The following is a 56,955-nucleotide window of genomic DNA, read 5'->3' as shown; positions in this document are numbered from 1 at the left end:
ACTCTTCCTCTCCAGCTTCATCTTCAACCTGGTCATCTCCCTGGTCCTCTTTGTGGTCCTGGGCGGCAGGAACCTCATGTCCTCCAAGGTGGGTCAGTTCGTGGAGCAGGCTGCCGAGGCGCGGATGGCAGTCAGCGTCGGCGCCAAAGCCGGCACCGATGTTCCGTTCAAAGGCTTCGGCTCCGGCATGTACGGCCCCCGCGACCCGGCAGGCGACGGCGTTGCCGCCACCAAGGAGCGCAAGGAGCGGATTCCGCAACTGGTCACCATTGCGGGCCTGGTCGTGCTGGCCGTCGTGGCCCTCGGGTTCAAGATGGACGTCGGCTTCGTGTCCATCACCATCGCGATCGTCCTTGCGCTGGTCTCGCCGGCGGCCCAGAAGGGTGCCATCAACAAGATCAGCTGGTCCACCGTGCTGCTCATCTGCGGCATGCTGACTTTCGTTGGCGTCCTGGAAGAAGCGGGCACCATCGAATTCGTCTCCGGCGGCGTGGCCGGCATGGGAATGCCGCTGCTGGCGGCCCTCATCATCTGCTTCATTGGCGCCATCGTGTCCGCCTTCGCCTCCTCCACCGCCATCCTGGCCGCGCTCATCCCGCTGGCCGTGCCCTTCCTCTCCACCGGTGAGATCGGCGCCGTCGGCGTCATCTGCGCGCTCGCGGTCTCAGCCACGATCGTGGACGTCTCCCCGTTCTCCACCAACGGTGCCCTGGTCCTGGCCAATGCCCCGGAGGGCGTGGACAAGGACCGGTTCTACAAGAAGATCCTCGGCTACAGCGGCATCGTGATCGTGGCCGGACCCATCCTGGCCTGGCTGGCGCTGGTGGTCCCCGGCTGGCTCTAGCCGGCGCAGCCGCCCGCCACGCCGCCCGCACTTGAGAAAGGAAACCCAAGCACATGAGCTCAGCCGAAAATTCCCGAGGCCCCCTGGCGGGGCACACCGTCGTCGACCTGAGCCGTGCACTGGCGGGGCCCCACGCCGGCATGATGCTGGCGGACCTCGGCGCCCGCGTGATCAAGGTGGAAAACCCCGGCACCGGGGATGACACCCGCGGCTGGGGGCCGCCCTTCGTGGGCCCGGAAGATGACCTGCAGTCCACCTATTTCATGTCCTGCAACCGCAACAAGGAATCCATCAGCCTGGACCTGAAGAGCCAGGACGGGCAGGCAGTGCTGCGCGGGTTGCTGGAGCGTGCGGACGTGGTCATCGAGAACTTCCGTCCCGGCGTGATGGACCGGCTGGGCTTCTCCACGGCAGCCATCCATGAGCTCAACCCCCGGCTGGTGATCCTGTCCATCACGGGCTTCGGCCATGACGGGCCCGAATCACGGCGCAGCGGCTACGACCAGATCCTCCAGGGCGAGGCCGGACTCATGTCACTCACCGGCTCCGGGCCCGACGACCCTCAGCGCGTCGGCGTCCCCATTGCAGACCTCCTTTCCGGAATGAACGGCGCCTTTGGCGTGCTCGCGGCGCTGGTGGAACGGAACCGCACCGGCCGCGGCCAGGTGGTGCGCACCTCCCTCCTGGCGTCACTGATTGGCGTCCACGCCTTCCAGGGCACCCGGACCACTGTGGCCGGCGAGGTTCCGCAGGCCCAGGGCAACCACCACCCGTCCATCGCCCCTTACGGGCTGTTCGGCTGCAAGGACGGCAGCGTGCAGATCAGCGTCGGCAGCGAGAAGCTCTGGCAGTCATTTGCTTCGGCCTTCGGCCTGGACCCGGCCGCGCCCGGATTCGCCAGCAACGCCGAACGGGTGCGGAACCGCGCCGGGGTGATTGCCGCCGTCGAACGCGCTTTCGCCGGCTACGGCGCGGCGGAACTGCTGGAGAAACTGAACGACGCCGGGATCCCGGCAGGGAAGGTGCGCTCCCTGGACGAGGTGTACGCCTGGGACCAGGTGGCCTCCCAGGGGCTCGTGGTGGACGTGGAGCATCCACTGCTCGGAACGGTCAGCCTCCCCGGGCCCCCGCTGCGGTTCTTCGAACAGGGGGACGCAGCCGAAACCACCCTGAAGGACCACGCAGCGCCGCCGCTGCTGGACGCGGACGGGCCTGCCATCCGCGCATGGCTCGGTTTGCCGGCTCCCGTGGTGGCCGGGGTGAGCTAGCATGCCAACCACCGACAAAGTGCGGCACTTGCGCGCAGCTGAACTGATCGACGCCGTGGTGGACCAGGATTCGTTTGTCCCCTGGGATACGCCGCCGCACCAGCCGGCGCTGTCCGAAGAGTATGCCCGTGACCTGGCCAAAGCCCGCGAACGCAGCGGAGCCGACGAATCGGTGCTCACCGGCACCGGGCTGATCCGGGGGCGCCGGGTGGCGCTGATCGTCAGCGAGTTTTCTTTCCTTGCCGGCTCCATCGGCCACGCCGCGGCACAGCGGATCGTTGCCGCCGTCGAACGGGCCACCTCGGAGGGACTGCCGCTGCTGGCGGGCACGGCCTCCGGGGGAACCCGGATGCAGGAGGGGACGCCGGCGTTCCTGTCCATGGTCAAAATCACCGGAGCCGTCCGGGCGCACCGCCAGGCCGGCCTGCCCTACCTGGTCTACCTCCGGCACCCCACCACCGGCGGCGTGATGGCATCCTGGGGGTCGCTGGGCCACATCAATGTTGCCGAACCGGGCGCCCTGCTGGGATTCCTGGGCCCCCGGGTGTTCGAAGCACTGCATGGGGAGTCCTTCCCGGACAACGTGCAGGTGGCGGAAAACCTGTTCAACAAGGGGCTCATCGACGGCGTCGTGAAGCCCGAAGAGCTCGCGGAACTGGTGGCCCGGGCGCTGGACATCCTGGCGCCCCGGCGGGAGGCGGCGTCAGGGACGGTGGTCCGGCCCGCCGCACCTGCCACTTTGGCCGTGCGGCCGGCCCCCGTGGACGCCTGGACGTCGATCGGGATTTCGCGCCGGCCGCGGCGGCCGGACCTGCGCCAGCTCCTCAAGTTCGGCGCCAGCGACGCCCTGCCGCTGAACGGGACGGGACAGGGGGAAAAGGACCCCGGGTTGCTGCTGGCGCTGGCCCGGTTCGGCAGCCGGTCCTGCATTGTGCTCGGCCATGCCCGCCCGCTGCGCAAGGACGCCGCCGGTATGGGGCCCGGGTCATTGCGGGAAGCGCGCCGCGGGATGAAGCTGGCCGAAGAACTGCGGCTCCCCCTGCTCACGGTCATCGACACCGCAGGCGCCGCGCTCTCCCAGGAGGCGGAAGAAGGCGGCCTCGCCGGCGAGATCGCACGCTCTTTGTACGAACTGATCGGCCTGGAATCGCCGTCCGTCTCGGTGCTGCTTGGCCAGGGTGCCGGGGGAGGGGCGCTGGCACTGCTGCCCGCGGACAGGACCATCGCCGCGCAGCACAGCTGGCTGTCGCCGCTGCCGCCCGAGGGCGCCAGTGCGATCGTGCACCGCACCACGGCCTTCGCGCCCGGGATGGCACAGGCGCAGGGCGTCAATGTGGCGGCGCTGTATGCGAACGGACTGGTGGACCACATTGTGGACGAGCGCGACGACGCGTCCCTGGAGCCGCGCGAATTCTGTGCCCGGATGGCCCGTGCCATCGAATACGAACTTGCATCCGTTGCCGACATCCCCGTGGCCGGGCTGGTGGGGGCGCGGTTCCGGAAGTACCGGAACCTGGGCGGCAACTGACGCAACGCACGGCCAGGGGAGCCGCCGGCGGATTCGCTCCGGCGGCTCCGGCCGTCGCTTGCCCTAGCGGCGTTGACGGACCTTGGCGCGGTGGGCTGTGGCGCGCAGTTGCAGGATGCGCGCCCCACCTGCCACAGCCACCAGGACCCCGCCGGTGACGGCGGCAATGAAGAGTGCCATGCCCAGCGGGACAGACCCCTCAAAACCCAGGAACTGCACCATGGCCTGTTCCTGGTTCTGCAGGATGAAGATGATCAGCAGGATCAACAGGATCAGTGAGGCGACAACGCCAGCCCAGATGACGCCGGCGCGGGTAACTTTGCTTTCGGGTGTGCGGCCACCCGCTGCGGCTTTTTCCGTGCCCGCTGGTGGTGCTGGAACCGCGGGTGTATCCGGGGCATCCGGGGCGTAGGACGGCGCGCCACCGTAGGTTGCGTCCCGGCCGCCTGCCGCCCGGTCCGCGGCCGACGGCGTGACGACGTTGACGTCCGGGTCCGGCTGGCTGTTCGGTCCCGGCGTGTACTGTCCTTCGCTCATGCCCGTGTCCTTTCGCAGAATGCTAAGCATGCTTATGGTGCAACCATAGACGCCCGGGTTGCCGCAGCACAACGAGCGCGCCGCGCGCGTCTACTGCTGCATGAAAGGCAGGCTGGATTGGGAGCCCTGGGGAGGGAGGGGCCCAGACGGGAACCCCTCCTTGGACTACTGCCCCGGGCCGTGTAGGGCCGGGAGTCAGACCCTTTCCTTGCTCCGTTCGGCGGAGGGAGTCCCCGGCACAGGCGACCTGCGCCACTTCGGAAAGGCCCAGAACGTGAATTCCGGTGCCTTGGCCGGCTTCGGAGTTTCGTGGGTCTCAGGCCGCTCTTCAGGCCGGCGCCTGGTTTCTTTCCTGGCGTCCCACCCGAAGTCCTTGCTTGATGAATAGCACATCACAGACCTCCTCATGGTGACTGCCCTTTAATGGTCCTCCTGTTTGTTGCCGGAGTCGATACCGTGGTGGCCGGCGCCTGTCAGCGGCCGCCGGTCACCACATCCTGCGCCTCCTGCGGGCGGTGGAACTCGCAGGGGCCGCCGTGGCGCAGCGGAAGGAGGCAGGCCCGGCCCGTCGGCAAATGCACCAGGCCGCAGCGGCCGGCCATGGCCAGGTCCTCCCTGACGTTGGAGTTGCTCAGGTCCGGCCGCCCGTCGTCAGCAGTTTCTGTGGGGCCGGCGCCGGTGGCGTGCTGTTCAGCATTCATGGTGGTGCAGCTCCTCATTGGGCGGAAAGGCGTACGGAGGGTGCGAAAGGTGGTTTTTCCAGTCTGCGCCGCCGGGGTTACCGCCGGGTTAAGCGGGCGTTAGGTTCAGGTCAACAACACCACACCGCCGCGGCGCCTAGAGGCCCAGTTGATGCGCCACCTGCAGCAGGAGGGCTTCCGAGCCCATGGGACCCACCAGTTGGACGCCCATTGGGAGTCCGCTTCCGGCGGATCCACCGGTCCAGTGGACAGGGAGCGTTATGGCCGGCAATCCGCATACGTTCACCATCGAGGACCACGGCGCATATTCGCACTGCTTCCGGTAGTCGCCGTCCGCATCTCCTGGCCATTGCACGGCCGGCCAGCGTCCGCCGCCGTGGCCTGTTCCGGTGAACCAGCCCACGGGGCGGGGTGTCTGCGCCAGCGCGGGCATCATCATCAGGTCCCACTGGCCGTACTGCGCGACGGTGTCGTGCTGGAACTGCCGCAGGAACGCCAGGGCTTCGGCGAGCTTCGCCGGGCTGCGTTGTTGGGCCCGACGCCGGAAGGTCCGGGTCAACGGCGCCAGCAGCGCTTCGCGGGAGGGGCTGATCCGTGCAGAACCCACTCCTGCCGTCCAGGCGGTGGTGAAGGCATCGGGATAGCGGTTGTCGTACCGCACGGCAGCTTCGGCCAGGGTATGGCCGGCGTGTTCCAGGAGCCTTTCGCCTGCCCGGAGGGCATCGAGTGCTTCGGGTTCGATACTGAAGGGGAAGGTGCCGGACCAAGGGCTCTCCAGCGTGACGCCGATCCTCAACGGCGGCGGCTCCTGGCCTATGCCCGCGAGGTATTCGTTCCCCGGTGCCATGGCGTCCAGCATCAGGGCGGCATCCTTGGCGGTCCGGGCAAGGGGGCCCGGGACCACCAGCCGGGCCGGGTCACCGCTGCTTTCCCCGGCAGCCACCAGGCCACGGCCCGGCTTCAGCCCCACCAGGCCGCAGGCGGCTGCCGGAATCCTGACTGAACCACCGCCGTCGGTCCCTGGCGCGAAGGGCAGCAAGCCCGCCGCCACGGCGGCAGCGCTGCCGCCGGAGGACCCGCCCGAACTCCTGCTGGGTGCGTAAGGATTGCGCGACGGCGGCGCGATGCGGTTTTCGCTGTAGGCCGTCAGGCCGAACTCGGGTACTTGGGTCTTGCCCAAGGAAACCGCGCCGGCCTCCGTGAGGAGTGCCACCAGGGGAGCGTCCGCGGGAGCCGGTTTATGCTCGACGGCGGCGCTTCCGTGGGTGGTCACCACGCCCGCCACATCGGTGAGGTCCTTGAAGCCCAGCGGCATGCCGTGCAGCAGGGGGAGGTCGTCGGTACCGGTGCGGGAGTGGAGGTCATCAGCCGCCCGGGCCCGTTCCATGGCCTGGTCCGCGGTAACGGTGATGAAGGCCCCCAGCAGCGGGTTCTGCCGGCTGATCCGCGCCAGGAAATGTGTGGTGGCCTCAGCGGCGGACACCGTCCCGGCGCGGAGGAGGTTCCGCAGGTCCAGTGCAGGCAGTTCGTGAAGTTCAGCCAAGGACCCGGCCCTCCGGCTCCTTGGCCGTGGACGGTCCGGCATCCCCGCCGACGTCCCGGCCGGGGCGCGACTGTAGCGGCGCCGGACGGGCAGGCTGCTGACGGGACATGGAAACCTCCTCGGGAGCCACCAGCCTAGCTTGCCGGTTTCCGCACCACCCGTGGCCGAAGGACTAGGCTTTAACGTGACTCTGATCCGCCACGACAGGACTCCGATGAGCGATTTTGATACCGTGCCCGTCCACGACATCCCGGCTGATGCCGTCATCCTGGACGTCCGGGAGGACTACGAGTGGGTCGCCGGGCATGCCGACGGTGCACTCCACATCCCCATGGACCAGATCCCGGCCCGGCTGGGCGAACTTGATCCGGATGAGGACGTGTATGTCATCTGCCGGACCGGCGGAAGGTCGTTCCGTGTTGCCCAGTGGCTCACGGGCCAGGGGTACACCGCCATCAACGTCTCCGGCGGGATGGACCAGTGGCTCGAATCGGGCAAACCCTTGGTCTCCGACAACGGACTCAAGCCGCTGGTGCTGTAGTGCACGGCAGTCCCCCCACCTACGCGTTCCTCGGACCCGAGGGCACGTTCACCGAGGCTGCCCTGTTGCAGGTACCCGGTGCGCAAGAAGCAGTCCGGGTGCCGGCGTCGAACGTCAATGCCGCCCTGGACCAAGTGCGCAGCGGTTCTGCCGACGCTGCCATGGTTCCGATTGAAAATTCGGTCGAAGGCGGCGTCACCGCCACCCTCGACGCGATAGCGAGCGGCCAAGAGCTGCGGATCATCCGCGAGGTCCTGGTACCCATCAGCTTTGTCCTGGTGACCCGGCCTGGCGTGCGCAGGGAGGACGTACGGCACGTGTCCACCCATGGCCACGCGTGGGCCCAGTGCCGGATGTGGATGGAAAACAACATGCCCCGTGCGGAATATGTTCCGGGGTCTTCAACCGCGGCCGCGGCCATGGGACTGCTGGACGGTGACTGCCATTACGATGCCGCCATCTGTGCGCCGCTCGTAGCGCAAGCGCATCCGGGCCTGCAGGTCTTGGCGGAAAACATTGGTGACAATCCGGGCGCCGTGACGCGCTTCATCCTGGTGAGCCGTCCGGGTGTCCTTCCGGAACGCACCGGCGCGGACAAGACCACGCTTGTTGTCCCGCTGCCGGAGGACCGTCCGGGTGCGCTGATGGAGATCCTCGACCAGTTTGCCAGCCGCGGCGTCAACCTCAGCCGGATCGAATCGCGTCCCACCGGGCAGTACCTGGGCCACTACTTCTTCAGCATCGACGCGGACGGCCACGCCGGCGAGGCACGTGTTGCGGATGCCCTGGCGGGCCTGCACCGGATCAGCCCCGGGACCCGTTTCCTGGGTTCGTATGCCCGGGCGGACAGGCAGGCCACGGCGGTGGCGGCGCATACTTCCGATGCCGCCTTCTCGGCGGCCCGGGACTGGGTCGGATCCATACTTGACGCGGCATCCACCGCAGGTGAAAGCGGTTCCGGATCTTCGCCCACAGCGTAGGCAAATAGCCTTTCGGACTACTTCCGCGGGGTGTGCACAATGCGTATGCTTGCTTGATCCACACGGGGTATGGCCCCTAATGAAGGGAGCGGGTCATGACCAGCACCACTGACAATGACGGCCAGGGGATGATCGTCAACCCCAAGCCTGCCGCAGACAACCAGGACTGGGACGGCGACGATGCTGACCGCGCGGACCGCCTGCGTTTCGAAGAGGAACAGGCAATGATCCGTGAACAGTCCGAGGCCCATGCCGCTGCCAAAGCAGCAGCTGAGGCGGAGAAGAAGGACGCCGGCGCCTGATCCACGTGAGCCGGCCGGTCAGGCCGGCCCGGCATTTCCCCAGCCGCTGATGGGCCGTGCACGCCTAGATGCGGTTTTTCGCCTGCCCCGGGCCGCCCGGCTCGTGTGCCTTGACCCTTACCAGCAGTGACTTCGGTTCCACCTGGACGGTGAGTTGGGTCGCTTCCCCGGACGTGTCGCCATCGATTTGGGTGGGCATGGGCTCGGGACACTTGATGACCACCTTGACCGACCTGTAGACCGTCATGATCGGCAGTTTCCCGCTGTGCTTGAACATGATCTTCATGTACATCAGCAGCCAGCCCAGGGCGCTGCGGGGACTCATGACCACCACGTCCAGCATGCCGTCGTCAATCATTGCCTGCGGAATGAAGTCGATGCCGCCCGGCACCAGCCCGCAGTTGGCGAAAAGTACGCTGCGGATGTTCCGCACCTGCTCGGGGCTGCCGTCCAGCGAAATGGACACCTTCTTCCGCCGGCCCGGGAGGTGCCGGACGCCAGCCTCGGTGTAAGCGAGCCAGCCCACCGCCTTCTTCAACCCGTCGTTGGTGTCCGCCAGGACTTCCGCGTCCATGCCAATCCCGGCAATGACCAGGAAGACGTGCTCGGAGTAGTGCCCGGTGCGGGAGTTCTCAATGGCCATCCGGGCGGTGTCGATGTAGCGCTGCCGCCCAAACAGCGCCGTCTGAACGTTCCCGTGGAGGTCGTTCACGTCAAGGTCGACGTTCCTGGCCAGCAGGTTGCCGGTTCCCAGCGGTATCAAACCCATGGCAACATCGGTGTGCGCGAGGGCCTCGGCCACCACGCGGACCGTGCCATCCCCGCCGCCCACCAGGACGACGTCGGGCTTGCCGGCCAAGGCAGCCTGCATCTGGGAAAAGCCGGGGTCGTCCGCGGTTGTTTCGAAAAAGGCCGGTTCCTCCCAGCCGGCTGCCAGGCAGGCGCGCTGGATGGTGGCCTTTGCTTCCTCTGCCCGCGCCTTGATCGGATTGAGGACCACGGCCACCCGCTGCTGCACCAGGCCCGGATCGTAGGCTTCGCCGGCCACTGTGCTGCGCACGTGCAGGGCCTGCAGGCGCCGGACCCCCCACCAGCTGGAGGTGGCGAAGGCAAGGGCCACCGCAATCAGCAGGTAGAGAATCCAGTCGCTCATGGTGGTTCAACAGTAGCCCGGCGTGCGGCGGCCCGGCGCACGGGGCCTGCCGCCCGCCGTCGTGCGCGGTATTGGATACCCTTGTCTGGTGATCGACGTAAAAGACCTCAGCGAAAACCCGGACAAGTTCCGTGCCAGCCAGCGCGCCCGCGGCGCGGACGAATCAGTGGTGGACGCGATCATCTCCGCGGATGCCGCGCGCCGCGCCGCCCTGATCCGCTTCGAAAACCTCCGCGCCGAGCAGAACGCCTTCGGCAAGAAGGTGGCGCAGGCCAAGGGTGAAGAGAAGCAGGCACTGCTGGCAGAGGTCAAGGAGCTGGCCAACTCCGTCAAGGCGGCCTCCGCCGAGGCCGATGCCGCGCAGACCAAGCAGGAAGAGCTGCTGCGCACCGTCCCCAACCTGGTGGAGGATGGTGTTCCCGAAGGCGGCGAGGACGACTACGTGGTGGTCAAGACCGTCGGCACCCCGCGCGAGTTCCCGGACTTCGAGCCGCGCGACCACTTGGAGATTGGCGAGCTGATCGGTGCCATAGATATGGAACGCGGTGCCAAGGTCTCCGGTGCCCGGTTCTACTTCCTCCGCGGCGTTGGAGCCCGGCTGGAAATGGCGCTGCTGCAGATGGCCATGGACCAGGCCATTGAAGCGGGCTTTATCCCCATGATCACCCCCACGCTGGTGCGTCCGGAGACGATGCAGGGCACGGGCTTCGATGTGAAGCACGACGCCGAGATCTACCGACTCGCCGAAGACGACCTTTACCTGGTGGGCACCTCCGAGGTGGCCCTGGCGGGCTACCACGCGGACGAGATCCTGGACTTCTCCAAGGGCCCCATCCGCTACGCCGGGCAAAGCTCCTGCTACCGCCGCGAGGCCGGCTCGCACGGCAAGGACACCCGCGGCATCATCCGCGTGCACCAGTTCAACAAGGTGGAAATGTTCATTTACACCACGGTCGAAGAAGCCGCCGCCGAGCATCAGCGTCTGCTGGCCTGGGAAGAGGAGATGCTGGCCAAGTGCGAGTTGCCGTACCGGGTCATCGACACCGCGGCGGGCGACCTCGGCATGTCCGCGGCCCGGAAGTACGACTGCGAAGCGTGGGTCCCCACCCAGGGCGCCTACCGCGAGCTGACCTCCACCTCAAACTGCACCACGTTCCAGGCGCGCCGCCTCAACATCCGTGAGCGCGCGGTCAACGCTGACGGCGTCGCCAAGGGCACCCGCGCCGTGGCCACCCTGAACGGCACCCTGGCCACCACCCGCTGGATCGTGGCGCTGCTGGAGCACCACCAGAACGCGGACGGCTCGGTCAACGTACCCAAGGCGCTGCAGAAGTACCTCGGCGGGCTCGAGGTTCTGCCGGTCCTGTAGGGCCGTCCCTTTTCATAAGCTTGTTCGCGCAACCAGTCCTTCACCGATCGGATGCGCGAACAAGCTTTGGTTTCGCCCAGAACTGTCCACATACGGCCGCGGGCGAACCGCCCGGCAGGCTCCAGCCCCGCATCCTTGGGGTATGGAGATACCACCTGGCCTGATTGATACTGCCGCCATACTCCGCACCGGCGTCGGCACTGATGCCCTGCACCGCGCCTTCAAGGCCGGGCAGCTCGTACGGCTCCGGCGAGGCTTCTACGTGCGGACCAATGACTGGATCAGTGCCACGCCCGCACAACGCTTCGCGTGGTCGACGGCGGCGATTGCGAGATCCGTCAGCGGCGCGGTCCTCTGTGGGCAGACGGCTGCATGGGCCATCGGCCTACCAACGCTGGGCGACCCCCAATGTGTGGAGTTGGCAACCAGCCTGCCGGGCCGCAGCGGAATCAGGAAGTCGCCGTTCGTGGTCCTCGGCACGGACAAGGCCGCCCGGGAAGCGCGGGAGGTGCGGTCCTACCCCCTCCAATACCGGCTAAAGCAGGTACATGAACCTGTGCGCCACGGCGAGTTCCTCAGTCTCGGGCTGGTGGAGACCACTTTGGACATCATGGCAACCCGCAGCCTGAGCCAGGCGCTGGTTGTTGCTGACGGAGCCGCACGAAAGCTGCACAAAGCTGGCCGAATGCCCGCTGATGCCAGCTTGTGGTCGCTTCAGGACATCCGGGACGGGATCCGGGCGCTTCCGCACGCTTCCGCCGCGGCACGTGCCGAACGCGCCGCTTCCCTTGCCAGCCCGTTGTCGGAATCTGTAGGGGAGTCCTACAGCAGGGCAGTCTTCGAGTTCCTTGGCTTTGAGCAGCCCGTCCTTCAGCGCACATTTGCCGACCGGGAGGGTTTCATTGGGAGGACTGACTGCTGGTGGCCGAACCCGGGGGTGGTTGGCGAATTCGACGGCAAAGGCAAGTATGTTCAGGCCGCCCTGCGCGGAGGAATCACCGCGGAGGAGGCGGTCTATCGGGAGAAGATCCGTGAGGACCGGATCCGGTCACTTGGTCATGGCTTCGTCCGCTGGCGCTGGGCTGACTTGCAGAATCCTGACCGGCTACGCGCCAAACTCCTGGCTGCCGGCATCCGGAGCAGGTGAGCGCCCCTACCCCCGGTTATCCCTAAGCTTGTTCGCGAATCAGATTCTAGAAGGGTGTCCTCTGCGATCAAGCCTCTGACAGGCGGTACCGCGGAACCACCGGTGACCCGCCTCGAGGTGCGGAAACCCGCAGTTAATCAACAGTTCAGTAAAGCTGTGTCCTGCGTCCTAGCGCCTGTCAGTGACGTCTGCTTCACTATTTCAATGACAACGCTGACTGAAACCTCAGTCGCCGGCAACGATGACCGGCGAGAGAACAACCAAGACAACACCAACACCTACGGCTTTTCGGGAATCGGCCAGAAGCTGATGGTCGCGCTGGACGTGGACGGCACCCTGGTGGACCACGACGGCCACATGACGCCGGGCGTGCGGGACGCGGCGCAGGCGGTAGTGGCGGCCGGGCACGAGGTAATGATCGCCACCGGCCGCTCCTTGAATGCCACCCTCCCCGTCATCGAAAAGATCGGCATAGAGCGCGGCTACGCTGTTTGCTGCAACGGCGGCGTGACCCTCCGGCTCCACCCCGAACTGGCCAACGGCTACGAGGTCATCCACAAAGCCACCTTCGACCCCGGGCCTGCCCTGAGGGCCCTCCGGGAACGGCTCCCCTCTGCCAAGTACGCGCTGGAGGACGCCGATGGAAACTTCCTCTCCACGGAACGGTTCCAGGACGCCAGCTTCGGCGTCGAGGCCGTAGGCGTCGACTTCCACACCATGCTGGAGGCCACCGCGGTGCGCGTGGTGGTGTTCAGTACTGAAAACACGCCCGAGGAATTCAACGAAGCCATCGACCACGTGGGACTGGCCGGGGTGACCTACTCGGTGGGCTGGACCGCATGGCTGGATATCGCAGCGGCAGGGGTGACCAAGGCCAGCGCCCTGGAGAACCTTCGGCTCCGGCTCGGGATCGAGCAGCACCGCACCGTGGCCGTTGGCGATGGCCGGAACGATATCGAGATGCTCAGCTGGGCCGGCCGCGGAGTTGCCATGGGGCAGGCTCCGGAGGAAGTGATTGCGGCGGCCGATGAGGTCACCCACTCGGTGTTCGACGACGGCGCCGCCCACGTACTGCGCAGCCTCCTCTGACCTGCCCACTCCGGCAGCCCGAATTCCAGCCGGCACCGGGCGCCAAGGCAGAATAGGATCATGACCCTTACGACGTTCGCCCTCGTCCGCCATGGCCAGACCGACTGGAATGCCGAGCGCCGGCTGCAGGGTGCCACCGATATCCCCCTGAACGACGTCGGACGCGGCCAGGCACGTGACGCCGTCGCCGTCCTGGCCCCGTACGAATGGGACGTGATCGTGTCCTCCCCGCTGAGCCGGGCCGCCGAGACCGCGGACCTGATCGCCGAAGGATTGGGGTTCGCGGTGGCCCGGCGCATCCCCGAACTGACCGAGCGCAGCTTCGGACCGGCCGAAGGAATGCAGGCCGGCCCCGAACTGGAGGCGCTGCGAGTGCCCGGCGGGTTCAAGGGTGCTGAAAGCGAAGCCGAGGCGGCGGACCGTGGCCTCGCCGCGCTTGAGGCATTGGCGGAGGAATTCCGTGGGCAGCGGATACTGGTGGTGGCGCACGGCACCCTGCTGCGGGTCAGCCTCAGCCGTGCCATCGGCCAGACCTTGGCCAGCGTGGACAACGCCGCCCTGAATCTGGCACACCACCATGCTGTGGACGGGTGGAAGCTGGAGTATTTCAACGGTGAACCGATGATGGCGGCCGCGGGGGCCTGAACAGCCTCCTGACGGGGGCTAAGCAGGCCTGCCCCAGCGCAGGGCGGGCCTTGCTACCTCGCTTCGAGGATCAGGGCCAGCAGCCTCGCTGCCGCGGGCCGGGCGGAATGTTCCTCGTTCCACTGCGCCCGGGACACTGCCTTGCTGACAGCCTGGGTGGTGATGCCCAGTTCCTGCGCCACCGCTTTTTGCTGGCCGCGGACCCCGGGCGTCAGCAGGTCCAGCACCCGCCATTCGGCGCCGGAACGGTCCCGGACAATGTGTCCGAGCAGCCGCAGCACGGCCTCCGCGTCATGGGCCACATCGGCAAGGGGCCCCTCCACTGCAACCGGAATCCGCTCCTTGCTGCTGCGGAGCCGGTCCACGGCCCTGCGCGCGTAGACCAGGCCATGGCCGGTGGCGTCCTTGATTTGGTTGGGCAGCGGCTCGTCCACCGGCCCGGCGCCGATTCCCACGTACCAGGATCCGCTGCGCAAAGCGATCAGCGCCGCCTCCACAGCCTGGTGCGGGCAGTCCACCACACCCTGCACTTCATCCTCGACGGACCGGTCAAAATCCAGGCGCGCAGGGATATGTCGCAGCGCTTTGAGCAGCTGCGGCACCTGGTCGCCGTCGCGCCGGCTGTCAGTCTGGTTGATGGTCAGCGTGAACATTCTGGGTACACACTACCCGGAAGTAGAAATGACGAAACCGCCGCGGCCGGGGGTGTGAAAGTCCTGGAATGGGCGCGGGGCACGACGCCGGGCCTTGCCTGCGTGCCCCTTCATCTGTTGCCATGGGGGAACGGCCGCCCAGCGGCACACCCGATGTAAGGATGGCTATGGCCGGGAATACAGGGCACGACGACATGCGGCACGACCGGCGGGGGCAGGCCGGGGCGTCGGCGGACGATCTGGCCCTGGTGGACCGCTGGTGGCGCGCCGCCAACTACCTCTCCGTGGGGCAGATTTACCTGCGCTCCAACCCGTTGCTGCGGGAGCCGCTGCAGGCGGCGGACACCAAGTCCCGGCTGTTGGGCCACTGGGGCACCACGCCCGGGCTTAACTTCGTCTACGCCCACCTGAACCGCGTGATCCGCCGCGACTCCCTGGAGATGCTCTTTGTTGCCGGTCCCGGCCATGGCGGTCCCGCCGTCGTCGCCAATGCCTGGATGGAGGGGACCTACTCCGAAATCTATGCGCACGTGGGCAACGATGAGGCCGGCATGGCTGAACTGTTCCGGCAGTTCTCCTACCCCGGCGGCATCCCCAGCCATGCCGCCCCGGAAACTCCCGGCTCCATCAGCGAAGGCGGGGAACTCGGGTATTCCCTGGCGCACGCGTACGGGTCGGTGTTCGACAACCCGCAGCTGGTGACCGCCGTCGTGATTGGCGACGGCGAGGCGGAAACCGGGCCCCTGGCTGCCAGCTGGCACTCCCACAACTTCCTGGATCCCGCAGCGGACGGCGCGGTGCTGCCCATCCTGCACCTGAACGGCTACAAGATCGCCAATCCCACCATCCTGGCCCGGATGCCTGAGCAGCAGTTGGAGCAGCTGCTGCGCGGGTACGGACACGAACCGTACTTCGTCACCGTGGCCGACCCGGACAACACGGAACAGGCACACCGTGATTTCGCCGGCGTCCTGGACCGGTGCCTGGCGGACATCAAGGCCATCCAGGATGCCCACCGGCAGGACGCTTCCGGTGAAGAGGCGGGGGAGGGCGGACACCGCTGGCCCCTGATCGTGCTGCGCTCGCCCAAGGGCTGGACCGGGCCGCGGACCGTGGACGGGCTGCAGGTTGAAGGCACGTGGCGGGCGCACCAGGTGCCGCTGTCCGAAGTCCGCACCAACGGTGACCACCTGAAGCAGCTGGAGGAATGGATGCAGTCCTACCGGCCCCGGGAACTGTTCGACGGCGGCGGCCGGCTCCGCGCCGACGTCGCCGAGGGCGCCCCCACCGGCGACTTCCGCATGAGCGCCACACCGCATGCCAACGGCGGACTGCTCAGGCGCGCCCTGAAGCTGCCCGCCTACCGGGACCACGCCGTGGAGGTACACCACCCGGGTACCGAACGGGTGAGCCCTATGGTCACGCTGGGCTCCTGGATGCGGGACGTCATCGCGCAGAACATGGAGAACTTCCGGCTGTTCGGCCCGGACGAGACGGCCTCCAACCGGCTGCAGAACGTCTACGAGGCCACCGACAAGGTGTGGCAGTACAGGATCGACGACGTCGACGAGCACCTTGCGCGCTCCGGCCGGGTCCTGGAGGTGCTGAGCGAGCACCTGTGCCAGGGCTGGCTGGAAGGATATCTCCTGACCGGCCGGCACGGGGTCTTCAACTGCTACGAGGCCTTCGTCCACATTGTCGATTCCATGTTCAACCAGCACGCCAAATGGCTGAAGGTTTCCCGCGGGCTGCCATGGCGCCGGCCGGTGGCCTCCCTGAACTACTTGCTGTCCTCGCACGTCTGGCAGCAGGACCACAATGGCTTCTCGCACCAGGATCCAGGGTTCATCGACCACGCGGTGAACAAGAAGGCAGAGGTCATCCGGGTCTACCTGCCGCCGGACACCAATACCCTGCTCTCCGTCATGGAGCACTGCCTGGCCTCCACCGACTACGTGAACATCGTGGTCAGCGGCAAGCAACCGTCGCCCACCTGGTTGGGTCCGGCGGACGCCGCCAACCATTGCCGGCGCGGCCTGGGCATCTGGACGTTCGCGGGGTCCGAGGTGCCAGGTGAGGAGCCCGACGTCGTCCTGGCCTGCGCCGGTGATGTCCCCACCGTGGAGACCGTGGCCGCCGCGGAACTGCTCCGGGACGGCGCTCCCGGGCTCAAGGTACGGGTGGTGAACGTGGTGGACCTGATGCGGCTGCAGGATGACAGCGAGCATCCCCACGGCCTCCCCGCGCACGACTTCGACGGGATCTTCACCACCGACAAGCCGGTCATTTTCGCCTACCACGGCTATCCGGCGCTGATCCACCGGCTCGCGTACCGCCGCACCAACCAGCAGGGCCTGCACGTGCACGGGTACAAGGAAGAGGGCACCACCACCACGCCGTTCGATATGGCCATGCTCAACGGCATTGACCGCTTCACCCTGGCCATCGACGCGATCGACCGTGTCCCCGGCCTGGCGGGGAAGCATGCCTTATTGCGCCAGGACCTGCAGGACCGGCGCAACCGGGCCCGCGAGCACACCCGCACGCATGGCGAGGACCCGGCGGAAATCCGGAACTGGACCCTGGGCGGCTAGGAGCTGTCCGGGAGTTCGTCGAGGCGGGAGTCCGGAAGGTGGATCCAGCCTTCGGTGCGGGCGGCCGCTGCGTGGGTGCTGTCCGGCAGGAGGGTACGACGCCGGGCGGCGGCGCGGGCGGTCAGGGAGGCGATGACGGCGTCGAAGAGGTCGTCCGAGCCTGCCAGGCTGTCGCGGTGCCCGGCCAGGTCCAGCCACGGCGCCTGTTCCTCGAGGGCGGCCAGCAGGAGGGCCAGGCGCTCGGCTTCCGGGACGCCGCGGCCCTTGTAGCCGCGGCCGTTGAGGCCCCAGATCTTCAGGGACGCCGCGGGGTACACCTCGGCCAGGCGGCCGGAACCGTCCCTTGGCTGCGGGCCGTGGAGTTGGGCGATCTTTGCCTGGATGACCGCGCAGCGCATGGCAGGGTGGGCCAGCCGGTCCGCGGAGACGCTGAGCGGGATCAGGCCTGTCCGTGCCGTGCAGAAACGGTCCGTGTCCCGGTACGCGAGCAGCCGGCGGCCGGCGATTCCGTCGTGTTCAAGGACAGGGGCCGCGATGTTGTCCAGGTGCCCGGTGAGGAACGGGATCAGGGCATCGGGCCAGCCTACGGGGCAGTCGACGCCGGTCATGTCGGTGCTGCCGAACAGCTCCACGATGTGCTGGTCGTCCACGTCCAGGGCCAGGTGGGTGAGCCGGGCGGCCCCGCTGCCCGTGCTGCCTGCGCCCCACTCAATGACCGCCACCGCGGTCTTCCTGGTGGCCGCCGCGAGGTCCACGCCGAGGGTCTTCATGCCGGGCTCAGACGCGCCTGTAGCGCAGCGCCCCGTCAACGGCTCCGGCCTCGCCCAGGTCATCGCCCCGGGCAAAGCCGGCCCACAGGGCCCGCACTGAACGGCCGGTAGAGTCCACGTCCTCCCACCGGGCACCGTTGATCAGGCCCACGCCGTCCCAGGTCTTCCGGGTGCCGAGCAGCAGGGGCAGGTCGATGGTGTGGGCTGCGCCGAAAATGTTGCCGGGGGCGTGCCAGTCCAGGACGTACCGGTGCGCGCGGCCGCCTGCCTTCGCGTGCCGGCGGGCAAAGCGGCGGGTGGCCCGGCCGTACACGGTTTCGGTGACCACCCAGTCGATGGCGCGGACGGCAGTGGCACCCACCAACGGAACGGCGGCCAACCGCATGAGCCACGGGCTGCGGGGGAGGAACAACCGGGCTTCCTCGGTTGTGTGCCCGATCAGCACGTCAATCGCGGGGGCGGTCCGGTCCCAGGCCGCCTCGATGGCATCCTCCTCCGGGAGCGGATCGTGGCCGTACTGCGTTCCAAACGGCATGGCCGCGAGCATCCCGAACTTCCGCGCCACCTGGGCGACCTGTGCCTCGCGTTCCACCACCTCCATGGCCGGCGTTTCCTCGGTCACCGTTTCGGCGGCGATGCCCATGGCATGGTTCATCCGGGCGCGTCCCAGGGCAATGCCCAGCGGTGCGCTTTGGATGATGGCACGCTGGAAGAGCCCGGGCGCGTCCGGCGTGGCCATGAGGTGGGCGATCGCGTCGCCGCCGGCGGACTGGCCGAAGGCGGTCACCCGGCCCGGGTCGCCGCCGAACGCCCCGATGTTCCGCTGTACCCAGCGGAAGGCTTCCAGCTGGTCCAGGAGACCCAGGTTGCCTGGACGACCGGCCGGCGTGGCCAGGAACCCAAACAGGCCCAGGCGGTAGGTCACGGTTACCACCACCACGCGGTTTTCGGACACCAGCCTGGCGGGATCGAAGATGGCCAGGTCTCCGGATCCGGTGGTGTAGGAACCTCCATGGATCCACACCATGACGGGCAGCCGTTCCCCCGGCTGGAGGTCGCCGGGCATGGTGATGGAGAGGTTCTGGCAGTCCTCGCTGCCCGGGAGCTCCCCGTAGGTGGTGCCCAGGACGTCGTCGAGGAACGGGACCGGGCCTTGCGGGCAGGCCGGGGCCAACGCCGTGGCGGCATAGTCGCTGGTCCAGTCCGCGACCGGTGCCGGGGCTTGGAAACGTGGGGCCCGGGCGTACGGGATTCCGGTGGCACGAAGGACATCGCCGTCCCGCCAGCCGGTGACGGGGCCGCAGGGCGGATTGAACAACAACGTGGAGTTAAGCGTCGGCTCGGTAGGCACAGGTCCACGATTCCACAGATTTCCAGTGGCCGGACAACAGAAATCCCCGCCTCCCGGACAATTCCCCATCGCGTGATGCGGGGAATAGTCCGAGATGCGGGGACTTGTGGCGAAGGCCGCGCGCAGGCGGGCCGCCGCAGGAATTAGTGGCCGGTGGGCACGTAGCGCTTGATGGAGGCTTCCAATTCGGCTTCGGCGGCGGCACGGTCGCCCCAGCCCTCGGCCTTGACCCACTTGCCGGGCTCCAGGTCCTTGTAGCGGGTGAAGAAGTGCTCGATTTCCTTGATCAGGAACTCGTTGACATCGCTCACTTCCTGGATGTGGTCAAAGCGGGCATCCACCGGGACGCACAGGATCTTGGCGTCTCCGCCACCGTCGTCGGTCATGTTGAAGACGCCGATGGGGCGTGATTCGACGATGACGCCGGGGTGCAGGTCGAAGTCCTGCAGCAGCACCAGCGCGTCCAGCGGGTCGCCGTCCTCGCCGAGGGTGTTTTCGAAGTACCCGTAGTGGGTGGGGTACTGCATGGAGGTGAAGAGGACGCGGTCCAGGCGGACGCGGCCGGTCTCGTGGTCAACTTCATACTTGACGCGTGATCCCTTGGGGATCTCGATGGTCACGTCGTGCTTCATGGAATGCTCCTCGGCAATTACAGGGGGTGCGCGGCACACTTGACGGCCCACAAAAGAGAGTGTCGGTACCGCCGACTACTATTGAGGATATAGCGAGAGGCCCTGGAATCAGGAACTTGTGGGGAAATTTCAGGACTTGAGGACCAGCACCAGCATGAGCAACACAACCGGCACGGAATCCCGGCGTGGCCGGCGTTCCTTGGGCTCCGCAGGCCTGGGCCAGGCCCTGCGGGCGGCCATCCCCCCGGTGCTGGTGGTCTTGCTGCTGTTGGTCCTGGCAGTCCCGGCGGCCCTGCTGGTGGCACCGGGATTCGTCGCCCCCGGAGCGACTGTCGCTGCCGCGCCGGTTCCGGCCTGGCAGCAGCTCCCCGCCACGGTGTCCGCCCCGCAAGTCCTTGCCCCGCTCCAGCAGTCCGCGCCGGTGCCCACGCCCTCGGCGGTGGCGGCCCAAGTGGATCCGCTGTTGGCCACCGACGGCGGCGGCACTTTCACGGGCATGGTGCAGGACGCGTCCACCGGCCAGGTCCTTTTTGACCGGGGCGGCTCGGAAGGCCGGGTGCCGGCGTCCAACCTCAAGCTGCTGACGTCGGCAGCCGCGCTGCGGACCCTGGGGCCGGACCACCGCTTCGCCACCAAGGTGCTGCGCGGTCCCGCTCCCGGGCAGGTAGTGCTGGTAGGTGGCGGCGACGTCCTGCTGGGGGCCGGGGAGTCGCGGCCCGAACAAACCCTGGGCCACGCCGGCCTGGCCACCCTTGCGGCGCAGGCCGTGGATGCCTTGCGGGCTGCCGGCACCACCGGGGAAATTACAGTGCTGCTGGATGACTCGCTCTTCACCGGTCCCGCGCTGAACCCGGCCTGGCTGGCGGGCGACGTGGAAGCCGGCGAAATTGCCCCGCTCTACCCACTCGCCCTCAACTCCGCGCGCTTCGATCCTGCGGTCACCACAGGCCCACGGCCGCAGGACGCAGCCATGGCCGCGGCCGGGGAATTCGCTGCGCGGCTCCGCGCTGCAGGCGCCGGAGCGGGCCTGACCGTCGCGGCCGGCGTCGAACGCGCACCCGGCACGGCCACGGCGGCAGGCGCCGCCGTGCAGGCGCAGCCCGTGGTGCTGGCAGAGGTTGAATCGGCCACCGTGGCCGAGCAGGTGGACCTGATGCTGCAGGTATCGGACAACTACCTGGCCGAGACCATGGGCCGGATGGCGGCGCTGGCCACCGGCCGGTCCGGCAGCAATGACGGCGCAACGGCAGCGGTCGTTGCCGAGGCGGGGGCCGCCGGAGTCGCCACGGACACCATCAAACTGGCGGACGTGTGCGGGCTGGCCCTGGGCAACCAGGTATCGGCCCGCCAGTTCACGGACGTGGTCAGGGCCATGACCACCGGTGCCGATGCCAGGCTGCGCGGTGCCTTGGACGGCTTTCCGGTGGGCGGCCTGTCCGGCACCCTGGACACCCGGTACGGGGATGCCGGCACGGCGGGCGGGGCAGGCCTGGTGCGCGCCAAGACCGGGACCTTGAACACCGTCCTGGCCCTGAGCGGCTACGTGGTGGACGCCGACGGCCGGCTCCTGGTGTTCTCGTTCATCGGCAACGGGCTCACGCCGGGGGCGGCAGGGAACAAGCAGGCGCTGGACCGTGCGGCCACGGTGCTGGCCGGGTGCGGCTGCCGCTGACCTGCTGCGGCTGCACGCCCAATGCGGCCATGACGACGGCGGCAAGCACCGACGCCCAGCCCTTGCGCGGGCCTGCGGCCAGGGGAGGGATGGGGCGGTAGGGGATCATGGCGGCCTCCTTCTGAGGGTTCTTGGCCTGTACCCCAACGATGGCCGGGCCGGCTGGGCCGCCGCTTTCGACGCCCTGTGCGGTGGCTGTGGAAGTTCGCCGGTCAGCGAACTTTAAGGACGTTGTCCGGCGCGCTGTGTTCTGATGGGACCATGGAGTCCACCGCGCGCGAGTCCGCACCGACGCTGTCCCCAACGGCCCAGTCCCTGATCAACTGGGACCTCGCTGCTTCCGCGGCGGCGAGGCTGGCTCCGGCCGGCCCGGTGCTGGATGAAAAGGCCATTGGCGAGGCGGTGGACAGCCTCCGCCGGCTCGCCGACGCATCCGTCCCGCATGTCCACGACATCACCGGCCTGGAAGCCGCGCGGGACCTGCGGGACTCCTCCGTGCTGGTGGTGGACCGGGCATCCTGGGCCAAGGCCAACACCCAGAGCTTCGCGGTGATGCTCAAGCCCGCCATGCAGAAGATGCTGGACAGCCGCCGCGGCACCCTGAGCCCCTCCGCGGCCAGCGTCAGCGGCGCCATCACCGGCGGCCAGCTCGGCGCCGTGCTCGCCTTCCTCTCCAGCAAGGTGCTGGGCCAGTACGATCCCTTCGCGGCCCTGGCCGAGAACTCCAGTGCGCCTGCTGCCGGCCGGCTCCTGCTCGTGGCACCGAACATCGTCTCGGTGGAGCGTGAACTCAACGTCGCGCCGGAGGACTTCAGGCTCTGGGTGTGCCTGCACGAGCAGACCCACCGGGTCCAGTTCGCCGCGGCACCTTGGCTGCGCCACCACATGCTCGAACAGATCGATGAACTCAGCGGCCACCTGCTGGGGAACGTCGATTCCCTGATGGAGCGCGCCTCCGCCGCTGCCCGTTCGTTGAAGGACCGTTCCGCCACCGGAAACACGCCCGGCCGGGGCGCCATCCTGGACCTGCTGCAGGACCCCGAAGAGAAGGCCGCCATCTCCCACCTCACCGCGGTGATGAGCCTCCTCGAAGGGCACGCCAACGTGGTGATGGACGCCGTTGACGCCAGCATCGTCCCCTCCGTGAAGACCATCCGGCAGCGGTTCAACGACCGCGGCAAGGACCGCGGCGTGATCGAAAAGTTCATCCGCAGCCTCCTGGGCCTGGACGCGAAAATGCGCCAGTACTCCGATGGCGCCCGCTTTGTCCGCGCGGTGGTGGACGTGGCCGGCATGGAGGGCTTCAACAGGGTCTGGGAGTCGGTGGACCACTTGCCCACGGAGCCGGAGATCCACGACGCCAAGCTGTGGATTGACCGGATGGGCCTCTGATTGCCGGACGCCCAGCCGCACCACCCGCCCATGCCTGAGAATCCTTCCACCGGCCCAACCCCGCGCCGCAGCGGACGGCGCCGTCCCGGCAGGCTCGCCCCCGTCGTCGGCACTGCTCGCAAAATGCTGCAAAAAGCGCTCGCCGACGCCGGCTATCCCCGCCGTATCACCGTGGCATGCAGCGGCGGGCCCGACTCCCTGGCACTCGCCGCGGTGGCCGCCTACTTCGCCCGGCGCGGCCACGTTGACGGCCACCCGCTGGCCGTGGGCGCCGTGGTGGTGGACCACCAGCTGCAGGCAGGGTCCGTCCAGGTTGCCGCCCGCACCGCTGAAGCCCTGCGGGAGCTGGGCCTCGATCCTGTCGAAATCCGCACCGTCACGGTCTCGGCGGCCGGCATGGGCCCCGAAGCTGCGGCCCGCGAGGCCCGGCACGCCGCGCTGGAGGCTGCAGCGGACCAGCAGGGCGCCGGCGCCATCCTCCTGGGACACACCCTCGACGACCAGGCCGAACAGGTGCTGCTGGGCCTGGCCCGCGGCTCCGGAACGCGGTCCCTCGCCGGCATGCGGCCCGCCCGCGCAGGAACCGGACACAGCGTGCTGCTGCGCCCGTTCCTGGGGCTGCGCCGGGCAGATACGGAGGAGATCTGCGCCGTCGAGGAGCTGGAACCCTGGCACGACCCCACCAACACCGACCCTGCCTTCGCCCGCTCGCGCACCAGGGTGGAAGTGCTCCCGCACCTTGAGCAAAAGCTGGGTCCGGGAGTGGCCGAGTCCCTGGCCCGCACCGCCGCGATCCTGCAGCTGGACGCGGACTACCTCGAGGATGTGGCGGAAAGCACCTATGCCTCCCTCGTGGAGCGGTACGGCACGGACCTCAGCCTGCCGGAGGAGGCGCTGGGGGCTTTGGCCCCAGCCATCAGGTTCCGCGTGATTGCCAAGGCAGCGGCCGACGCCGGCGGCCAGCAGCCCGGCTACCAGCGCCTTTTGGCGGCGGAAGCGCTGCTCCGGCGGCAGGGTTCCGCAGGCCCGGTGGAGCTTCCGGGCGGCGTGAGCGTGTACCGGTTGTCGCTGGCGCAACTGGAACGGCCTGCCGGTGCCGGCAGCCCGGGAGGCGCCGCTTCCGTTCCCCGTGAACGGGCGCGCTGTGGGAAGCTAGTATTCCGGCCTCAAAAACCGCCCGAAAAATAGTCGCACCCCGCATCTAAACAGGAGCCATTGGTGGATTCAAACGACGTCCAGGCAGACCTCAAGCACGTTCTCTACACCAAGGAACAGATCCAGCAGCGGATCACCGAACTCGCCGCGCAGATCGACAAGGACTATGAAGGGCGCGAGATCCTCGTTGTCGGTGTCCTCAAGGGTGCCGTGATGGTCATGGCGGACCTGGCCCGGGCCCTGCACAGCCACGTGTCCATGGACTGGATGGCGGTGTCTTCCTACGGCTCCGGGACGCAGTCCTCCGGCGTGGTGCGGATCCTGAAGGACCTGGACACCGACCTGATGGGCAAGGACGTGCTGATCGTCGAGGACATCATCGATTCCGGCCTCACCTTGTCCTGGCTGAAGACCAACCTGGAATCCCGCGGCACCGCCTCGGTGGAGATCTGCACCGCCTTCCGCAAGCCCACCGCCGCCAAGGTGGAGATCGACGTCAAGTACGTTGGCTACGACATCCCCAACGAATTCGTGGTGGGCTACGGCCTGGACTACGCCGAAAAGTACCGCAACCTGGACTTCGTGGGCACCCTCGCCCCGCACGTCTACGAATAAGCTGCCCGCGACAGCAGCCCCTGCTGCCCAGGGCCACCACCGTGGGTAGCAGGAACGTTGGCATCAGGGACGTGGCCCGCGCGGCAGGGGTGTCCGCCACCACCGTCTCCCATGTCCTCAATGACGCGCCATACGCCCGCGTCAGCCCCGAAACCCGCGAAAAAGTGAAGTCGACGGCGGCCCGGCTGGGGTACGGGCCCAACCGGCTGGCCCGGGCCCTCCGCAGCCGCAAGTCAGGCGTGCTGGGCCTGGTCAGCGAGGATGTGGCCACCACGCCGCATGCCGGCCGCATCATCCTCGGCGCCGATGAAGCGGCCCGCGCCCGGGGCTACACCCTGATGATCATCAACACTGCGGGCTCGGCGGACCACGGCTCCCGTGAAACCGACGTGGAGTCCCTGCTGGAGCGGCAGGTTGACGGCATCCTCTACGCCACCATGTACCACCGGTACCTGCAGGCGCCCGCCAACCTCGGCAAGGTCCCTTCGGTGCTGGTGGATGCCGTCACAGCGGATGACAGTTTTCCGGCAGTGGTCCCGGACGAGTACGGCGGTGCGGCCGCCGCGGTGGAAGCCCTCCTTGCCGCGGGCCATACCCGGATCGGGTTCATCAACAACACCGAGGACGTTCCCTCCACCGTCCGGCGGCTGCAGGGTTTCCGGGACACGCTGACCCGCGCGGGCCTGGACGGTTCCTCCGCCCCCGTCGAGCCGGCGTCGTCCGATGCTGCCGGGGGATACGCTGCCGCCCGCAGGATGCTGGGAAGCGGCCACCCGCCGTCGGGCCTTTTCTGCTACAACGACCGCATGGCCATGGGCGCCTACCGCGCGGCCGCGGAACTGGGCCTCTCCATCCCGGGCGACCTGTCCGTCGTCGGCTTCGATGACCAGGAACTGATTGCCGCCAGCCTCCACCCCGGCCTGAGCACCGTGGCCCTCCCGCACTACGAAATGGGTGCGTGGGCGGCGGACCGGCTGATCGACGCCATCGAAGCCGAATCCGGCGAAGCCCCCAGAACCGGCGCCGACGCCCGCGGCGGAACATCCGGCCCGGTGCTCCTCGGCTGCCCGCTGGTAACCCGCGGGTCCGTCGCAGCGCCGCCGGAACAGCCCTGACCGGGGCATTCCCTGACTTCCGGGCCCGCTACGCCCACAGGGAACTTTTGCTTTTCGCTATGCGTGATGTACTCCGGACGGTGTATAGCTAGAAGCTGACGCAGCACCATCACGCGCGCAGACTACTCGCCGTGAAGCACTACCGGAAGGGACGGGGCGAGCCCCCGAACAGATGAAAGCTAAGAACTTCTTCAAAGGCCCGGGCATCTGGATCGTCGTTGTGGTCGGTCTGCTCCTGGTGGCTTTTGCAACGCTCGCCCCCGGCGGTGCAGCCCGGATCGACACGGACAAGGGCCTGGAGCTGCTTTCCAGCAACAAGGTGGAGCAGGCCAAGATCTTCGACGGCGAAAACCGCGTTGACCTCACGCTGAAGGACAACCTGCAGGTGAACGGGCAGGACAAAGGCAAGAGCGTGCAGTTCTTCTTCGTGGACGCCCGCGCGCAGGATGTGGTGAAGGCTGTCACCGACGCCAAGCCCGCCCAAGGCTTCACAGACCAGCCCATCGAGAGCAACTGGTTCTCCGGCCTGCTCTCGCTCCTGATCCCCGTGATCCTCCTGGGCGCCCTGTTCTGGTTCCTGATGACCCGGATGCAGGGCGGCGGCTCCAAGATCATGCAGTTCGGCAAGTCCAAGGCCAAGATGGTCAGCAAGGACATGCCGCAGGTGACCTTCGCCGATGTCGCGGGTTCCGACGAGGCAGTGGAGGAACTGCAGGAAATCAAGGAATTCCTGCAGGAGCCCGCAAAGTTCCAGGCCGTCGGCGCCAAGATCCCCAAGGGCGTGCTGCTCTACGGCCCGCCAGGCACCGGTAAGACGCTGCTGGCCCGCGCAGTGGCCGGTGAGGCAGGCGTCCCCTTCTTCTCCATCTCGGGCTCGGACTTCGTGGAAATGTTCGTCGGCGTCGGTGCCTCCCGCGTCCGCGACCTCTTTGAACAGGCCAAGGCCAACTCGCCCGCCATCATCTTCGTGGACGAGATCGACGCCGTGGGCCGGCACCGCGGCGCCGGCATTGGCGGCGGCAACGACGAACGCGAGCAGACCCTCAACCAGCTGCTGGTGGAGATGGACGGCTTCGACGTCAAGACCAACGTCATCCTGATCGCCGCCACCAACCGGCCCGACGTCCTGGACCCGGCACTGCTGCGTCCGGGCCGCTTCGACCGCCAGATCGGTGTGGAGGCCCCCGACCTGATCGGCCGCGACCAGATCCTCAAGGTCCACGCCAAGGGCAAGCCGATGGCTCCGGGCGTCGACCTCAAGGCCGTCGCCAAGAAGACGCCGGGTTACACCGGTGCGGACCTGGCGAACGTCCTCAACGAGGCCGCCCTGCTTACCGCCCGCTCCAACGCGAACCTGATTGATGACCGCGCCCTGGACGAGGCCATCGACCGCGTCATGGCCGGCCCGCAGAAGCGCAGCCGCGTCATGAAGGAACACGAGCGGAAGATCACCGCCTACCACGAGGGCGGGCACGCCCTGGTTGCCGCGGCCCTGCGGAACTCTGCGCCGGTCACCAAGATCACCATCCTCCCGCGCGGACGGGCCCTGGGTTACACCATGGTGGTGCCGGACAACGACAAGTACTCCGTGACCCGCAACGAACTCCTGGACCAGATGGCGTACGCCATGGGCGGGCGCGTCGCCGAGGAGATCGTGTTCCACGATCCGTCCACCGGCGCCTCCAACGACATCGAAAAGGCCACCGGCACCGCCCGGAAGATGGTCACCGAATACGGCATGAGCGAACGCGTCGGCGCGGTCCGGCTGGGCCAGGGCGGCGGCGAGCCGTTCCTGGGCCGCGACGCCGGGCACGAGCGCAACTACTCGGACCAGATCGCGTACGTCGTGGATGAGGAAGTGCGCCGCCTGATTGAGCAGGCCCATGACGAAGCGTACGAAATCCTCACCGAAAACCGGGACATCCTGGACATCCTGGCCCTGGAACTGCTGGAGCGGGAAACCCTGAACCAGGCCGAGATCGCCGACATCTTCCGTGACGTCCGCAAGCGTGACTTCCGCGAGGTGTGGCTGTCCAAGGAAACCCGCCCCGTGCAGATGGCGGGTCCGGTGGAGAGCCGCCTGGAGCGGGCAGAACGCGAGGCCCAGGAGGAAGCGAAGAAGGCCCGGATGGACGAGCCGCTGGACGCCCAGCCGCCGCATTCCCAAGGTGTTGCGGAGGATGCGCCGTTTCATGGCGGCACCCCCGAATCGGGGCCCGGCACCCTTCGCGGCTAAGCTTTCCCTGTGACTTCCTTCGACGACGACGACGTTTCCGCCTCCGCCGATCACCTGGCGGAAGGCGGTCACCGGTCCTCAAAACATGAAAGAGTGGACCGGCCCCGGATCGAGGCGGCCGTCCGCGAGATCCTCCTCGCCATCGGCGAGGACCCGGACCGCGGCGGGCTCGTAGATACCCCCAAACGGGTTGCGAAGGCGTACGCCGAGGTGTTCGCCGGGCTGCACCACGACCCCGCCGAGGTCCTGTCCACCACCTTTGACCTGGACCACGAGGAACTCGTCCTGGTCAAGGACATTCCGTTCTATTCCACCTGCGAGCACCACCTGGTGCCATTCCACGGGGTGGCGCACGTTGGCTACATCCCGTCGCATGACGGCAAGGTCACCGGGTTGAGCAAGCTGGCCCGGCTGGTGGACATCTACGCCCGCCGCCCGCAGGTCCAGGAGCGGCTGACCACGGAGATCGTCGAAGCGATGGTCCGCTACCTCAAGCCCCGCGGGGCGATCGTCGTTGTCGAATGCGAGCACATGTGCATGTCGATGCGCGGCATCCGCAAGCCCGGAGCGAAGACCGTCACCAGTGCGGTCCGCGGGCAGCTGCATGACCCGGCCACCCGTGCCGAGGCCATGAGCCTCATCCTCGGAAGGTAACAAACCATGGATTCACTAGCCGCAGCCCCCGGAACGGGGCCCGCGACCTCGCCGCTGCCCATCCTCCGCAAGCCCCGCCCGGCGGCCCGCTTCGAGGACCTCCCCACCGGCCGCACACTGGTCATGGGGATCCTGAACGTCACCCCGGATTCCTTCAGCGACGGCGGAAAGCACCCCACCGCGGACACCGCCATCGCTGCCGGCCTGCGGATGTTGTACGCAGGGGCGGACATCATCGACGTCGGCGGGGAGTCCACCCGCCCCGGTGCCGAGGACGTCACGCCGGAAGAAGAGCAGCGGCGCGTCCTGCCGGTCATCGAAGCACTCGTGAAGGCCGGTGCGCTGGTCAGCATCGACACCACCCACGCCGCCACTGCGGCCGCCGCCCTGAAGGCCGGCGCCGCCATCATCAATGACGTCTCCGGGCTGACCATCGAACCGGAGATGGCGGAGCTCGTGGCAGCATCCAAGGTCCCCTACGTCCTCACGCACCGCCGCGGGGACGCCCGGACCATGAATTCACTCGCTGAGTACACGGACGTGGCAGGCGAGGTCGTGGCCGAGCTGGCGGGGGTGCGGGACAAGCTCTACGCCGCAGGAGTCAGCCACGAGCAGATCATCGTGGACCCCGGCCTGGGGTTCGCCAAGAACGACGCCCACAACTGGGAGCTGCTGCAGAACCTGGACCAGCTGGACAGCCTGGGCCACCGGGTCCTGGTGGCGGCCTCCCGCAAGAGGTTCCTGGGCACGCTGCTCACCGTGGCCGGCAAGTCCGCCGCTCCGGAGGAACGGGACGGTGCCACGGCGGCAATCACCGCCATCAGCGCCTCGCGCGGCGCATGGGCAGTCCGCGTGCACGACGTCGGGCCAAGCCTTGACGCCGTCAAGGTCGCTGCCCGCATGGCAGCGGTACCCACGCCACAAGCCGTACCCAAGACGCACTAGGGCCGGGGGACCCCATGGACAGGATTACGCTGACGGGCGTGACCGCCGTCGGTCATCACGGCGTGTTTGATTTTGAGCGCCGCGAGGGCCAGCCTTTCGTGGTGGACGCGGTGCTCTATCTTGACTTCGCCGCAGCAGCGGAGTCAGACGACGTCCGGGACACCGCGCACTACGGCGAGGTGGCGCAGCGTATTACCGACTGGATCGCCGGGGAACCCCTGAACCTCATCGAGGCGTTGGCCGTGCGGATTGCCGAGAGCCTGCTTGACGAATTCCCGCTCCAGGCGGTGGACATCACCGTCCACAAACCCCAGGCTCCCATCGCAGTGCCTTTTGGCGACGTCGCCGTGACCGTCCACCGGAGCCGTGTCCCGGCCGACAGCGGCCTGTCCGGGGAGCCGGCATGAACCGCGCCTACACCAAGGCCGTGCTGGCCTTGGGCAGCAACCTTGGCGAGCGGAATGAAACCCTGACCGAAGCCGTGGCCGACCTCGTGGATCCGCCGGAAGTCAGGCTCCTGGCTGTCTCCCCGATCGTCCAGACCAAAGCCGTGGGCGGCCCGTCCGGCCAGCCGGACTTCCTGAACATGGTGATTACCGTGGAGACCAGCCTGGGTGCGCAGGAACTGCTGGAGCACTGCCAGGCGGTGGAGAACAAGCACCTCCGCGTCCGCGAGGTCCGCTGGGGGCCGCGGACGCTCGACGTCGACATCATCACCTATGGCGACCTGCACAGTGACGATCCGGCGCTGACGCTCCCGCATCCCCGTGCTGCCACCCGGGCCTTCGTCCTGTACCCGTGGTCGCTGATCGAACCCGCCGCCATGCTGGGCGGGGAACGGATCAGCGCCCTGGCGGTCCGTGCCCCGGACTTCGGCGACCTTGCGCCGTTCGACGGTTTCGGGGACTTCGACGGGATGCCGACGGCAGGAGCGGTGGAGCCGCGATGAAACCCATCAACCCGCTGCGCCTGATGCTGATCGGCGTCATCCTTGCCGTCGCGGGCTGGTCGGCGACCGTGGTCACCAGCCGCTACAGCATTGCCACACCAGTCCTTCCCGCCACCGCGCTGGCCACCATGGGCGTCATCGTCATCATCACGCTGATCCTGGGCATCCGCGTCGTGCGGTGGCGCAACAGCCTCAAGCCCGGCAGCAAGGCAAAGAAGACCCAACTTGATCCGCTCCTGGCCGCAAGGACACTGATCCTCGCCCAGGCGTGCGCCTACGCCGGAACGGTCCTGCTGGGCTGGCACGCGGGCATCGTCCTGGACCAGTTGCGGATCTGGAGCCTGCGGAGCGACCAGGGCATCACCTGGCTTGCCTTGGCCATGGCCGGCGGCGGCCTGGTGATGATCGTGGTGGGGCTCGTGGTGGAACGGTTCTGCCGGATCCCTCCGGAGGACGGCGACACCACCAGCACCGATGGCAAGGGCCGCCCTGCCCGCGGCGAGGCTGCCGGGGAAGGCGAATATGCGTACCGAGGCGATTGACCCGCCCGGTATTTCCTGGCAGCGGGTGTCGCCACGGTACGTCACGGTCCGGCTGGCGGAGTGGGCCCTCGGCAACCTGGTTGCGGTGCTGGTCCTGTCCGCTCCGCTGGTGTTTGTCATCCTGGGCTGGTGGTCCTGGCCGCCTGTGTGGCTTGCCGTGACCGTCCCGGCCGCCATGCTGGTGCTGGCCTTGTGGCGGCTGGTGCTCATTCCGCGGCAGGTCCGGGCCATCGGTTACGCCGAGCGGGACGAGGACCTGCTGGTCAGGGGCGGCATCTTCTTCCAGCGCACCATGGCCGTGCCGTACGGGCGCATGCAGTACGTGGATATCGCCGTGGGGCCGGTGGAGCGGGCCCTGGGCCTGTGCACGCTGAAGCTCCATACCGCCTCGCCCGGAACCCATGCACGCATTCCCGGCCTGCCGGTGGCTGAGGGCGCCCGGCTCAGGGAAGAGCTGACGGCACGCGGCGAAGCCAGGCTGGCCGGGCTGTGACCGCTGACGGCCAGCTGCCGGCGGTGCCGCCCGCAGCGGCCGGCCGGGACACCGCAGCCGAGTCCGACGACGGCTGGCAGCGGGTGCACCCCGCGTCACCGTTTGTGAGGGGCTGGTTTGCCCTGGCCGCCATTGCGTTCTTCTTTGGGCGGGACATTTTTGAACGGGCCCTGCAGGGCCAGCCCGTTTTCGAGGAAGGCCTGGGGCGGCGCGCTCCGTGGCTCCTGGGCGGTGGCGCGGCCGTGCTGGTGGTGGCGGTGCTGGGGTTCGTACTGACCTGGTACTTCACCAAATACCAGGTGTCCGGCGGCTACGTCCGGGTCACCAGCGGCTTGCTGTTCCGCCAGCACCGGCAGGCGCGGCTGGACCGGGTGCAGGCCATCGACATCGTGCAGCCGCTGCTGGCCCGCATCTTCGGCCTGGCCGAACTCAAATTCGAGGTGGCCGACGCGGGGGAGTCCGCGGTGCGGCTCGCCTACCTCAGGATCGATGATGCGCGCCAACTGCGTGCCACCATCCTGGCCCGCGCGTCGGGTGCCGCAGCCGTCGCCGTGCCCGGGGCCGGCTTTTCCGGTGCCGGACAGCCGGCCCGGGCCGCAGCCGAGGAGCCGGAATTCCCGGTACTTGCCGTCCCGCCGTCGCGCCTGCTCGGTTCGCTGCTGCTGAGTGAGCAGAGCTTTTTCGTGGTGGTGGGCGGCGCCGCCTCCGTGGTGCTGTCCGCGGTGACGGACAACCGCGCCTTCTACTTCTACCTGGTGCCGGCGGTGCTGGGCCTGGCGGCCGGCTACTGGAATTTCTTCAACAGGGGCTACAACTTCACGGCGGCAGTCTCGCCGGACGGCATCCGGCTGAGGTACGGGCTGCTGGACACCCAGGCGCAGACCCTTCCGCCCGGCCGGATCCAGGCGGTAAAAGTGGCCCAGTCCCCGCTGTGGCGCCCGTTCGGCTGGTACCGGATGCAGGTGAACGTGGCCGGTTACGGGCAGTCCGGCAACGCCGTCGAGGGCAATACCCGGACCATCCTCCTGCCGGTGGGTAAACTTCCCGATGTCCTGGCCATGCTCTCGCTGGTGCTGCCGGACCCCGGTACTGACCAGCCTGCGGCCGTCTTTGCAGCCGGCTTGAACGGCAGGGATTCCGACGGCGGGTTCATCACCACGCCGCGGCGGGCCTGGCTGCTGGCACCCTTTGCGTGGCGCCGCAACGGCTTTGCCGCCACGGACACGGCCCTTTTGATCCGCTCCGGGCGGTGGTGGCGTGAGCTGGTGGTGGTTCCCCATCAGCGGACGCAGTCGCTGGCCCTGCAGCAGGGGCCCGTGGCGCGGCGGTTCCGGGTGGCGGACCTGGTGCTGCACACCACCGCCGGGCCCGTCGCCCCGCGGCTGGCCCAGGCGGGCCTGGATGAGGCCCGGCAGCTCTTCAACGACCAGTCTGCGCGTGCCCGGCTGGCCCGGAAACGGCAAACCACGGAACAGTGGCTCCAGCAGGTTGCCCCGGCCGCGGGACCTATGACCACCAGCACCCCTTACCAAAAGGAGGGCCAGCAGCATGGCTAAACCCGGACGCCTCGGCGTCGGAATCATCGGCGCCGGAAAGGTGGGGGCCGTGCTGGGCGCGGCCCTGCGCGCAGCAGAGCACGCCGTCGTCGGGGTCTCGGCGGTCTCGGACGCAAGCCGGGAACGGGCTGAGGCCCTGCTGCCGGGCGTTCCCATCCTGGAGGTGCAGGACATCGTGGAGCGCGCCGAGCTGGTGCTGCTGGCCGTGCCCGACGACGCCCTGCCGGGCCTCGTGGAGGGACTGGCGAAGCTCGGCGCCTGGCAGCCCGGCCAGCTGGTGGCCCACACCTCCGGCCGGTTCGGCGTGGGCGTGCTGCACCCGGTGCGGTCCGCCGGTGCCGTGCCGCTGGCCCTGCATCCGGCCATGACGTTCACGGGCATGAGCCTGGACCTTTCCCGGCTCCTGGACTGCACCTTTGGCGTGACCGCAGATGCCGCCATGCTGCCGATCGCCCAGGCCCTGGTGGTGGAGATGGGGGCGGAGCCGGTGGCCATCGCCGAAGCGGACAGGACCCTCTACCACGCCGCCTTGGCCCATGGTTCCAACCACCTGGTCACCCTGGTTGCCCAGGCATCCCAGTTGCTGCGCGAGGTGGGGGTGGAGCTGCCGGAGCGCATGCTCGGCCCGCTCCTGCGGGCAACGCTGGAAAACGCGCTGGCCTCCGGGGAATCCGCACTGACCGGCCCCGTGGCCCGCGGTGACGTGGGAACGGTCCGTGCCCACACGGAAGCGCTGCGGGAGTTCGACGGCGGCGGGCACGGTGACGTGCTGGAAGCCTACCTGGCGATGGCCCGGGCCACAGCCCTGCGGGCAGAGGGCCGCGGACTGCTCAAACCCGACCAGCTGAAGGGGCTGCGCGAGGCCCTCGACCCGAAGGAAGACTGAATGTCCATTCAACTCGTCACCACCGTCGCAGGCCTGCACGCCGAGAGCGCCAGGCTCCTTGGCGCCAAGAAGGGTCTCTCGCAGGGGCTGGTACCCACCATGGGCGCACTCCATGACGGCCATGCCGCGCTGGCGCGCACCGCCGTCGAGCAGAACGACGTGGTGGTGGCGAGCATCTTCGTCAACCCCCTGCAGTTTGGCGACGCCGGGGACCTGGACCGCTACCCGCGGACGCTTGAGGCGGACCTTGCCCTGCTGGAGGAACAGGGCGTGGACCTGGCCTTCGCGCCATCCGTGGAGGAGGTCTATCCAAACGGGGAACCCCTGGTTCGGATCACCTCCGGCCGCCTTGGCGAAAAGTGGGAGGGTGCGTCGCGTCCGGGCCATTTCGACGGCGCGCTGACCGTGGTGGCGAAGCTGCTGCATTACGGCATGCCCGCTGCCGGTCTTCCGGCCGGGTCCGCGAACCCGGCTTTGCCCGGCGGACTGCCGGCGTACCGGGCGTACTTTGGACAGAAAGACGCCCAGCAGCTGGCCTTGGTGCGGCGGATGGCGGCGGACCTGAACTTCCCGGTGGAGATCGTTGGCGTGCCCACGGTGAGGTCTGCGGACGGGCTGGCGTTGTCCAGCCGCAACCGCTTCCTGTCCGCGGACGAGCGGGAAGCCGCGTTGGTCCTGTCCCGGGCACTGCGGCTGCTGGAACAGCGCGCAAATGCCCACGAACCGCTGGACCTGGAATCGGCGCTGGCCCTGGTGGAGTCCCAGCCGCTGGTGGAACTGGACTACTTCGACGTGGTGGACCCCGGCACGCTTGAGCCGTTGGCGGAAAACTGCAGGGAGACCCCGTTCCGCGGCGACGCCCTGGCCCTCATCGCGGCCAAGGTGGGCCCGGTCCGCCTGATCGACAACATGCCGTTGAGTTCCTGAGCGCCGGCGGCTTGCAGCCCGGCGTCACATGGCCCGGGCTACCAGCCCGGCCTGTCCGGGCTGTTCATGAGCTGTTCGAGGAGCGCGCGCTCCGGGCGCCCGGGATTCCTGGCCACGCACCCGCGGAGCCGGTCCCGCACCCACTCTTCCCGCGGATCCTTGCTGCAGAGCACCTCATCGATAATCTCCTGCGCCTGCCACCGGAGCGATTCGATGGCGAACTGCCGGACGTCCTCGGGAGTGTCGCCGGACATCCACGGGTCCGGGTCCGAGGGGACGCCTTGGAACATTCGCTCTACTGTCATCGGGGCCTCCTTGCACCAGTCCGAAGTGGCCCGTGGGGTGGCCGCTGCGGCTACGAGAGCACTGCGCGTAGGTGAAACCTTACTGCCGGAAACCGGGTCCTGTCTGTACCCCAATCCCGCATACAGCCGCACCGCCAGAGTCGAAGGTCCCGGGAAGGAACCGCCACCACGGCGTCACGTGGATTCCAATATAGTCAGCTTGCTTATCACTTTCACCTTTCCTAGGGTGGAAGTTGTCAGGAATTCAACTCTGGAAGCGGATCCGGGCACCGCAGTGGTGCATGGTCCGCCTCAGGCAAGGAGGAGCTATGTCGGAGCACAACATCGCAGGCAAGAAGGTCGCATTCCTGCTGACTGACGGCGTGGAGCAGGTGGAGCTCACCAGTCCCTGGCAGGCCGTGAAGGACGCCGGCGGCGAGCCCACCCTTTTGGCGCCCAAGAGCGGCAAGCTGCAGGGCTACAACGGCACGGACAAGGGCGATACCTTCGACGTCGACCTCACGGTGGCGGAGGCAAATCCCTCCGATTATGACGCGCTGGTCCTTCCCGGCGGGGTTGTCAACGCGGACCATCTGCGGGTGGACAAGGACGCCCGGGCCTTCACGCGCAGCTTCTTTGAACAGCACAAGCCGGTGGCGTCCATCTGCCACGGGCCGTGGCTGCTGATTGATGCAGGAGTCATCAAGGGCCGGAACGTCACGTCCTACTTCACCCTTGAGACGGACCTGAAGAACGCCGGCGCCAACTGGTCGGACCAGGAAGTTGTGGTGGACCAAGGCCTGGTGACCAGCCGCAACCCGGATGACCTCCCGGCATTCAACAGCAAGCTGGTGGAGGAGATCTCGGAAGGCCGGCACGCGGGCCAGACAGCCTAAAGCCCCAACTGTTCCCTCAGGGTTTAGGGGAAATTCCCGTGCCGGGGAATTACTCCAGCGGGTAGAGTGTTGGCATCTGCAGCGGCGCCGACCGCCCATCACTTTCAAGAACCCCTGAGGGAACACCCATGTCTACCGAAGTCTCTCCCAACGCCGGCGGCCAGTCCGTTCCCGCCGCAGGAACCGTCGCGGAACCCCGCACGGGCACCGGGCCCGCTGCGCCGGAGAAGATGTCCCGGGAGTCAGTGACCATCATCAGCACGCTGCTGGTGGCGACGTTCGTGGTGATCCTCAACGAGACCATCATGAACGTCGCCCTGCAGCGGCTCATGGTGGACCTCCGCGTGGACGCACCCACGGTCCAGTGGCTCTCCACCGGGTTCATGCTCACCATGGCCGTGGTCATCCCCACCACCGGTTTCATCCTGCAAAGCCTGTCCACCCGGGCCGTTTTCATGCTGGCCATGGGATTGTTTGCCGGCGGCACCGCACTTGCCGCCGTGGCCCCCGGATTCGAAGTCCTCCTGCTGGCACGCATCGTCCAGGCAGGCGGCACGGCCATCATGCTCCCGCTGCTGATGACCACCATCCTCACCCTGGTCCCGCTGGCCAGGCGCGGCGCGGTCATGGGCAACGTCAGCATCGCCATCTCGGTCGCCCCGGCCATGGGCCCCACTGTTTCCGGGCTGATCCTCGAACACTTCACCTGGCGCTTCATGTTCGTGTTCGTGTTGCCGGTGGCGCTGGCGGCCCTGGCCATCGGCGCAAAATTCCTCACCAACGTGGGTGAGGCGGAGAAGACCAAGCTGGACTTCTCCTCCGTGCTCCTCACGGTCCCCGCGTTCGGCGGCCTTGTGTACGGACTCAGCCAAATCGGCGGCGGCCACGGCGGCCAGTCCGGTCCCGGCGCCGCAGCCATCGCCGCCCTGGTCATCGGCGTGGCCGCCCTCGCGGTTTTCATTCTCCGCCAGGTCCGCCTGCAGAAAGCCGCTGCGCCGCTGCTGGACCTGCGTGCGTTCAAATTCCGGATGTTCACCGTCTCGGTCCTGCTGATGGTGGTGGCCATGATGGCATTGTTCGGCGGGGTCATCCTGCTGCCGCTCTACCTGCAGGAAGTCCGGGGCCTGGGCTCGCTGGAAACCGGACTCGCGCTGCTCCCCGGCGGCCTGGCCATGGGGCTGCTCGGCCCGGTGATCGGCCGCGCGTTCGACAGGGTGGGCCCGTTGCCGCTCACCGTGACGGGATCCATCCTGATGGTGGTGACGCTCTGGCAGTTTTCAATGCTCGACGCCGGCACGGCGGTGTGGTGGATCATCACCCTGCACGTCGGGCTGAGTTTCGGCCTGGCCCTGCTGTTCACCCCAGCCTTCACCACCGGCCTGAACCCGCTGCCACCGCACCTCTACTCGCACGGCTCCGCGATCATGAGCACCACCCAGCAGGTGGCCGGCGCCGCCGGGACGGCGCTGCTCGTGTCCATCTTCGCCGTGGTGAGTGCGACGTCGGGGCTCGTCGCCGGGATGAGCGCCGCCTTCCTGACGGCAACCGTCATAGCCCTTGCCGCCGTCGTGCTGTCCGCAATGATGCGCAAGACTGAAGGCGCCGGACCGGGCCACGGCGCCCACTAGCCCAACCGGGCCGGGATCAGCCGGCGAAGAAGTCGCTCAGTTCCTTGATCAGCTTGTCGGGGGCCTTGATGGCGCCGTCGTGGCCGAAGCCGGGCAGGATGGTGTAGCTGGAGCCGGAGAGGACGTCGTGGATCTGGCCGCACGCGATGCCGAAGTAGGCAGGGCTCTTTTCGCCCACCACGATCAGCGTCTCCAGGGGGAGCGCCTGGAACGGTTCGGCCGGCATGTCTGCGGCGATGATGGCCTTGATCTCGCGGACGCCGGTGCGCATCAGTTCGCGTTGCTGCTTGCCCTCCGTGGTGCCCGCGGTCAGCTTGTTGGCCAGCGTCAGCATGGACAGCGGCATGCGCGAGGAGAACGTGCCGCCGGCCTCAAGGCCGCGCTGGATCACCGCGAGGGCCCGGTCGTCGTCTCCGGCAGCAACGGCGCGTTCGTACTCCACGATCCAGCTAGCCGTGACGCTGCCGTTCACCGAGACGGCGGGGTCGTAGACGGCCAGCCGTTCCACCGGCAGCGTCCGTGCCGCGTGCAGGGCAACCGCTCCACCGAAGCTGTGGCCGAAGACGTCAGTGCTGGCGGTGTGCTTCATGACGGTGTCCAGGTCCCGGATGTCCACGTCCAGCGTGTAGTCCTCGGGCTGCGGGGACGATGAGCCGCGGCCGCGGCGGTTGAACGTGTGCACCGGCCGGCCCAGGGCGGCGCTCAGTTTCTGGGCAAATTTGGTGTAGTCCGCAGCCGTCACCATGGAGGGCGGCACCACCACCACGCCCGAACCAGCCGAAGCGAGTTCCGCGCCGGTGGAGAAGAGCTCCACAGTGCCGCCGTCGGGGGTCCTGATGTTCTCTCGCGTCATGTTCCGAGCCTAGCCGAGCAAGCCGGGTGCGGGCATCACTGGCCGGTGCGGCCAGGCTCAGGCGAGCCGCCTGATCAGCTCCCTGCTGGCTGCGCGGATGGCCGGGAGTTCCGCGCCGAGTCCACAAAGGATGAGCCCGGCATCCGCCGCCTGCAGGGCCGATTCTGCGTTTGCCGCACCGTCCGCGCGGAGGTAGATCAGCGATTCGACCAGGCGGAAGGTGAAGTCGCCGCCGTCCGGCCCGGAGGCGGTGGCGGACAGGCCGCTGCCAAGTTCCCCGTAGAGCCGCCGCAGTTCCTGCCGGTCGGCCAGGAACCGGGCAAAACGCGTGCTCCGGACCTCGGGCAGGTGGTAGAGGACGCCGAGGTTCCACCGTGCGCTGCACAGTTGCGTGCCGTCATACAGTGCGACGGCGTGCAGCCGGCTCCCGGCCGGGCTTTCGGTCCCTGTGCTGCCGGCGGGCAGCGCGGCCACGGCCCGGGCAAACTCCAGGCCGCCGGACACCGTTCCCTCGAGCAGGTCCTCAAGGATGTCGTCCTTGGTCTTGAAGTGGTGGTAGAGCGATGACTGCCGGATCCCGACCGCGTCCGCGATGGACCGGGTGGAGGTGCTGGCGAAACCCTGGGTGGTGAACAGTTCCGCCGCGGCATCGAGGATTTCGTCGCGGGCGGTGGCGCCTGGCCGTGATGGCTGTTGGTGGCGGGGGCGTCCCGGTCCGGCGTAAGTCACCGACTCATTCTTGCACCGCAGAGCGGGCTCGAAGGTGCCCTGCGGGAACGGTGAGGGGATGGAAATATCCCCGAAACAAGATGTCTATCCGCCTTTTACAGAGGGGAAACTGTTTGGGGACATCGCGCTGGAAAACTATCAAGTGACCGGTAATCCGCAGCCTTCGGCCGAGCGCTGCACTGCCGGAAGGCTTCGCCCCCAAGATCCCTTTCCAGCCCCGGAGATTCCCATGACATCCACCGTTCTTCCCACCGTCCACCAGGACGATGCAGACCTGACGTCCCTTGGCTACCAGCCCACCCTGCACCGAAAGCTCGGCCGCTACGCTTCCTTTGCCGCCGGTTTCTCCTTCGTCTCCATCCTCACCACCATCTTCCAGCTCTTCGCCTTCGGCTACTCCTTCGCTGGTCCCGCGTTCTTCTGGACCTGGCCGGTAGTGCTGGTGGGCCAGCTGCTCGTGGCCCTCAATTTTGCCGAACTCGCCGCCCGCTACCCGCTCTCCGGAGCCGTTTACCAGTGGGCGCGCCGCGTCGGCGGGGAGGCCGTGGGCTGGTTTGCCGGCTGGTTCATGGCCATCGCGCAGGTGGTCACCGCGGCAGCCGCAGCCATCGCCCTCCAGGTGGTCCTGCCCCAGCTGTGGGACGGATTCCAGGTGGTGGGTGGTGACCCCGCCCTCAACACCGTCACCGGGGCATCCAACGCGGTGATCCTGGGTGCCGTCCTGCTGGTGGCCACCACCATCATCAACTCCCTGGGCGTCAAGCTCATGGCGCACGTGAACTCCGTCGGTGTCACCTGCGAAATCGTCGGCGTCGCAGCCGTGATCCTCGCCCTCATCAGCGCCGCCCAGCGCGGTCCGGACGTGGTGGCGGACACCACCGTCCTTGAGGGCTCGGACCTCGGCGCCGTGGGAGCCTTCCTGGTCTCGGGGCTCATGGCCGCCTACGTCATGGTGGGCTTCAACTCCGCCGGGGAGCTCTCCGAGGAAACCAAGGACCCGCGCCGCACCGCACCGCGGACCATTCTCTCCGCCCTGCTCATCTCCGGCATTGGCGGCGCCCTGATGATCATCACCGCCCTGATGGCCGCCCCCAGCCTCGACGACGGCCGCCTCGCCACCGAAGGCCTGCCCTACGTCCTCACCGCTGTCCTGGGAACCTTCTGGGGAAAGGTCCTGCTGGTTGACGTTGCCATTGCCATCTTCGTCTGCACCTTGGCAATCCAGACCGCCGGTTCCCGGCTCGTATTCTCGATGGCCCGCGACGGCAAGCTCCCGGCGTCGGCCTTGCTCTCCTCCGTTCACCCCACCCGCGGGACGCCCATGTGGCCCTCGATCGTGATCGGCGCGCTGGCAGTTGCCGTGCTGGCCATCAACGTCGGCAACGCTGCCCTCTTCACCACCCTGTGCAGCGTCTGCATCGTGATGGTTTACATCGCCTACCTCCTGGTCACCGTCCCGCAGCTGATCAACCGCCTCCGCGGTGACTGGGCGCGGGTGGGCCAGACCATGCCTGCCGGCCTGTTCTCCCTGGGCCGTTGGGGCCTGCCGGTCAACATCCTCGCCGTCCTCTACGGAGGCCTCATGGTGGTCAACCTCGCCTGGCCCCGGCCCGAGGTGTACGACCCCTCCGGCGACAACGGGCTGCTCCTGTGGTCCGCACCGCTCATGGTCGCCGCCGTCCTCCTCCTGGGCGTCTGGGTCCGGCGCAGGAACCTCGCAGCCACCAAGGCCTGAGCCCTAAATTCCCATCGTTCCCGACAACAACCAGGACCTCGACCATGACACAGACCATCGAAACGGCCGCCGCCGGCACCGCCACCACGGCCGGCGCCCGCGCCCACGCCAGGGACCAGCAAGGCAAGACCGCCGAAACCATGCGCTTCGTCCCGGCCGCCTCCGCGCCAGGGCGCCTCCTGTCCGGAATGCCCGACGACGCGTCCCCCACCTGGGCGGAGTCCCTCGCCTTTGGCCGCTACACCACCATGGCATTGGCCCGCGGCACCCGGATCCGGCTCACGGATACCGCCGGCGACGGCTGCGTCCATGCGCTCCTGTACCGGACCGGTGCCACCCACGAACGACTGAATGTCGCCGACACCGTCAAGGTCCCGTGGCAGGCCTATCCCGCTGCCGGGCACCCGCTGCTGTCCGACGCCGGCCGGCTGATGGCCACCATCGTGGCCGATACCTCCGCCCGGCATGATGCCCTGACGGGCGCCACCACGCTCACCGGCAACACCGCGAAATACGGTGCGGGAACAGTCCACAGCGCATCTCCGGCGGCGCGCGAACTGCTCACGCTGGGCGCCCTGAAGAACGGGATGGGTCCGCGGGACGTCGCTCCGTCGCTGTCCTTCTTCAAGGGCATCACCGTTGACCCGGCCGGCAGCATCACCTTCACCGGCAGCGCAGGCCCCGGTGCCGCCGTCGAGCTCCTTCTCCACCTGGACGCCGTCCTGGTCCTGGCCAACACAGCGCACCCGCTGGACCCCCGCCGGGAGTTCACCGGAACTGCCGTGGACATCCTTGCCTGGCACGCGCCGCAGGACCTTCGCGAACTCGAAGCAGGCCGCCTGGTTGGCCCACTGGCCCCGGAACACCTGCAGGCCCTGCTCAATACCGAACACGATCTCACCGCAAGGAACGCCCGATGAACACCGCCATTGAGACCCGCCCGGACGCTGCAGGCACGGCACTGGCCCCCGGCACCCTGATCCTGGACGAATTTGTCGAAGCCCGCGGCCCCTGGTCGGCAGTGGTGGCAGCCGGCGACGTGCTGACCATCGTGGACCTGGAAGGCAACCAGGCCGTTGACTGCCTGCTCTACGCAGCCGGGGACACCACCGTGCGCTACTCGGCTGCAGCCACCATCGCCGCGCAGCAGTCCATCGTCCTCACCACCGGTTCGGTCCTGCGCGCCGACACCGGTGCTGCCCTGATGACCGTTGTTGCGGACGAAGTGGGCGTGCACGACACCATTGGCGGCGCCTGCTCGCAGGAATCCAACACCCTCCGCTACGGCCAACACACCCGTGAACAGCACGCCTGCGTGGAGAACTTCCTGATCGAGGGCTCCCGCTGGGGCCTGGGCAAACGGGACCTGGTGTCCAACATCAACTGGTTCATGAATGTCCCGGTGGACCCGGACGGCGCCCTGGGGATCGTGGACGGACTGTCCGCCCCCGGCAAGCGCGTTGCGCTGAAGGCGGAGGTGGACACCCTGGTGCTCGTCTCCAACTGCCCGCAAATCAACAACCCGTGCAACGGCTTCAACCCCACGCCCGTCCGCATGATCGTCACCCGGCCGGAGGCTGCACTGTGACCACCTCAAAACTCTTCGACACCCTGTTGGTCGCCAACCGCGGCGAAATCGCGTGCCGCATCATCGAATCTGCCAGGAAACTGGGGCTGCGCACCATCGCCGTCTTCTCCGAGGCCGACCGCGGCGCCAAGCACGTCCGGCTCGCCGACGAGGCTGTGCTGCTGGGGCCTGCGCCGGCCAAGGAGTCCTACCTCCGGGTGGAGGCGATCCTGGCCGCGGCAAAGGAAACCGGCGCCGGCGCCATCCACCCTGGTTACGGCTTCCTGTCCGAGGACGCGGCCTTCGCCGAGGCCGTGGAAGCTGCCGGCCTGGTCTTCGTCGGCCCCACCCCCGAACAGCTGCGGATCTTCGGAACCAAGCACACCGCACGCGACGCCGCACGTGCGGCCGGGGTGCCCATGATCGCCGGTTCCGGCCTGCTTGAGGACGTGGACGCCGCCGTCGCGGCCTCCGCAACCATTGGGTTCCCGCTGATGCTCAAGGCCACCGGCGGTGGCGGCGGGATCGGCATGACGGTCTGCCGCACGGAGGCCGAGCTCGTGGACAGCTTCCCCCGCGTCGCCCGGCTTGCCGGTGCCAGCTTCGGCACCGCAGGGGTCTTCGCCGAACGGTATGTGGAGAACGCCCGCCACGTGGAGGTCCAGGTCTTTGGCGACGGCGAAGGCCGGGTGGTCAGCCTGGGCGACCGGGACTGCTCCCTCCAGCGCCGCCACCAGAAAGTCCTCGAGGAGGCCCCCGCCCCGGACCTGCCCGTCGATCTGCGCGAGGAACTGCACCGCAGCTCCCGCGCCCTCTGCGCCTCCCTTAACTACCGCTCCGCCGGCACAGTCGAGTTCGTCTACGACTCCGCCCGCAAGGAAGCCTCCTTCCTGGAAGTCAACGCCCGGCTCCAGGTGGAGCACCCCGTCACCGAGTCCGTCACGGGGGTGGACCTGGTGGAATGGATGCTCCGCCTCGCCCAGGCCGGCGCCGAAGCCCACACGGTGTTGGCGGACGTGCCCGATGCGTTGCCGGTATCCGGGCACGCCGTGGAGGCCCGCGTTTACGCCGAAGACCCGGCACGCGGCTTCCAGCCCAGCGCCGGAACCGTCACCAGCGCCGCCTACCCGGGGCCGGAGGAAGCGCGCGTGGATGCCTGGGTGGAGACCGGCACCGACGTCTCCACCAACTACGATCCCCTCCTGGGCAAGATCATCACCTTCGGCGCAAGCCGCACCGAGGCCTTCGACCGCCTCGCCGTTGCGCTGGGCAAGACCCGGATCGATGGCATCGAGACCAACCTAGGGCTGCTCCGCGCCGTGAGCGGCATGGACGTGGTCCGCGCCGTCGAGCACTCCACCAGCACCCTGGACAACGTGGGAGACCCCGAACCGCGGATCACCGTGGAACGACCCGGGCTGCAGACCAGCGTGCAGGACTGGCCTGGACGCACCGGGCTCTGGCAGATCGGCGTTCCGCCGAGCGGCCCCATGGATGACCTCTCCTTCCGCCTGGGCAACACTGCGCTGGGCAACCCCGAAGGGGTCCCGGGCCTGGAGTTCACCATGACTGGACCCAGCCTGGTGTTCACGCATGCCACCACCGTCTGCGTCACCGGCGCGGAGGTCACAGTGACCGTTGACGGCGTGGAGGTGCCCGCCTGGACCCCCGTGACCGTCCCGGCAGGCGGGACGCTCGACGTCGGCACGGCCACCGGCAAGGGCCTGCGCGGCTACATCCTGTTCCAGGGCGGCCTGGACATTCCCGCCTACCTGGGCAGCGCGTCAACCTTTACCCTGGGCCAGTTCGGCGGCCACGCCGGACGGGTTCTGCGCGCCGGCGACGTACTCCGCGCGGTCACGGTGGATGGGGTACCGGCCGCAGGCCAGGCTGCAGCGGTGCCCGCCGACAGCCGCCCCGTCCTCGTGTCCACCTGGGAACTGGCCGTGGCCGAGGGGCCGCACGGCGCCCCCGAGTTCTTCCAGCGCGAAGATATCGAGGACCTGTATGCCGCGGAGTATGAGGTGCACTTCAATTCCGCCCGCACCGGCGTCCGTCTCATCGGCCCCAAACCCCGCTGGGCGCGGACCGACGGCGGCGAGGCAGGCCTGCACCCTTCCAACATCCACGACACCGCCTACTCGGTGGGCGCCCTGGACTTTACCGGCGATACCCCCATCCTGCTTGGCCCGGACGGGCCCAGCCTGGGCGGGTTCGTCTGCCCCGTCACCGTCGTGACGGCCGAGCGCTGGAAGCTCGGCCAGCTCCGTCCGGGGGACAAGGTCCGGTTCGTGCCCATCAAAGCCAGCCAGGCGCCGTCGGCCGCGGACTTGGGACCCGGCCGCCAGCTGGTCCTCCCGGGCGACGCCGGCTGGTCCGGCAGTGCCGCCCTGAAGCTTCCGGCAGCGGCAGCCGTAGCGCCGGGGCCGGTCCGCGGAGATGGCGACGACGGCGTCCTGGGCCGGGTGCCGGAAGGTTCCGGCCGGCCCGCGGTCACGTACCGCCGCTCCGGCGATGACAACCTGCTGGTGGAATACGGCGACATGGTGCTGGACTTGGGCTTGCGGGCCCGGGTCCACGCCCTGCACCAGCACATCGAAGCGCTCCGGGTGCCCGGCATTGTTGACCTGACCCCGGGTATCCGGTCGCTGCAGATCAAGGTGGACCCGTCCGTCCTGTCCACCCGCCGGCTGCTGGGCCTGGTTCAGGAGGTCGAGGCAGCCCTGCCGGCGAGCTCCGAGCTGGTGGTTCCCAGCCGCACCGTCCGGCTGCCGCTGTCCTGGGACGACCCCGCCACCCGCGAGGCGATCGAACGATACATGGCAGGCGTCCGGGATGATGCACCGTGGTGCCCGTGGAACATCGAGTTCATCCGCCGGATCAACGGCCTGGACTCCGTCAACGACGTCTTCGACACCGTCTTCAATGCCGAATACCTGGTCCTGGGCCTGGGCGACGTGTACCTGGGTGCGCCTGTGGCCACGCCGCTGGATCCGCGGCACCGCCTGGTCACCACCAAGTACAACCCGGCGCGCACCTGGACGCCGGAGAACGCGGTGGGCATCGGCGGCGCGTACATGTGCATTTACGGGATGGAGGGCCCCGGCGGCTACCAGTTCGTGGGCCGCACCACCCAGGTGTGGTCCCGGTACGCCGATTCCGCTCCGTTCGAACCCGGATCGCCTTGGTTGCTCCGTTTCTTCGACCGGATTTCCTGGTATCCCGTCAGTCCGGAGGAACTCCTGGACCTGCGCGCCGACATGGCGGCCGGCCGCGGCCGCGGCGTGGAGATCGAGGACGGCACGTTCTCGCTCGCTGAGCACGAACAGTTCCTGGCCGAAAACCGCGCGTCCATCGAGGCATTCCGGGACAAGCAGGGTGCGGCTTTCGCTGTGGAACGGCAGGCCTGGGCTGACGCCGGCGAGTTCGACCGTGCCGAGGCGCTCGCCGCCGTCGCCGCCCCCGCAGCAGATGACGTGGTGGTTCCGGACGGCGGGTCCCTGGTCTCCGCCCCGTTCGCCGCAAGCGTCTGGAAGGTGGATGTGGCCGAGGGCGACCGGGTGGCGAAGGGCCAGCCGCTGGTCTCGCTGGAGGCAATGAAAATGGAGACAGTCCTGGAGGCGCCGTGCGACGGTGTGGTGCTCCGTGTCCTGCCCACGGCGGGTTCGCAGGTGGTTGCCGGGGAGGCAGTGGTTGTCCTCGGCGGCAGCGACCTTGCGCTGCTCGAGGTGGAGGACCTCGAACTGGAAGGGGCCACGGTATGAACCCGGCACCCGCAGGCGCCGCCACGCGGCGCGCCGAAGCAGCACTGGCCGCGGTTGACGCCGTGGACCGCCCGGAAATCTGGATAACGCTACGCGGCCGCGAGGACGTCCTGGCCGAAGCGGCAACCATCGACGCCGCCGTTGCCCGGGGTGCGCACCTGCCGCTGGCCGGACTGGTGCTGGCCGTGAAGAACAACGTTGACGTGGCCGGGATTCCCACCACGGCGGCCTGCCCCGGCTTCGCCTACGTGCCGGAGCAGGATGCCGAAGCCGTGGCGCGGCTCCGCGCCGCGGGTGCCATGGTCCTCGGCGCCACCAACCTTGACCAGTTCGCTACCGGCCTGGTGGGAACGCGCAGCCCCTACGGCGCCGTCCGGGACTCCCGCCGGCCGGACCGGATCTCCGGCGGGTCCAGCTCCGGGTCCGCCGTGGCCGTGGCGCTGGGACTGGTGGACATCGCCATCGGCACCGACACGGCAGGATCCGGCCGGGTTCCCGCCGGGTTGCAGGGCATCGTGGGCATCAAGGCAACGCTGAACGTGGTCTCCACGGCAGGGGTGGTGCCGGCCTGCCGGTCCTGGGACGCCGTCACGATTTTCGCCCGGGACCTGGCCACGGCCGAGCTCGCCATGGGCATCATGGCCGGCGGTGCCCGGGCGTGGCCCGCGGACACAAAGCTCGCGGCGCCGTCCCGGCCCCGGGTGGCCTACCCCGCGAGCCTCCCGGCCCTGCCGCCTGAGTGGGCTGCGGAATTCCAGCGGCAGGTGGACCGCCTGCGGTCCAGCGGGGTGGATGCCGAAGCGATCGAGTTCGACGCGTTCCTCCAGGCAGCACGGCTGCTCTACGACGGAGCGCTGGTGGCCGAACGCCACGCTGCAGTTGGGGACTTCCTGGCAAAGCACGACGCCGGCACGGGCGGCCGTGCAGGCATCGATTCCACCGTGGAAGGCATCATCCGTGCCGCCGGCACGGTGTCCGCCTCCCGGTACGTCGCCGACACCGCCAGGCTGGAGGAATTGAAGGCCACCGCCATGGGCCGCCTCCAGGGCTTCGATGCCCTCCTGGTTCCGACGGCGCCGTTCCACCCCACCCTGGCAGAGGTTGCCGCGGATCCGGTGGGGGTGAACTCGTTGCTGGGCACCTACACGAACTTCTGCAACCTGTTCGATCTTTGTGCCGTGGCTGTCCCGGCCGGCGGGGTGGACGGCGCCCAGTTCGGCGTCACGGTGGTGGGCCGGGCGTTCGATGACGCCGTGGCGGCGGACATCGCCCGCCGGCTGGAAACCAACCCAGCGCAGCCTGGACTCTTCGCGGCCGGGGCGGCGCCTGGTGCCGCAGGACTGGAGGCAGCCGCAGGAGCCGCCCGGCCGTCGTCGCCCATTCCCTGGCCGGTCGCCGCCGGCGCAACGGCCCTGCCGCTGGTGGTGGTGGGCGCGCACCGCAAGGGCCAGCCGCTGGCCCGCGAGCTTGAGGAACTCGGCGCCTTCTGGGACGGGCCCGTTCGCACTTCTGCGCGCTATCGGATGGTGGCACTGGACACGGTGCCGCCGAAGCCCGGCGTGTACCGGTCCGACGACGGCGCAGAGCTGGCTGGGGAGCGGTGGCTGCTGCCGCCCGCGGCCTTGGGGACGTTCCTGGCCGCCCTTCCCGAGCCAATGCTGCTCGGGTCGGTCCAGCTCCGTGACGGGACGGCCGCCGTCGGCTTCGCCTGTGACGCCGTGGCCGCCGCGGGCGGGGAGGACATCACCGCCTGGGGCGACTGGCTGGCTGACCGGAGCAAAGAACCGAAGCCGCGGACCGTGTGGCGGGACCTGGGGGAGGCTGCCTTGGCGGGCTTCAGCCGCGGGGAACGGGGATAGCTCCGGAGGAATCCGGGCGGGGCGCCGCCCGGATTACCGCCGGTGAAGTACGCCGAGACATCAGCCACGAGCTCCTTGACCGCCGCCGGAATGGAGCCGTGGAAGCATTTGGGTGAGAGCTGGTGGGTGCTGCCCGGAACGGCTGCGTGCAGCCGCTCCGCGGTCACCTTGTAGTAGTCGGGGCTCTTGCCGCCGGCCATGAAATGCGTGCCGGCCGGCAGCACGCTGAAGTCCCGCGCGTGGTCCTTTTCGTCGAAGGCCGCACGCAGCTCACCCACTCCGCTGGGCATCACCTCGCGGAACAATGTGTTCACCTTGGTCCGGGACAGCACGGCCATCAGGCCGGCCAGCACGGGAACCGGGATCCGTGCCATGACGGAGCCGGGACTGGTGGCCTTCTTCATGTACGCCAGGGCGCGGCCAACCCTGCCGTTGTTGACGGCGTCCTCGAATCCGTCCAGCCAGGCGGTGTCGATGCTGCCGTCGATGTTCACCGCGGCGTCGTACACCGCGAGTTTGTCCGGCACGTACCCGGTGCCAGTGAACTCCTGGACGGCGTTGAGCGCCACCGCCCCGCCCAGGCTGTGGCCCAGAATGTTCCGGGCACCGGTGGCATCCATCACGGTCCGGACATCCGAAATTTCGGTGGCCATGGAGTAGCCCGGCGGCTGCTCGGAGGAGTTGCCCCGGCCGCGCCGGTCGTACACGTCCACCGCCCAGCCCTCGCCCAGCCCCTTCGCCAGTTCCACCGAGAAGGGGCGGTAGATCGAGGCGGTAAGGAACGCGCCGCCGATCACCACGACGCGCCGTTCTCCCGGCGCATCCGCGGTGCCGTAGCTGTAGACAGCCAGCCTGCCGCCGTCGTGCGTTGGAAGTACCCGTTCTTTCACCCGCCCATCCTAGGGGGCAAGCCTGCGGGCCAGCTGAAAGTCCGGGTGGCCAAATCCCGGTAAACTTGATGATTGTGACTTCCCAAAACACCCCCGCGCCCAAGAACGCCCCGGAGCCCCTCGACGCCAGCGAGCAGATGCGGATCCGCATGGAAAAGCGCGCCAAACTTCTTGAGCGCGGCGCGGAGGCGTACCCCGTGGGAGTGGAACGCACGCATTCCCTCGCCGAGATCCGGGAAAAGTACGCCCACCTCGAAGCGGACGACACCACCGGCGACACCGTGGGCGTCACCGGCCGGGTGGTCTTCGTCCGGAACACCGGCAAGCTCTGCTTCGCCACCCTGCAGGAGGGCGGCACCGACGGCAAGGGCACACGCCTGCAGGCCATGCTGAGCCTGGCCAACGTGGGGGAGGAAGCCCTCGCGGAATGGAAAGCCCTGGTGGACCTGGGCGACCATGTGTTCATCAAGGGCGAGGTAATTTCCTCCCGCCGCGGCGAACTCTCCGTCATGGCCGAATCCTGGTCCATGGCATCCAAGGCCCTCCGCCCGCTGCCCGTCCTGCACGCGGACCTGAACGAGGAAACCCGCGTCCGCCAGCGCTACGTGGACCTGATGGTCCGTGACGAAGCCCGCGAAATGGTCTACACCCGGGCCGCCATCACCCGCTCCATCCGCGAAACGCTGTTCCGCCACCGCTACGTGGAAGTGGAAACGCCCATCCTGCAGCTGGTCCACGGCGGCGCCCTGGCACGCCCGTTCGAGACCCACATGAACGCGTTCGACCAGAAGATGACCCTCCGGATCGCCACCGAGCTGTACCTCAAGCGGGCAGTGGTGGGCGGCATCGACCGCGTCTACGACATGGGCCGTGTGTTCCGCAACGAGGGCGTCGATTCCACCCACAGCCCCGAATTCACCACCCTTGAGTGCTACGAGGCCTGGGCTGACCAGTTCGTCATGGCCGAACGGATCAAGGAGATCATCCTTGACGCCGCGGACGCCGTGGGTGCCGGACGCGTGCTGCAGACCGAAGCGGGGGAGATCAACCTCGACGGCGACTGGGCCTGGTTGCCCGTCTACCCGGGGCTTTCCGAGGCGGTCGGGCAGGACATTACGCCGGACACCTCCGTGGACGTGCTCCGCGAGCTCGCGGCCAAGCACGAGGTCAAGGTTGATCCCAAGTGGGACGCCGAGAAGCTGGTGGTTGAGCTCTTCGGCGAAATCGTGGAGCCCACCCTGCTCAACCCCACCTTCGTGTACGACTACCCGCCCTCGGCCCAGCCGCTGGCCCGCCCGCACCGTGAGGACGGCCGGCTGATCGAGGCCTGGGACCTGATCATCGGCGGCATGGAACGCGGCACCGCGTTTTCCGAGCTGATCGACCCCGTCATCCAGCGCGAACGCCTCACCGAGCAGTCCCTGCACGCGGCCGCCGGCGACGTCGAAGCCATGCAGCTGGACGAGGACTTCCTGCGCGCCCTTGAGTACGGCGCCCCGCCCATGGGCGGCATCGGCCTGGGCATCGACCGGCTGGTGATGCTGTTCACCGGAGCCGGTATCCGCGAAACCATCCTGTTCCCGCTGCTGAAGCCCGAAGGGCACTGACCATGGAATACGTAGCCGTCATTCTTCCCTCCCTGGTGGTGGGCCTGATTTTCTGGTTTGCCATGAAGGCGATCTTCAACGCGGACAAGGCTGAGCGCCAGGCCGAGGCCCGTGCCCAGGCCGAGGCGGATTCGCTCCCGGCGCGGCCCGCCGACGGCCCCCGGCCGGAATCGCAATAGATTAAATCCCCGCCGACTTTCCGCCTTTATCCACCGGGAACCAAAAGGCGCTTTGACGCGTTGCCAACATAAGAGTCATACTTTTTAGGGAAACATCCTGCTTTTCTGAAAATCGAACTTTCCAGCAAGAGGAAGACTTTTAATGGCACAGAAAGTAAACATCATCCTCGTTGATGATCTGGATGGGGGATCCGCAGACGAGAATGTTAAGTTCGGCCTCGATGGGGTCAACTACGAGATTGACCTGTCGGCAGCCAATGCCGCTGAACTTCGGTCTTCACTGGAGAGGTTCATTAACGCTGCACGCAAGGCTACCGGAGGTCGCACCGCCCAGCGGGCCAAGGCTCCCACCGGCGGCCGCAGCCACGATTCGGCGCAAATCCGGCAATGGGCCCGGGATAACGGCTACACCGTTAACAGCCGCGGCCGAATTCAGGCTGAAATCCAGGAGGCCTACCAAAAGGCAAATTCCTAGCTACGGAGCCAACCTGGCTAAAAAGCCCTGCTTCCCGCCTTGGGGAGGCAGGGCTTTTGTCTGCGGCACGTAATAAGGGTATGGGCGGAATTACTCCCGCAGCGCACCCGGGGATTCGCCGCGGCGCGATTCACGGCGCAGCAGGCTGCCGGCAGCAAACTGCTCGGTGACATAGAACACGAAAGGCGGAATATCGCCTGTTTTCGCCAGCACTACCGCACATCCGACGCTGGCAAGGCCAACCGCTGCCGCTTCCTTTTTCCGGTGCGGCAAGGTTGCCAGGGCGCCGGAGAGGGACCCGAGCGCGAGCACATGCAGCCACGCATAGGCGTAGAAGGGCCATGCCGGGACGCGGCGCGCCGCGAAGCGCTCCAGGTCCGATGCTCGCACTGCAAGCTCGGAGACGAACAGAGGCGCTCCGGCGGCAAGTGCGACGGCGGCTGTGCCGGCGAGTGCCCTGCTCCTTCCCGGCGGGAGGGCGAGGGCCAGCCGGGCAAACGCCGCGGGCATGGCAGCGGTTCCCGCCGCGGCGACATGTTGTCCCGCCACCCACCAGCGCTGCCCTTTGCGGAGCATGTCCAGCCGCCGCGCAGCGTCGGGCTCAAGGTATACCCCCGGCACCGGGCTGATGCCGATCAGCCAAACCCCGCCCGCCGCGAGTGCAACCCCCGCCGGGCGCCTGACGCGTTCCAGGTCCACCTTCGGCATCTCCCGCCCTCCCTGTTGGTTCACGCTGCCCTCGTTGCTCCCGTTGAAGCGGCCAGGCCCGCTGTTATGGCCAAGAATGGCGCAACACCCGGCCGGGGACAAGGGTTCTTTGATGTACTCCTTTGACCGCTGATGCCCGGTGTCCCAGGTCCTTTGGAGGGGGCGCGGCATTATTCCGCGAAGACCCATGTTTCCCCTGTGGCGAACACGCTCCACAACTCCGGACCGGCCACGTAGCATCAAAGTACGTCGTAGCTAGGAGTGTGGCGAAATGTTTGAGCGATTTACGGACCGTGCCCGTCGCGTAGTTGTGCTTGCCCAAGAAGAGGCACGCATGCTGAACCACAATTACATCGGTACCGAACACATCCTCTTGGGTCTGATCCATGAGGGTGAGGGTGTTGCCGCTAAAGCTCTTGAGTCCTTGAGCATTTCGCTCGACGGCGTTCGCGAGCAGGTGCAGGAGATCATCGGGCAGGGCCAGCAGGCTCCTTCCGGCCACATCCCCTTCACCCCCCGTGCCAAGAAGGTACTGGAGCTCTCGCTGCGCGAAGCCCTCCAGTTGGGCCACAACTACATCGGCACGGAGCACATCCTGCTCGGCCTCATCCGCGAGGGTGAGGGCGTCGCCGCCCAGGTGCTGGTCAAGCTCGGCGCAGACCTCAACCGGGTCCGCCAGCAGGTCATCCAGCTCCTCTCCGGCTACCAGGGCAAGGAAACCACCGGCGCAGGCGTCGGTGGCGGACAGCCCGAAGGCGCACCCGCCGGTTCCGTCGTCCTGGACCAGTTCGGCCGCAACCTGACCCAGGCTGCGCGCGAGAACAAGCTGGACCCCGTCATCGGCCGCGAGCAGGAAATGGAACGTGTCATGCAGGTCCTTTCCCGCCGCACCAAGAACAACCCTGTCCTCATTGGCGAGCCCGGCGTCGGCAAGACCGCCGTCGTCGAAGGCCTGGCCCAGGCGATCGTGCGCGGCGATGTCCCGGAGACCATCCGCGACAAGCAGCTTTACACACTCGACCTCGGCTCCCTGGTGGCAGGTTCCCGCTACCGCGGCGACTTCGAAGAGCGGCTCAAGAAGGTCCTCAAGGAGATCCGCACCCGCGGCGACATCATCCTGTTCATCGACGAGATCCACACCCTGGTGGGTGCCGGTGCCGCCGAAGGCGCCATCGATGCGGCCTCGATCCTGAAGCCCATGCTGGCCCGCGGCGAGCTGCAGACCATCGGTGCCACCACGCTGGACGAGTACCGCAAGCACATTGAGAAGGATGCCGCGCTGGAGCGCCGCTTCCAGCCGATCCAGGTCAAGGAACCCTCCGTGGCCCACGCCATCGAGATCCTCAAGGGCCTGCGCGACCGGTACGAGGCACACCACCGCGTCACCATCACCGACGGTGCCCTCGCCTCCGCCGCAAGCCTCGCCGAGCGCTACATCTCGGACCGCTTCCTGCCGGACAAGGCGATCGACCTGATCGACGAGGCCGGCGCCCGGTTGCGCATCCGCCGCATGACCGCTCCGCCGGAGCTCAAGGCCATGGACGAGCGCATCGCCAAGCTGAAGATGGAGAAGGAATCCGCCATCGACGCCCAGGACTTCGAAGGTGCAGCTTCGCTTCGTGACAAGGAGCAGAAGATGATCTCCGAGCGCGCGGAGAAGGAACGGCACTGGAAGTCCGGCGGCATGGACGACATCTCCGAGGTGGATGAGGACCTCATCGCCGAGGTGCTGGCCAACTCCACCGGCATCCCCGTCTTCAAGCTGACCGAGGAAGAGTCCTCGCGCCTGCTCAAGATGGAAGAAGAACTGCACAAGCGCGTCGTCGGGCAGGACGAGGCCATCAAGGCGCTCTCCCAGGCCATCCGCCGCACCCGTGCAGGGCTCAAGGACCCCAAGCGCCCCGGTGGCTCGTTCATCTTCGCCGGCCCCACCGGCGTCGGCAAGACCGAGCTCGCCAAGGCACTCGCCGAGTTCCTGTTCGGTGAAGAGGACGCCCTCATCACCCTGGACATGTCCGAGTACTCCGAGAAGCACACCGTCTCGCGGCTCTTCGGTGCCCCTCCGGGCTACGTGGGCTACGAAGAGGGTGGCCAGCTGACCGAGAAGGTCCGCCGCCGTCCGTTCTCCGTGGTGCTGTTCGACGAAGTGGAAAAGGCCCACGCGGACCTCTTCAACTCGCTGCTGCAGATCCTGGAAGACGGCCGCCTGACCGACTCCCAGGGCCGCGTGGTGGACTTCAAGAACACCGTGATCATCATGACCACCAACCTGGGTACCCGGGACATCTCCAAGAGCGTCGCCACCGGCTTCCAGTCCGGCACCGACACGCAGACCGGCTACAACCGCATGCGTGCACGGGTCACGGAGGAACTCAAGCAGCACTTCCGCCCCGAGTTCCTGAACCGTGTTGACGACGTCGTGGTGTTCCCGCAGCTGACCCAGGACGAGATCATCGAGATCGTGGACCTGTTCGTCACCCGCCTGGAGAAGCGCCTCAAGGACAAGGACATGGGCATCGAGCTCACCAAGGCCGCCAAGGTGCTCCTGGCAACCCGCGGCTACGATCCCGCCATGGGTGCCCGGCCGCTGCGCCGCACCATCCAGCGCGAGATCGAGGACCAGCTCTCCGAGAAGATTCTCTTCGGCGAGATCCACCCCGGCGACATCGTCGTGGTGGATGTCGAGGGCGAAGGCGACGACGCGAAGTTCACCTTCGCCGGCAACGCCAAGCCGCGCATCCCGGAGATCGCCCCAAGCGTCTAGCCTCCACAGCCAAAGCCCCGCCGCTCCCCTTGAACTGCTCCCCGAAAGTTGGACTGAAAATTCAGTTTCGACTTCCGGGGAGCAGTTTTGCGTTCAAGTAGTTCTTTGTCAGCCGATCAGCGCGCAACGGCTGTAGCGTGGTTTGAGAAGGGCCTTGCTTACACGGCGACCGCCACCATGCTCGGTGTGTCTCGTGACTCTCGTGGGCCTGTTAAGAGGCTGTATCGGCGGTGGAGGATCCATGGTCAAGGTGCGCTGGTGACGAAGCCTGCTCAGTCGTACACGTTCGAATTCAAGCTCGCCCTGGTGCAACGGTTCCTCGCGGGTGAGACTGCACCGGCCTTGGCTGAAGAGGCCGGCTTATCTTCGGCCCTGCTACTCAAGTCGTGGGTGCGTACCTACCGTCGTGAAGGCGTGGACGCCTTACGCCCCAAGCCCAAGGGCAGACCCCGGAAGCCTGACTCCCCACCGCCTGCCGAAGTATCCGAGCTAGAACGGCTACGGCGGGAGAACGAACGCCTGCGGGCCCAAGTCGCGTATCTGGGAAAATTGCGAGCCTTGAGGGCTCCAAAACAAAGGTGAAGGTCCAGGCCCTCATCGCCCTCAAGGCTGACTTCCCGCTGCCGCTTCTTCTTCAGGTCTCGGGCCTGGCACGATCCACGTTTTTCTACCACCAGGCGCGCCTTCAAGCCGCTGACCCGCAAGAGGAACTCAAGGCGTCCATCAGCGACATCTTTAAGAAGAACCATGGGCGGTACGGGCACCGGCGGGTGCACAGTGAACTGCTCAATCTTGGCTGGACGGTTGCCAAAAAGACCGTGCTGAAGTTGATGCGGACACTCGGCCTGCTCTGCAAGGTGCGGCGCAGGAAACGCTACAACTCATACCAAGGCGAGGCGGGCATGATCGCGCCGAACCTCCTGAACAGGAAGTTCGATGCCACTGCCCCAAACCAGAAGTGGGTCACGGACGTGACCGAGTTCAGCGTTGGAGACCGTAAGCTCTACCTCTCGCCTGTCATGGACCTCTTCGACCGGCAAATCATCTCCCACAGCATCAGCACATCCCCGAACCTGGATCTGACTAACAACTCGTTGCGTGGCGCCTTTGAACGCCTGGAGCCTGGGCAGCAGCCGCTCGTGCATTCCGACCAGGGGTTCCAGTACCAGCACATCTCGTGGCGCACTCTCTTGGGGCAGGCCGGTGCGGTCCAATCCATGTCCCGCAAAGCCAACTGCTACGACAACGCGGTGATGGAAAACTTCTTTGGGCACCTCAAGGAGGAACTCTTCCACCGTGTCCGCTTCCTCAGTACCGACGCACTCACCACGGCGCTGAACGAATACATCCACTGGTACAACACCGAAAGAATCTCCACCACGCTCAAAGGGAGGAGCCCGGTTCAGTACCGGGCTCAGATGCTTGCGTCATAGGTCCACTCGCAGCCATCGCTGACCCGACACTGACAGAATCGCTAAGCCCTGCAAACGCTTAGCCTGCTCTGGCTACTCTCTCCGACAGTGAGACCTTGCGTCACGGCTTCGGAGGGAGGAGGATCGCACCAGTGTCAGGATAGAGGCCTTCTGGGGAGGGGCACATGGATATTCCGCACGTCCGCGTTGCGCTGGTTACTGCTAGATGAACAGGTCAAAGCTCGTCCTCGGTCTTGCAGGACTGGTTACAACACTGAGCGGCCTTGGGCTGGTCTCGTGCTCATTAGTCGATACGACACCATCAAATGCCCCTGAGGTCTCCACTGATCAACAAGCGCAGGTGTGGCTTTGTGGCGAGGTCATCAGCAGAGGACGAGCAGTTCCCTCCATCCACCATGCCGAGCTCCCGGGCACCAAGCCTGTGGAGCACACCAGCATGTCGGGGAATGTCTATCTCCTGTTGACTGACGACTGCCGAAAGGGCACGGACTTTTCCGTAACTCCCTCGGAATCTGCAGCTGTTATTCAACAGGTCAATGACTCGTCGGGCGCTGCGGTGCTCGTGGTGCTAAAGCCTCTCGCTAAGGATTTCGACGTCAACTTTGGGGCCTCCACAGGTCGTCCCAGAACTGCCCTGGTCCGCCTCAGCGGTGATGACTCTGCCTGAGTCACGGCGGGCATGACTTTGACGACGAAGAAGTCCCCGTCCCGAGTGGGACGGGGACTTCCGTGAAAAGCCGACACTAGCCGCTAACGTGGAGTTCGCACATTTACGAGTCCAACTTTCGGGGACCAGTTCA

At 67.7% G+C, this 56,955-nt stretch carries 51 protein-coding genes and 1 pseudogene (1 of these 52 only partly in view); 39 read left to right on the top strand and 13 right to left on the bottom strand.

The window, feature by feature from the left end:
- The 3 genes in view from C563_RS0113940 to C563_RS0113930 are tightly spaced (at most 53 nt apart) and all read left to right on the top strand, a layout consistent with a single transcriptional unit that may run on beyond the window.
- On the top strand, window positions 1–844 hold the 3' portion of the coding sequence (locus C563_RS0113940) for an SLC13 family permease (protein WP_018762682.1). It extends 524 nt beyond the left edge of the window; only the last 844 of its 1,368 coding nucleotides appear in the window; its start codon lies beyond the left edge, outside the window; the stop codon is at window positions 842–844.
- Window positions 845–897: 53 nt separating this feature from the next.
- Complete coding sequence (locus tag C563_RS0113935; protein WP_018762681.1) at window positions 898–2,112, top strand: CaiB/BaiF CoA transferase family protein; 1,215 nt, start codon at window positions 898–900, stop codon at window positions 2,110–2,112.
- 1 nt (window position 2,113) lies between these two features.
- Window positions 2,114–3,640, top strand: a complete 1,527-nt coding sequence (locus tag C563_RS0113930; RefSeq protein ID WP_018762680.1) for a carboxyl transferase domain-containing protein — start codon at window positions 2,114–2,116, stop codon at window positions 3,638–3,640.
- Window positions 3,641–3,703: 63 nt separating this feature from the next.
- Here the strand turns inward: C563_RS0113930 and C563_RS0113925 are convergent, their stop codons facing one another.
- From C563_RS0113925 to C563_RS0113910, 3 genes are all read right to left on the bottom strand, one after another.
- Window positions 3,704–4,177, bottom strand: a complete 474-nt coding sequence (locus tag C563_RS0113925; RefSeq protein WP_018762679.1) for a LapA family protein — start codon at window positions 4,175–4,177, stop codon at window positions 3,704–3,706.
- A 473-nt stretch (window positions 4,178–4,650) separates the two neighbouring features.
- Window positions 4,651–4,878, bottom strand: coding sequence for a hypothetical protein (locus C563_RS0113915; protein WP_018762677.1), 228 nt, complete (start codon window positions 4,876–4,878; stop codon window positions 4,651–4,653).
- Between the two features lie 136 nt (window positions 4,879–5,014).
- Window positions 5,015–6,421 (bottom strand): amidase, encoded by a 1,407-nt coding sequence (locus C563_RS0113910; protein ID WP_018762676.1) that lies wholly within the window; start codon window positions 6,419–6,421, stop codon window positions 5,015–5,017.
- Window positions 6,422–6,635: 214 nt separating this feature from the next.
- Between C563_RS0113910 and C563_RS0113905 the strand changes: the two genes are divergently transcribed.
- The 3 genes from C563_RS0113905 to C563_RS0113895 all read left to right on the top strand — a co-directional run bounded on the left by C563_RS0113905 (window position 6,636) and on the right by C563_RS0113895 (window position 8,244).
- A complete protein-coding gene (locus C563_RS0113905; protein ID WP_018762675.1) occupies window positions 6,636–6,962 on the top strand; it encodes a rhodanese-like domain-containing protein in 327 nt (108 codons plus the stop codon).
- A complete protein-coding gene (gene pheA / locus C563_RS0113900) occupies window positions 6,962–7,942 on the top strand; it encodes a prephenate dehydratase (protein ID WP_018762674.1) in 981 nt (326 codons plus the stop codon). The genes C563_RS0113905 and pheA overlap by 1 nt, the downstream gene beginning before the upstream one ends.
- 95 nt (window positions 7,943–8,037) lie before the next feature.
- Window positions 8,038–8,244, top strand: a complete 207-nt coding sequence (locus C563_RS0113895; RefSeq protein ID WP_018762673.1) for a hypothetical protein — start codon at window positions 8,038–8,040, stop codon at window positions 8,242–8,244.
- Between the two features lie 64 nt (window positions 8,245–8,308).
- On the opposite strand, the gene C563_RS0113890 is transcribed toward C563_RS0113895, so the two are convergent.
- Window positions 8,309–9,397, bottom strand: coding sequence for a diacylglycerol/lipid kinase family protein (locus C563_RS0113890; protein WP_018762672.1), 1,089 nt, complete (start codon window positions 9,395–9,397; stop codon window positions 8,309–8,311).
- Between the two features lie 88 nt (window positions 9,398–9,485).
- Between C563_RS0113890 and serS the strand changes: the two genes are divergently transcribed.
- The 4 genes from serS (at window position 9,486) to C563_RS0113870 (ending at window position 13,647) form a co-directional block, all read left to right on the top strand.
- The gene (gene serS, locus C563_RS0113885) at window positions 9,486–10,766 is read left to right on the top strand and encodes a serine--tRNA ligase (protein ID WP_018762671.1); all 1,281 of its coding nucleotides are present in this window, start codon (window positions 9,486–9,488) and stop codon (window positions 10,764–10,766) included.
- A gap of 142 nt (window positions 10,767–10,908) precedes the next feature.
- Window positions 10,909–11,913, top strand: coding sequence for a type IV toxin-antitoxin system AbiEi family antitoxin domain-containing protein (locus C563_RS0113880; RefSeq protein ID WP_018762670.1), 1,005 nt, complete (start codon window positions 10,909–10,911; stop codon window positions 11,911–11,913).
- A gap of 204 nt (window positions 11,914–12,117) precedes the next feature.
- Window positions 12,118–13,002, top strand: coding sequence for an HAD family hydrolase (locus C563_RS0113875; RefSeq protein ID WP_018762669.1), 885 nt, complete (start codon window positions 12,118–12,120; stop codon window positions 13,000–13,002).
- A gap of 60 nt (window positions 13,003–13,062) precedes the next feature.
- Window positions 13,063–13,647 carry a histidine phosphatase family protein gene (locus C563_RS0113870; protein ID WP_018762668.1) on the top strand — a complete coding sequence of 195 codons (585 nt, stop codon included), beginning with the start codon at window positions 13,063–13,065 and terminating at the stop codon, window positions 13,645–13,647.
- A gap of 53 nt (window positions 13,648–13,700) precedes the next feature.
- Here the strand turns inward: C563_RS0113870 and C563_RS0113865 are convergent, their stop codons facing one another.
- On the bottom strand, window positions 13,701–14,300 hold the full coding sequence (locus C563_RS0113865; RefSeq protein WP_018762667.1) for a hypothetical protein: 600 nt from the start codon (window positions 14,298–14,300) through the stop codon (window positions 13,701–13,703).
- A 167-nt stretch (window positions 14,301–14,467) separates the two neighbouring features.
- Between C563_RS0113865 and C563_RS0113860 the strand changes: the two genes are divergently transcribed.
- Window positions 14,468–16,894 (top strand): phosphoketolase, encoded by a 2,427-nt coding sequence (locus C563_RS0113860; protein WP_018762666.1) that lies wholly within the window; start codon window positions 14,468–14,470, stop codon window positions 16,892–16,894.
- Here the strand turns inward: C563_RS0113860 and C563_RS0113855 are convergent.
- From C563_RS0113855 to C563_RS0113845, 3 genes are all read right to left on the bottom strand, one after another.
- Window positions 16,891–17,664 (bottom strand): DUF429 domain-containing protein, encoded by a 774-nt coding sequence (locus C563_RS0113855; protein WP_018762665.1) that lies wholly within the window; start codon window positions 17,662–17,664, stop codon window positions 16,891–16,893. The genes C563_RS0113860 and C563_RS0113855 overlap by 4 nt on opposite strands.
- Window positions 17,665–17,671: 7 nt before the next feature.
- Window positions 17,672–19,015, bottom strand: coding sequence for a carboxylesterase family protein (locus tag C563_RS0113850; RefSeq protein WP_018762664.1), 1,344 nt, complete (start codon window positions 19,013–19,015; stop codon window positions 17,672–17,674).
- 143 nt (window positions 19,016–19,158) lie between these two features.
- A complete protein-coding gene (locus tag C563_RS0113845; protein ID WP_018762663.1) occupies window positions 19,159–19,647 on the bottom strand; it encodes an inorganic diphosphatase in 489 nt (162 codons plus the stop codon).
- A 154-nt stretch (window positions 19,648–19,801) separates the two neighbouring features.
- Here C563_RS0113845 and C563_RS0113840 point away from each other — a divergent pair, with 154 nt between their 5' ends.
- From C563_RS0113840 to C563_RS0113770, 15 genes are all read left to right on the top strand, one after another.
- Complete coding sequence (locus C563_RS0113840; protein ID WP_026264831.1) at window positions 19,802–21,319, top strand: D-alanyl-D-alanine carboxypeptidase/D-alanyl-D-alanine-endopeptidase; 1,518 nt, start codon at window positions 19,802–19,804, stop codon at window positions 21,317–21,319.
- 261 nt (window positions 21,320–21,580) lie between these two features.
- Window positions 21,581–22,711: a zinc-dependent metalloprotease gene (locus C563_RS0113835; protein WP_018762661.1), complete on the top strand. Its 1,131-nt coding sequence runs from the start codon at window positions 21,581–21,583 to the stop codon at window positions 22,709–22,711.
- Between the two features lie 123 nt (window positions 22,712–22,834).
- Window positions 22,835–23,899 carry a tRNA lysidine(34) synthetase TilS gene (gene tilS, locus C563_RS0113830; protein ID WP_018762660.1) on the top strand — a complete coding sequence of 355 codons (1,065 nt, stop codon included), beginning with the start codon at window positions 22,835–22,837 and terminating at the stop codon, window positions 23,897–23,899.
- Window positions 23,900–23,929: 30 nt separating this feature from the next.
- Entirely contained in the window at window positions 23,930–24,481 is a 552-nt protein-coding gene (gene hpt / locus C563_RS0113825) for a hypoxanthine phosphoribosyltransferase (RefSeq protein WP_018762659.1), read from the top strand.
- A 41-nt stretch (window positions 24,482–24,522) separates the two neighbouring features.
- Window positions 24,523–25,596 carry a LacI family DNA-binding transcriptional regulator gene (locus C563_RS0113820; protein ID WP_043424219.1) on the top strand — a complete coding sequence of 358 codons (1,074 nt, stop codon included), beginning with the start codon at window positions 24,523–24,525 and terminating at the stop codon, window positions 25,594–25,596.
- 172 nt (window positions 25,597–25,768) lie between these two features.
- Window positions 25,769–27,832 (top strand): ATP-dependent zinc metalloprotease FtsH, encoded by a 2,064-nt coding sequence (gene ftsH, locus C563_RS0113815; protein WP_018762657.1) that lies wholly within the window; start codon window positions 25,769–25,771, stop codon window positions 27,830–27,832.
- Between the two features lie 9 nt (window positions 27,833–27,841).
- Window positions 27,842–28,486, top strand: coding sequence for a GTP cyclohydrolase I FolE (gene folE / locus C563_RS0113810; RefSeq protein WP_026264829.1), 645 nt, complete (start codon window positions 27,842–27,844; stop codon window positions 28,484–28,486).
- Between the two features lie 6 nt (window positions 28,487–28,492).
- On the top strand, window positions 28,493–29,431 hold the full coding sequence (gene folP, locus C563_RS0113805; RefSeq protein WP_018762655.1) for a dihydropteroate synthase: 939 nt from the start codon (window positions 28,493–28,495) through the stop codon (window positions 29,429–29,431).
- A 14-nt stretch (window positions 29,432–29,445) separates the two neighbouring features.
- Entirely contained in the window at window positions 29,446–29,838 is a 393-nt protein-coding gene (gene folB, locus C563_RS0113800; protein WP_043424218.1) for a dihydroneopterin aldolase, read from the top strand.
- Window positions 29,835–30,380, top strand: coding sequence for a 2-amino-4-hydroxy-6-hydroxymethyldihydropteridine diphosphokinase (gene folK, locus C563_RS0113795; protein ID WP_018762653.1), 546 nt, complete (start codon window positions 29,835–29,837; stop codon window positions 30,378–30,380). The genes folB and folK overlap by 4 nt, the downstream gene beginning before the upstream one ends.
- The gene (locus C563_RS0113790; RefSeq protein WP_018762652.1) at window positions 30,377–30,922 is read left to right on the top strand and encodes a DUF3180 domain-containing protein; all 546 of its coding nucleotides are present in this window, start codon (window positions 30,377–30,379) and stop codon (window positions 30,920–30,922) included. The genes folK and C563_RS0113790 overlap by 4 nt, the downstream gene beginning before the upstream one ends.
- Window positions 30,903–31,415: a PH domain-containing protein gene (locus tag C563_RS0113785; protein WP_018762651.1), complete on the top strand. Its 513-nt coding sequence runs from the start codon at window positions 30,903–30,905 to the stop codon at window positions 31,413–31,415. Before C563_RS0113790 ends, C563_RS0113785 begins: the two co-directional genes overlap by 20 nt.
- Complete coding sequence (locus C563_RS0113780) at window positions 31,412–32,971, top strand: PH domain-containing protein (RefSeq protein WP_018762650.1); 1,560 nt, start codon at window positions 31,412–31,414, stop codon at window positions 32,969–32,971. The genes C563_RS0113785 and C563_RS0113780 overlap by 4 nt, the downstream gene beginning before the upstream one ends.
- Entirely contained in the window at window positions 32,964–33,857 is an 894-nt protein-coding gene (locus tag C563_RS0113775; RefSeq protein WP_018762649.1) for a Rossmann-like and DUF2520 domain-containing protein, read from the top strand. Before C563_RS0113780 ends, C563_RS0113775 begins: the two co-directional genes overlap by 8 nt.
- On the top strand, window positions 33,858–34,784 hold the full coding sequence (locus C563_RS0113770) for a 4-phosphopantoate--beta-alanine ligase (RefSeq protein ID WP_018762648.1): 927 nt from the start codon (window positions 33,858–33,860) through the stop codon (window positions 34,782–34,784).
- A 38-nt stretch (window positions 34,785–34,822) separates the two neighbouring features.
- Here the strand turns inward: C563_RS0113770 and C563_RS0113765 are convergent, their stop codons facing one another.
- Window positions 34,823–35,089 carry a hypothetical protein gene (locus tag C563_RS0113765; protein ID WP_018762647.1) on the bottom strand — a complete coding sequence of 89 codons (267 nt, stop codon included), beginning with the start codon at window positions 35,087–35,089 and terminating at the stop codon, window positions 34,823–34,825.
- Between the two features lie 308 nt (window positions 35,090–35,397).
- Here C563_RS0113765 and C563_RS0113760 point away from each other — a divergent pair, with 308 nt between their 5' ends.
- Together C563_RS0113760 and C563_RS0113755 are read left to right on the top strand one after the other, a co-directional pair.
- Entirely contained in the window at window positions 35,398–35,964 is a 567-nt protein-coding gene (locus tag C563_RS0113760; protein WP_018762646.1) for a type 1 glutamine amidotransferase domain-containing protein, read from the top strand.
- A gap of 128 nt (window positions 35,965–36,092) precedes the next feature.
- The gene (locus C563_RS0113755) at window positions 36,093–37,592 is read left to right on the top strand and encodes a DHA2 family efflux MFS transporter permease subunit (protein WP_018762645.1); all 1,500 of its coding nucleotides are present in this window, start codon (window positions 36,093–36,095) and stop codon (window positions 37,590–37,592) included.
- A 16-nt stretch (window positions 37,593–37,608) separates the two neighbouring features.
- On the opposite strand, the gene C563_RS0113750 is transcribed toward C563_RS0113755, so the two are convergent.
- Together C563_RS0113750 and C563_RS0113745 are read right to left on the bottom strand one after the other, a co-directional pair.
- Window positions 37,609–38,445 carry an alpha/beta fold hydrolase gene (locus tag C563_RS0113750; protein ID WP_018762644.1) on the bottom strand — a complete coding sequence of 279 codons (837 nt, stop codon included), beginning with the start codon at window positions 38,443–38,445 and terminating at the stop codon, window positions 37,609–37,611.
- A gap of 57 nt (window positions 38,446–38,502) precedes the next feature.
- Complete coding sequence (locus C563_RS0113745) at window positions 38,503–39,174, bottom strand: TetR/AcrR family transcriptional regulator (protein WP_018762643.1); 672 nt, start codon at window positions 39,172–39,174, stop codon at window positions 38,503–38,505.
- 229 nt (window positions 39,175–39,403) lie between these two features.
- Between C563_RS0113745 and C563_RS0113740 the strand changes: the two genes are divergently transcribed.
- From C563_RS0113740 to atzF, 5 genes are read left to right on the top strand one after another with little or no spacing between them, the layout of a single operon-like run.
- Window positions 39,404–40,909 carry an amino acid permease gene (locus C563_RS0113740; protein WP_018762642.1) on the top strand — a complete coding sequence of 502 codons (1,506 nt, stop codon included), beginning with the start codon at window positions 39,404–39,406 and terminating at the stop codon, window positions 40,907–40,909.
- A gap of 44 nt (window positions 40,910–40,953) precedes the next feature.
- Window positions 40,954–41,829, top strand: coding sequence for an urea amidolyase associated protein UAAP1 (locus tag C563_RS0113735; protein WP_018762641.1), 876 nt, complete (start codon window positions 40,954–40,956; stop codon window positions 41,827–41,829).
- Complete coding sequence (locus C563_RS0113730) at window positions 41,826–42,497, top strand: urea amidolyase associated protein UAAP2 (protein WP_018762640.1); 672 nt, start codon at window positions 41,826–41,828, stop codon at window positions 42,495–42,497. The genes C563_RS0113735 and C563_RS0113730 overlap by 4 nt, the downstream gene beginning before the upstream one ends.
- Window positions 42,494–46,240 (top strand): urea carboxylase, encoded by a 3,747-nt coding sequence (gene uca / locus C563_RS0113725; protein WP_018762639.1) that lies wholly within the window; start codon window positions 42,494–42,496, stop codon window positions 46,238–46,240. Before C563_RS0113730 ends, uca begins: the two co-directional genes overlap by 4 nt.
- The gene (gene atzF / locus C563_RS0113720) at window positions 46,237–48,099 is read left to right on the top strand and encodes an allophanate hydrolase (RefSeq protein ID WP_018762638.1); all 1,863 of its coding nucleotides are present in this window, start codon (window positions 46,237–46,239) and stop codon (window positions 48,097–48,099) included. The genes uca and atzF overlap by 4 nt, the downstream gene beginning before the upstream one ends.
- Before the next feature lie 44 nt (window positions 48,100–48,143).
- On the opposite strand, the pseudogene C563_RS22220 reads toward atzF, so the two are convergent.
- Window positions 48,144–48,989, bottom strand: a pseudogene (locus C563_RS22220) (alpha/beta fold hydrolase); the annotation flags it as partial.
- Window positions 48,990–49,057: 68 nt separating this feature from the next.
- On the opposite strand from C563_RS22220, the gene lysS reads away from it, so the two are divergent.
- From lysS to C563_RS0113700, 3 genes are all read left to right on the top strand, one after another.
- The gene (gene lysS / locus C563_RS0113710) at window positions 49,058–50,596 is read left to right on the top strand and encodes a lysine--tRNA ligase (protein ID WP_018762636.1); all 1,539 of its coding nucleotides are present in this window, start codon (window positions 49,058–49,060) and stop codon (window positions 50,594–50,596) included.
- A gap of 2 nt (window positions 50,597–50,598) precedes the next feature.
- Window positions 50,599–50,775, top strand: a complete 177-nt coding sequence (locus C563_RS22610; RefSeq protein ID WP_018762635.1) for a hypothetical protein — start codon at window positions 50,599–50,601, stop codon at window positions 50,773–50,775.
- 142 nt (window positions 50,776–50,917) lie between these two features.
- Window positions 50,918–51,250 (top strand): histone-like nucleoid-structuring protein Lsr2, encoded by a 333-nt coding sequence (locus tag C563_RS0113700; protein ID WP_018762634.1) that lies wholly within the window; start codon window positions 50,918–50,920, stop codon window positions 51,248–51,250.
- 90 nt (window positions 51,251–51,340) lie between these two features.
- On the opposite strand, the gene C563_RS0113695 is transcribed toward C563_RS0113700, so the two are convergent.
- A complete protein-coding gene (locus C563_RS0113695) occupies window positions 51,341–51,982 on the bottom strand; it encodes a hypothetical protein (protein WP_231369899.1) in 642 nt (213 codons plus the stop codon).
- A 247-nt stretch (window positions 51,983–52,229) separates the two neighbouring features.
- On the opposite strand from C563_RS0113695, the gene C563_RS0113690 reads away from it, so the two are divergent.
- The 3 genes from C563_RS0113690 to C563_RS22600 all read left to right on the top strand — a co-directional run bounded on the left by C563_RS0113690 (window position 52,230) and on the right by C563_RS22600 (window position 56,155).
- Window positions 52,230–54,722, top strand: a complete 2,493-nt coding sequence (locus C563_RS0113690; RefSeq protein WP_026264823.1) for an ATP-dependent Clp protease ATP-binding subunit — start codon at window positions 52,230–52,232, stop codon at window positions 54,720–54,722.
- A 177-nt stretch (window positions 54,723–54,899) separates the two neighbouring features.
- The gene (locus C563_RS23040) at window positions 54,900–55,304 is read left to right on the top strand and encodes a helix-turn-helix domain-containing protein (RefSeq protein WP_442852938.1); all 405 of its coding nucleotides are present in this window, start codon (window positions 54,900–54,902) and stop codon (window positions 55,302–55,304) included.
- Complete coding sequence (locus tag C563_RS22600; RefSeq protein WP_018761876.1) at window positions 55,301–56,155, top strand: IS3 family transposase; 855 nt, start codon at window positions 55,301–55,303, stop codon at window positions 56,153–56,155. The genes C563_RS23040 and C563_RS22600 overlap by 4 nt, the downstream gene beginning before the upstream one ends.
- The last annotated feature ends 800 nt before the right edge of the window (window positions 56,156–56,955 follow it).

The organism is Arthrobacter sp. 135MFCol5.1, assembly GCF_000374865.1.
GTDB lineage: Bacteria > Actinomycetota > Actinomycetes > Actinomycetales > Micrococcaceae > Arthrobacter.
This window is presented reverse-complemented; position numbering and strand designations above follow the sequence as displayed.

What these genes read in the sequence shown, in the direction of transcription:
- C563_RS0113935 (WP_018762681.1), top strand. Translation starts at nt 898, where the DNA reads ATGAGCTCAGCCGAAAATTCCCGAGGCCCCCTGGCGGGGCACACCGTC.
- C563_RS0113930 (WP_018762680.1), top strand. Translation starts at nt 2,114, where the DNA reads ATGCCAACCACCGACAAAGTGCGGCACTTGCGCGCAGCTGAACTGATC.
- C563_RS0113925 (WP_018762679.1), bottom strand. Translation starts at nt 4,177, where the DNA reads ATGAGCGAAGGACAGTACACGCCGGGACCGAACAGCCAGCCGGACCCG.
- C563_RS0113915 (WP_018762677.1), bottom strand. Translation starts at nt 4,878, where the DNA reads ATGAATGCTGAACAGCACGCCACCGGCGCCGGCCCCACAGAAACTGCT.
- C563_RS0113905 (WP_018762675.1), top strand. Translation starts at nt 6,636, where the DNA reads ATGAGCGATTTTGATACCGTGCCCGTCCACGACATCCCGGCTGATGCC.
- C563_RS0113895 (WP_018762673.1), top strand. Translation starts at nt 8,038, where the DNA reads ATGACCAGCACCACTGACAATGACGGCCAGGGGATGATCGTCAACCCC.
- C563_RS0113890 (WP_018762672.1), bottom strand. Translation starts at nt 9,397, where the DNA reads ATGAGCGACTGGATTCTCTACCTGCTGATTGCGGTGGCCCTTGCCTTC.
- C563_RS0113880 (WP_018762670.1), top strand. Translation starts at nt 10,909, where the DNA reads ATGGAGATACCACCTGGCCTGATTGATACTGCCGCCATACTCCGCACC.
- C563_RS0113875 (WP_018762669.1), top strand. Translation starts at nt 12,118, where the DNA reads ATGACAACGCTGACTGAAACCTCAGTCGCCGGCAACGATGACCGGCGA.
- C563_RS0113870 (WP_018762668.1), top strand. Translation starts at nt 13,063, where the DNA reads ATGACCCTTACGACGTTCGCCCTCGTCCGCCATGGCCAGACCGACTGG.
- C563_RS0113865 (WP_018762667.1), bottom strand. Translation starts at nt 14,300, where the DNA reads ATGTTCACGCTGACCATCAACCAGACTGACAGCCGGCGCGACGGCGAC.
- C563_RS0113860 (WP_018762666.1), top strand. Translation starts at nt 14,468, where the DNA reads ATGGCCGGGAATACAGGGCACGACGACATGCGGCACGACCGGCGGGGG.
- C563_RS0113855 (WP_018762665.1), bottom strand. Translation starts at nt 17,664, where the DNA reads ATGAAGACCCTCGGCGTGGACCTCGCGGCGGCCACCAGGAAGACCGCG.
- C563_RS0113845 (WP_018762663.1), bottom strand. Translation starts at nt 19,647, where the DNA reads ATGAAGCACGACGTGACCATCGAGATCCCCAAGGGATCACGCGTCAAG.
- C563_RS0113840 (WP_026264831.1), top strand. Translation starts at nt 19,802, where the DNA reads ATGAGCAACACAACCGGCACGGAATCCCGGCGTGGCCGGCGTTCCTTG.
- C563_RS0113835 (WP_018762661.1), top strand. Translation starts at nt 21,581, where the DNA reads ATGGAGTCCACCGCGCGCGAGTCCGCACCGACGCTGTCCCCAACGGCC.
- tilS (WP_018762660.1), top strand. Translation starts at nt 22,835, where the DNA reads ATGCTGCAAAAAGCGCTCGCCGACGCCGGCTATCCCCGCCGTATCACC.
- ftsH (WP_018762657.1), top strand. Translation starts at nt 25,769, where the DNA reads ATGAAAGCTAAGAACTTCTTCAAAGGCCCGGGCATCTGGATCGTCGTT.
- folP (WP_018762655.1), top strand. Translation starts at nt 28,493, where the DNA reads ATGGATTCACTAGCCGCAGCCCCCGGAACGGGGCCCGCGACCTCGCCG.
- folB (WP_043424218.1), top strand. Translation starts at nt 29,446, where the DNA reads ATGGACAGGATTACGCTGACGGGCGTGACCGCCGTCGGTCATCACGGC.
- folK (WP_018762653.1), top strand. Translation starts at nt 29,835, where the DNA reads ATGAACCGCGCCTACACCAAGGCCGTGCTGGCCTTGGGCAGCAACCTT.
- C563_RS0113790 (WP_018762652.1), top strand. Translation starts at nt 30,377, where the DNA reads ATGAAACCCATCAACCCGCTGCGCCTGATGCTGATCGGCGTCATCCTT.
- C563_RS0113785 (WP_018762651.1), top strand. Translation starts at nt 30,903, where the DNA reads ATGCGTACCGAGGCGATTGACCCGCCCGGTATTTCCTGGCAGCGGGTG.
- C563_RS0113775 (WP_018762649.1), top strand. Translation starts at nt 32,964, where the DNA reads ATGGCTAAACCCGGACGCCTCGGCGTCGGAATCATCGGCGCCGGAAAG.
- C563_RS0113770 (WP_018762648.1), top strand. Translation starts at nt 33,858, where the DNA reads ATGTCCATTCAACTCGTCACCACCGTCGCAGGCCTGCACGCCGAGAGC.
- C563_RS0113765 (WP_018762647.1), bottom strand. Translation starts at nt 35,089, where the DNA reads ATGACAGTAGAGCGAATGTTCCAAGGCGTCCCCTCGGACCCGGACCCG.
- C563_RS0113760 (WP_018762646.1), top strand. Translation starts at nt 35,398, where the DNA reads ATGTCGGAGCACAACATCGCAGGCAAGAAGGTCGCATTCCTGCTGACT.
- C563_RS0113755 (WP_018762645.1), top strand. Translation starts at nt 36,093, where the DNA reads ATGTCTACCGAAGTCTCTCCCAACGCCGGCGGCCAGTCCGTTCCCGCC.
- C563_RS0113750 (WP_018762644.1), bottom strand. Translation starts at nt 38,445, where the DNA reads ATGACGCGAGAGAACATCAGGACCCCCGACGGCGGCACTGTGGAGCTC.
- C563_RS0113740 (WP_018762642.1), top strand. Translation starts at nt 39,404, where the DNA reads ATGACATCCACCGTTCTTCCCACCGTCCACCAGGACGATGCAGACCTG.
- C563_RS0113735 (WP_018762641.1), top strand. Translation starts at nt 40,954, where the DNA reads ATGACACAGACCATCGAAACGGCCGCCGCCGGCACCGCCACCACGGCC.
- C563_RS0113730 (WP_018762640.1), top strand. Translation starts at nt 41,826, where the DNA reads ATGAACACCGCCATTGAGACCCGCCCGGACGCTGCAGGCACGGCACTG.
- atzF (WP_018762638.1), top strand. Translation starts at nt 46,237, where the DNA reads ATGAACCCGGCACCCGCAGGCGCCGCCACGCGGCGCGCCGAAGCAGCA.
- lysS (WP_018762636.1), top strand. Translation starts at nt 49,058, where the DNA reads ATGATTGTGACTTCCCAAAACACCCCCGCGCCCAAGAACGCCCCGGAG.
- C563_RS22610 (WP_018762635.1), top strand. Translation starts at nt 50,599, where the DNA reads ATGGAATACGTAGCCGTCATTCTTCCCTCCCTGGTGGTGGGCCTGATT.
- C563_RS0113700 (WP_018762634.1), top strand. Translation starts at nt 50,918, where the DNA reads ATGGCACAGAAAGTAAACATCATCCTCGTTGATGATCTGGATGGGGGA.
- C563_RS0113690 (WP_026264823.1), top strand. Translation starts at nt 52,230, where the DNA reads ATGTTTGAGCGATTTACGGACCGTGCCCGTCGCGTAGTTGTGCTTGCC.
- C563_RS23040 (WP_442852938.1), top strand. Translation starts at nt 54,900, where the DNA reads ATGCTCGGTGTGTCTCGTGACTCTCGTGGGCCTGTTAAGAGGCTGTAT.